The sequence below is a fragment of the Pseudonocardia nantongensis genome, from assembly GCF_046546495.1.
In the GTDB taxonomy this organism is placed as follows: domain Bacteria; phylum Actinomycetota; class Actinomycetes; order Mycobacteriales; family Pseudonocardiaceae; genus Pseudonocardia; species Pseudonocardia nantongensis.
In genome coordinates this window covers 1-52839 of sequence record NZ_JBKGXT010000028.1, presented here as the reverse complement: position 1 = coordinate 52839, position 52839 = coordinate 1, and the positions used below count along the sequence as shown (strand labels likewise).

The following is a 52839-nucleotide window of genomic DNA, read 5'->3' as shown; positions in this document are numbered from 1 at the left end:
TCGACGTCGGCCTCGACGACGGCGCCCGGCTGCCCGCACTGGTCGAGAACACCGCCTACTTCGTGGCGACCGAGGCGCTGACCAACGTGGCCAAACACGCCGGCGCCACCGGGGCCTCGGTCACCGTCTCGGTCGAGGCGACCGTGCTGCGCGTGGTCGTCCGCGACGACGGACACGGCGGCGCCCATCAGGGCAAGGGGCACGGGCTGGCCGGGCTCGCTGACCGGCTGGAGATCGTCGAGGGCAGCCTGGACGTGCACAGCCCGCCCGGCGGCCCGACGGTGCTGGTGGCCGAGGTACCGGTGGCCGGCCTGGGGGAGGGGTGACACTCAGGTCGTGTCTCAGGCAAGGATGGTCACATGACGATGCAGGTGGTCCTGGCCGAGGACTCGGTGCTGCTGCGCGAAGGACTGGTCCGGTTGCTGGAGGAGGCCGGCGCCACCGTGCTCGCCGCCGTCGGGGACGGGAGCACGCTGGTCGAGGCCATCGCCGAGCACCGGCCGGAGGTCGCCGTCGTCGATGTGCGGATGCCGCCGTCGTTCACCGACGAGGGCCTGCGCGCGGCGCTGGAGATCCGCCGGACCCACCCGGCTGTCGGGATCCTGGTCCTCTCCCAGTACGTCGAGGAGTCCTACGCGACCGACCTGCTGGAGGCCGGCGGCGGGGTCGGCTACCTGCTCAAGGACCGGGTCTCCAAGCTGGCCGAGCTGTCCGACGCGCTCGGGCGGGTCGCCGCGGGCGGCACCGTGCTGGACCCGGAGGTCGTCTCCGCGCTGCTCACCAAGCGCCGCCGCCGCGACCCCCTCGAGGAGCTGTCCCCGCGGGAGCGGGAGGTGCTGGAGCTGATGGCGCAGGGCCGCACCAACACCGCCATCGGACGCCTGATGGTGATCACCCAGGGCGCCGTCGAGAAGCACATCTCCTCGATCTTCACCAAGCTCGGGCTGCCGCCGTCCTCGGACGACCACCGGCGGGTGATGGCGGTGCTGGCCTGGCTGGAGTAGTCGTGGCGGGGTCGAGGCGGCGGACCGCGCCGTTGTAGGTGACCGCGACCGCGACAGAGCTGGCCGGCAGCACCGCGACGCCGAGCGGGTGCTGCAGCAACGCCGGCCGGCCCCGGGCCCGTGCCCCTCGCCGCCGCGCCACACTGACCGTCATGCCAGAGCTGCCGGAGGTGGAGAACGCCCGGATCGTGCTGGCCGGGGCGGTCGGTCAGACGATCACCGGCGTCGACGACCGGGACGATTGGGTGTGCCGCCCGCACCACCCCGGCGACATCGCCGCCGCACTCACGGGCGGGCGGCTCACCGCAGCGCACCGGATCGGCAAGTCGATGGGGTGCGACACCGAGACCCCGGACGGCGACGCCGGCCCGGCGCTCGGCATACACCTCGGCATGGGCGGGCGGATCGTCGTCACCCGGTCCGGGGGCGAGCAGCTCGGAGGCGACCCGGACCGGCAGCCCGGCAGGGCCGAGTGGAACCGGTTCACCCTCACCTTCGACGACGGCGGGCACTGCCGGCTTCTCGACAAGCGCCGGCTCGGCCGGGTCCGGCTCGACCCCGACCTGTCCGGCCTCGGCCCGGACGCCCAGGACGTGCCGCCGGCCGTGTTCCGCGAGCGGCTGCGACGCGGCCGGTCCGCGGTCAAGGCCCGGTTGCTCGACCAGTCGGTGCTCGCCGGCATCGGGAACCTGCTCGCCGACGAGGCGCTCTGGCAGGCCCGGATCCGGCCGTCCGCGCGGGTGCAGGACCTCTCCCGCACCGACCTGGACCGGTTGCGGCGCAACCTGGACCGCGCACTGGAGCGGGCGGTCGCGCGCGGCGGCGTGCACACCGGCGAGGTGATCGAGCACCGGCGCCCGGGCGGGCACTGCCCGCGTTGCGGCGCCGAGATGGCGCACAGCACCGTCGGTGGCCGATCCACCTGGTGGTGCTCGCGCGAGCAGGCCTGATCCGGGGCCCGTTCCCCGCCGGTGCACAATCGGACGGTGCCGGATGAGTCGGACACCGCCCTGCTGTTCGTCGACCGCGGCCTCGTGCGCGCCGACCACGCCCCGAGCGGCTCGCAGGCGCAGCGCCGCGCGCACGCCCGGTCGAGGGCGGCCCGGTGGGCCCGGTGGTCGTCGTTCCCGGTGGTGCTGATCGGGGTTCCGGTCGCGATGCTCGTGGCGGGCTCCGCCGGTCCCGTCCTGTGGCTGGTCGTCCCGCTGGTGCTGCTCGCCGGCGGCGTGCTGGTCGGGGCCCTGACGCGCGCTGCGCGGGTCGCGCACGCCACGGCCGGGATGCCCGTGCCGATCGAGATCAGTGGATCGGTGGCGACGGCGATGCGCTCGATCCTGGCGATGGCCGCCGCGATCGGCAGGCAGCGGCCGCTGCGGCGCTCCCGCGCGGCCGCCGAGGGCCTCGTGCTGCTGCGGCGCTGGTCCCGGACGGGCGACGAGCTGCGCGCTGCCTGGCTGCGCGGCGACGTCGCGGTCTGGCACGAGCACGCCCGCACGCTGGTGGAAGCGGGGCCGCGGGCCGAGCGGGTGCGGGGCGACGTGGAGGTCGGCAGCTGATCCGGCGCGGTCCCGCGGCCCGACCGCTGCGCCGCGTCGTCAGGCCCTGGCGGGCATGTCCCGCGGGCGTCGCGCACACCGCGGGTGCGAACCGGCCCCGGACCCCGCGTCGCGCCTGCCGGAGCTCTCCACTTTCGAGCGTGACCCAGCTCTCACTCGCTCGTTGGTGACTACACCAGGTCGCCAGCATCCCCCGAATCGGGCGGCCGGGCACCCAGCCGATCGAGGAGAACTCCGTTGACCCCACACGGAACGACCCGGAGCCGGACGCGGTTCGCCGCGCTCGCCGCCGCCACCGCCCTCGCCGCCGCCGGCGGGGCGCTGGCACTCGGCGGGACCGGCTACGCCGACCCGCTACCGGCCCTGACCACGACCACCGTCGGCCCGGACCTGGAGCCGTTCACGATCAGCCCCACCGGCGCCGGCACGGCCGAGCTGTCCGACGCGTTCGGCGGCCCGCCCGAAGGCGGCGCGGAGTCGCTGCGCCTCGAGACGCCGGAGGGCACCGACAAGGTCCAGGCCCTGACCGAGGTCTCCGGTGTGGACGCGCCGCTCGCGGCATGGATCCCGACCGCCGCGTACTCGGCGTTCCAGGCCGAGGCCGACAACCCGATCCAGTTCCCGAGCCTGCAGCTCGTCGTGGACTTCAACGGTCCGGACGCTGACGGTGGCTTCTCGACGCTGACCTACGAGCCCGTCTACAACGACGGCGACGACACGACGGCCGGGCAGTGGAACCGCTACGAGGCCGGCACCGGCAACTGGTGCTCGACCCGGGCGATCCCCGGCGTGATCGAGGAGACGCAGCGTCAGTGCTCGAACGGTGGGGCCAAGCCGCTGAGCGACTACGTGGCCGGGTCGCCGGCCATCGTCGTCGGGGCGGTCCAGATCAACCAGGGGTCGGGCAACCCCGGCTTGCTCGCGGGCGTGGACCTGGTGAGCACGCCGAGCACGACCTATGACTTCGAGACCCCGGAGCCGACCGACCCCGAGAGCCCCGGGAAACCGGGCGACCCCGAGCACCCCGACAAGCCCGAACACCCCGGCAAGCCGGGCGATCCCGGTCATCCCGATGACGGTGGCCACGGGCACAAGCCGGGTACGGACGGGAACTGTCCCTGCAAGTAGGAGCGCGATCTCCCCGGTGCGGGCGGCGCCGTCCGGCGCGGCCCGCACCGGGCGCCGGTCGTCACACCGCCGTGCGGTGCCGGCCCCCCGCGAGCACCAGCACCGTCACCCCCGCGCAGGCCAGGCCCGCACCGAGTGCCCAGCCGGCCAGCACGTCGGAGAGCCAGTGCACGCCCAGGTAGACCCGGGTGAACCCGACCGCGCCGGCCCAGAGCACCGCTAGACCGGTCAGCAGCACGCGGCCGCGGGCGGCGAGGGTGGGCCACAGCACGAGCACCAGCGTCGTCCAGGCGGCGGCCACCATCGTCGCGTGCCCGGAGGGCAGCGACTCGTTCGCCACCGCCAGTACCTGCAGGTCGGCCGGCGGTCGGGCGCGGTCCAGGATCCGCTTGAGTGCGGTGAACACCCCGCTCGTGACGATCGGGACCGCGGCGACGCAGAGCCCCTCGGCCCGGCGGCCCCGCCAGGCGAGCACCGCCCCGGCGGCCAGGCCGACGGCGGCGCTGCCCACCGTGTTGCCGATCCCGGAGACCACCAGCGCGGCGACGGTCAGCCACGGCGACCGGTCCGCGGCCAGTCCGACGGCCGCGCCGGTGTCCCCGGCCTGCAGCCCCCCGGTGTGGGCGACCGCGACCAGCACGCCGGCCAGGACCAGCAGCAACGCCGCGGCCGCCCCGAGCCGTCGCGCGTCCCGCACCGGCGCGCCGGACCGGGCCTCGCTCACCGGCCGCGCCAGGACCGGTAGCGCTCGATCAGTGCCGCGGTGGAGGCGTCCAGGCCGGCCTGCTCCGGGTCCGGCGGGTCGGCGGCGTGCAGGGCGGGACCGAACTGCTTCGCCATCACCTTGCCCAGCTCGACGCCCCACTGGTCGAAGGAGTCGATGCCCCAGATCGTGCCCTCGACGAAGGTCACGTGCTCGTAGAACGCGATGAGCTGACCGAGCACCGACGGGGTGAGCTTCTCGGCGAGGATCGTCGAGGTGGGCCGGTTGCCCGGCATGACCTTGTGCGGGACGACGTCGGCCGGGGTGCCGTCGGCCTCGATCTCCTCGGCGGTCTTGCCGAACGCCAGCGCCGCGGTCTGCGCGAACAGGTTCGCCATGAACAGGTCGTGCATGTCCGCCGCGTCGTCCCCGGAGCCCTCGCCGGGCAGCACGTGGTTCGGCTGCGCGAACCCGATGAAGTCGGCCGGCACGAGCCGGGTGCCCTGGTGCAGCAGCTGGTAGAAGGCGTGCTGACCGTTCGTGCCCGGCTCGCCCCAGAAGATCTCCCCGGTGACGGTGGAGACCGGGGTCCCGTCGCCGCGCACCGACTTGCCGTTCGACTCCATCGTCAGCTGCTGCAGGTAGGCGGGCAGCCGGTGCAGGTACTGGCTGTAGGGCAGCACCGCGCGGGTCTCGGCGCCGAAGAAGTTCGCATACCAGATGCCCAGCATCCCGGCGACGACCGGGAGGTTGCGCTCCGGCTCGGTCTCCCGGAAGTGGGTGTCCATCGCGTGCATCCCGGCCAGGAACTCGCCGAAGTGCTCCCGGCCGATCGCGCACATCAGCGACAGGCCGATCGCCGAGTCCACCGAGTAGCGGCCGCCGACCCAGTCCCAGAAGCCGAACATGTTGTCGGTGGAGATGCCGAAGCCGGACACCTGCTCCGCGTTCGTCGACACCGCGACGAAGTGCCGGGCGATCGCGCCGGCGTCGTCGGTACCCAGCTTCTCGAGCAGCCAGGACCGGGCGTTGCGGGCGTTGGTCAGCGTCTCCTGGGTGGTGAAGGTCTTCGACGACACGATGAACAACGTCGTCGCAGGGTCCAGGTCGGACACCGTCTCGGTCAGGTCGGTCGGGTCGATGTTGGACACGAACCGGCACTCGAGATCACGCAGGGCGTAGTCGCGCAGCGCCTCGTAGGCCATCACCGGGCCGAGGTCCGACCCGCCGATGCCGATGTTGACGATCGTGCGGATCGGCTCGCCGGTGAAGCCCCGCCACTCCCCGGAGCGCACCGAGTCGGTGAAGGCGCCCATCCGGTCGAGGACGGAGTGCACGTCGGCGACGACGTCCTGCCCGTCGACGACGAGTGCGGCGTCCCGGGGCAGCCGCAGCGCGGTGTGCAGCACCGCACGGTCCTCGGAGGTGTTGACGTGCTCGCCTCGGAACATCGCCTCGGTGCGTTCGGGCAGCCCGGCGCGGCGGGCCAGCGCGGTGAGCAGGCCGATCGTCTCCCGGGTGATCCGGTGCTTGGAGTGGTCGAGGACGAGGTCGGCGCCGGAGATCGTCATCGCCGGGACGCGGCCCGGGTCGTCGTCGAACAGGGCCCGTAGGTGGCGGGGCTCGACGTCGGCCGCGTGCTCGGTCAGCACCGTCCACTCGGGAGTGGCGGTGATGTCGATACCGGAGGATCTGCTGGACGTGGGCTCGGACACGGACGCCATCATCGCGCAGCGCGACCGGGCCGGCCCGGTGGCGGGGCGGCGAGTCCCGGGTGCGCGGACGGCCACCGGTCGTGGCGGCGGCCGGTCTCCCCGGCACTGGGCCGGTGGGACGTACCGCTCGCCTCGGACGGCCGTCTGAGCGACGAGCGGCGAGCCCCGCTCGGTCGGCTGCACGACGCCGCTGACGGTGGGTGATCGCCGTTCGGCCGCTCGCGCGTCACTGCGATATCCGGGTGAAGACGAGGCGGTGACGAGCACGCAGCGTGGCCCTGACCTGCGTCATCGACGCGTCCGAATCCGTTGCGCACGTCCGGATTGCCGGTCGTGGCGCCGGACGGGCCGGTCGTGGCGGTCACCGACGGGTCGGCCACGTTGGGGTGTGAGACGGACGACTCTCGTCGCGCAGCGCAGTCGTCTCGCCGCGCTGTGTCGCTGAGCCAGGTGGCGCAGGCCGGTTCCGCCCCTAGGGTCGTGTTCATCGCGTGGTGGTCGGATCGCCCACCGTGATCATGCTCGTACTGGAGGAACCGTGTACCGCTCCCTGACCGGAACCCCGAAGGACGTCGTCCTGCTGGTGGGCCGGGTCCTGCTCGCCTACATCCTGCTGATGCACTGCCTCAAGAAGGTGGACTCGGGGCTGTTCGAGACCGCGACGGTCTTCTCCAGGTTCGGCATCCCGCTGGCCATCGCCGCGGCCTCGTTCACGATCGTCGTCGAGCTCGTGGTCAGCGTCTCGCTGGTGCTGGGCCTGCGCATGGTGGTGCCGGCCGGGTTGATGACCTTCGTGATGGTCGGGGCGATCTTCTTCGTGCACGGCAAGAACGGACTGTTCATGGCCGGGAACGGCTGGGCGCTGGTCGGGGTGATCATCTGCGGGCTGCTGGCGCTGGTGGCGGCCGGCCCCGGCCGGTTCTCGGTGGACGAGGTGCTCGACCGTGCCGCCCGCAAGCGGATGGAGCAGACCGCGGCGATCCAGCGGCCGGTCACCGTCTGAGACCCCGGCCCGCCCGCGGCCCCGATCCCCGGGCGGGCCGGTGACCTGCCAGGACTGCGGCCCGCGCCCCGACGCCACGGGGCGCGGGCCGTCCGCCGGAGCGGGAACCGCGTCGCGGTGGCACCGCGGGGCTGGATAGCGTCTCGGTGTGCTGCCCCGACCGGACGTGCGTGAGCGCGCTCTGCGCCATGTCACCGCCACCCGCTACGTGACACCGCTGCGGGAGGGCGGCTCGCTGCCGGGCCTGATGGAGGCCGACGACCTCGGTACCTACGCCGTGAAGTTCACCGGCGCCGGACAGGGCCGGCCCGTGCTGGTCAACGAGATCGTCGCCGGTGAGCTCGCTCGCGCGCTGGGACTGCCGGTGCCCGAGATCTGCACGATCGAGGTCGACGGGGCGCTCGGCCGCACCGAGCCCGACCAGGAGGTGCAGGAGCTCCTGGCGCACTCGTCCGGGCTGAACCTGGCCGTGGACTTCCTGCCCGGGGCGCTGGACCTGGACCCGCTCGCGTTCGACGTCGGCCCCGGTCTCGCCGGGCAGGTGCTCTGGTTCGACGCGCTGGTCGGCAACGTCGACCGGTCCTGGCGGAACTCGAACATGCTGCTCTGGCACCGCGAGCCCTATCTCATCGACCACGGGGCGACGCTGACCTTCGCACACAGCTGGGACAGCGCGGCCCGGTTCCCGCGACGCCCGTACGACGCCGGCGACCACGTCCTGCTCGGCGCGCACCCCGACCTGGCCGTCGCCGACGCCGCGCTGGCCCCGCTGGTCACCCGGGACCTGCTGGACGACGTCCTGGCCCGGGTGCCCGACGAGTGGCTGGCGGGCGAGCCCGGGTTCGGCTCGGCCGGCGACGTGCGGGAGGCCTACGCCGGGGCGATCCTCGGCCGGGTCGCCGAGCGCGCGACGTGGCTGCCGGGTGTCGCGGAGACCGTCACCGCCGGGCGTCCGCGACCGGTCCGGCGCGAGTCCCGGCCGCCGTCGTGGCTGCGCAACGGCGGTGCCGGCCGATGAGCGCGCGGGTGTCCTACGAGTACGCGCTGCTGCGGGTGGTGCCGCGGATCGACCGCGGCGAGTGCGTCAACGCCGGGGTGCTGCTGCACTGCCGGACCCGGGACGTCCTCGCCGTCCGGGTGCACCTCGACCGTACCCGGCTGGCCGCGCTGGACCCGCACGCCGACGCCGATGCCGTCGCCGACGTGCTGGACACGATCGCCGCGGTCGCCTCTGTGCCGGAACCGCCGCGCTCGGACCGGCACGCCACCGGCGCGCTCGCCGCCCGCGGGCCCGGGGCGGGGGAGGACATCGGCCGCCGGTTCCGGCGTCTGACCACGGCGCGCAGCACGATCGTCCAGCCCGGACCGGTGCACGTCGGTCTCACCGACGACCCGGACGCCGAGGCCGACCGGCTGCTGGCCCGGCTCGTCCTCCCGCTGTGAGCCCCGCGCCGCCGGCGGCCGCTCAGGAGGCCGCGGCCGCGCCGGCCTTCTCGATCGAGTCGCCCAGCTGGGCCTCGCCCAGCATCGGGAAGAAGCCGCGGAAGTTGTCGTCCTGCACGCCGCTCCAGTCGTAGATCTGGGTGACCCGGGTCCCGCCGCCCTCGGGCTCCAGCTTCCAGGTGTAGGTGTGCCCCTCGGCGCGGGTGTCGCCGAGCTTGTCGGTGTAGCCGTCGATCGGGTGCAGCGCCGGCGCCCAGCCGATCTTCCGGTCCTGCTCGTAGGCGGTGATCGTGTTCTTCATCCGGTAGTCGCCGAGCGCGTCGTTGTGCATGTTCATCACGAACTCGTCGCCGACACCGGAGATCGAGCTCGCGCCCTCGGCCCCGCGCAGCATGCCGGCGCCGTCGATCTCCTGGTGCCGCGCCGGGTCGGCGAGCAGCGCGAACAGCTGCTGCGGGGTGGCCTGCACCGTGCGGGTCACGCTCATCTGGTCGCTCACGGGTCCTCCTCGACCGGTCGTCCGCACCCGGCCGTCGTCGGTGACGGCGGGCGTGTCCGACGCGGATCCTGCCCGTATCGACGGTCCCGCGCAGCGTGACGGACGGGATCCGTTGTGCGCCACGGAACCCTGGCCCGTGGCGCGACGATCATGTTGGATCGGGGGATGGCCGACACGCACGACGGAGTGGACCCGGTCGCCCTGACCCGCTGGCTCGCCGCGGACGTTCCGCAGGTCAGCACGGGGGACCGGCCGGTGGACGTGGAACGTATCTCGGGCGGGCACTCGAACCTGACCTTCCGGATCACCGACGCCGAGGGCGCCCGGTTCGCGTTGCGCCGCCCGCCGACCGGCGGGGTGCTCGCCACCGCGCACGACATGAGCCGGGAGTGGCGCTTCCTCACCGCGTTGGCCCCGACCCCGGTCCCGGTCGCCGAGCCGGTCGCCTACTGCGACGACACCGACGTGCTGGGTGCCGGCTTCTACCTGATGCGGTTCGTCGACGGCGTCGTGCCCGGCGACCGGGCGGCCGGCGCGGCCGTGCCGCAACCGGAGCGGCGGGCCTGCGGGCTGGATACCGCCGAGGTGCTCGCCGCGCTGCACGCCGTCGACCCGGAGGAGGTCGGCCTCGGCGACCTGCAGCGTCCCGGCGGCTACCTGGAGCGGCAGCTGCGCCGCTGGCAACGGCAGGCGCACGCTTCGGCGATCCCGGACCTGTCGGTGCTCGACGCCGCGCACGACCGGCTGGTCGCGGCGATGCCGGAGACCGGCGATCCGGTCCGGATCGCGCACGGCGACTACCGGCCGGGGAACCTCTCGTTCGCCGGCGGCCGGATCGCCGCGATCTTCGACTGGGAGCTGGCCACCCTCGGCGAGCCGCTGGCCGACCTGGGTTGGCTGCTGGCGTCCTGGGAGCGGCCCGGCGACACCCGCCCGGCGATCACCAGCGGCCCGACGGCGGCGGCCGGCTGGCCGGAGCGGGACGAGGTCGCCGTCCGCTACGCCGAGCGGTCCGGGCGCTCGCTGGAGCACCTGCCCTACTTCGTGGCGTTCGCGTTCTGGCGTTGTGCCTGCATCGGTGCCGGCGTCTACACCCGGTACAAGGAGCGCAACATGGGGTCCGGGGTGGAGCCTGAGGCCGTGCTGGAGGAGCGGGTGCACCGGGTAGTCGCCGACGCCGAGGCCGCGATCGCCGCCCTCGAGGGCTGAGGATCGCGCGTCCGGGGGTGTTCCCGGTACGGGGCGTTCCGTCCAGGCTCCGCGGCGCGTAGCCTCCCGGTCACGCCCGGCGATCTTGGCGTGTCACCCGGTCCGGTCGGCGGGGGCGCGGGATCCGGCCGGGCACGCCACACTCGGACCGGACACGCACATCCGATCAGCCACATCTCCGACAGCTACAACTCCGACCAGGCGGCGGCGTCGGACCGCCGTCGCGACCACGGGGGAGCCGACGATGGCCGAGGCCGACGACCGTACCCGCGAGATCGGCGCCGAGCGGACGACCGCGCGTCGCCGGCCCGCGGTCGAGGCGAGCAAGCTCTGGGCCGGCGGGGTCGCGACGGCGGTGATCGCCGCGCTGATCGCGATGGTCGGGTTGCTGATCACCCGGGTGCTGCTGCAGATCCCGTACCTGGCGCCGATCGAGAGCGGCGTCGTCGGGGACACCGACCAGGTCGTGCGGCTGTGCATCATCTCCGCGCTCGCCGCCCTGGCCGCTACCGGGCTGGCGCACCTGCTGCTGCTCGCCGTGCCGAGCCCGATGGCCTACTTCGGCTGGATCGTCGGCCTGCTCACCGCGGTCGCCGCGGTCTGGCCGCTGGCGTTCTCCACCGAGCCGCTGACCGTCGGGGTCGCCACCGGCGTGATCCACCTGGTGATCGGCATGTCGATCATCAGCCTGGTGACGACGACCGCGACCAGTTCCTCCACCCGCGCCTGACCCCACCACGTCAAGCCTCCCCAACGCGTTGGGAAGGTTGCGCGCGTGGGGGTGGGCGTACGTCGGGGGCCGGGTCAGGCGTTGGCCGGGACGGTGGCGTCGTTCAGGCGGACCGGGAGGGTCCGGTAGCCGCGCAGGACGCGGGTGCCGCGCAGCTCTGCGGGGCCGTCCGCTGTCATGTCCGGGAACCGGTCGAACAGCGCCCGCAGGCCGACCTCGCCCTCCATCTTCGCCAGCGCCGCACCCAGGCAGTAGTGGATGCCCTGGGAGAACGCGACGTGCTTGTCGGCGCCGTCGCGGCCGACGTCGAACCGGTCCGGCTCCGGGAACACCTCCGGGTCCCGGTTCGCCCCGCCCAGGTTGGTCAGCACCAGCGCGCCCCGCTTGACCGGGTAGCCGCAGACGTCGGTGTTCCGGGCGGCGACCCGGCCGGTCCGCTGCACCGGCGAGTCGATCCGCAGGATCTCGTCGACGGCGTTCGGCCACAGCGACGGGTCGGCCTGGAGCCGGTCGCGCTGGTCCGGGTGGGCCAGCAGCAGCTTCGTGCCGTTGCCGATCAGGTTCACCGTCGTCTCGAACCCGGCGGCGAGCAGCAGCAGCGCGAGCGAGAGCAGCTCGTCGGTGGTGAGCCGGCCCTCCTCCTCGTCGTAGGCCGCCACCAGCGAGGACAGGATCGAGTCGTTCGGGTTCCGGCGCAGGTACTCGAAGTGCCCGGTCATCCAGTCGGCCAGCGCGTCGATGTCCTTCTCGGACCGCCGGAACATCGGGTAGGTCAGGCCCATGTCCAGCGAGAACGCCGCGCCCTCGCCCCACCGCAGGAACTGGTCCCGCATCGAGACCGGCGCCCCGAGCATCTCGGCGATCACGGTCGCCGGGAGCAGCGAGGCGAAGCCGGCGATCACGTCCGTGCGGCGGTCCGCACCGGCCCGGGCGGTCATCTCGTCGAGCAGCTCGGTCGCGATCTGTTCGGTGCGCCCGCGCAGCCGCGCGATCGCCTTCGCGCTGAACGAGCGGGTGACCAGCTTGCGGATGCGGTTGTGGTCCGGCGGGTCGATCGAGAGCAACGACGGCGGCTCGGCCGGGCCGAGCGGCCACGTCCCTCCCGCCTTCGTCAGGGTCCGCAGCAGGCCGGGCGCGTTCTCCGGCATCCGCAGGCCCACGCAGAAGTCCGGGCTGCGCAGCACCGCGGTGGTGATCTCGTGGTCCACCGTGGTCCAGGTCAGCGCCGAGCGCACCATCCGGCCCTGGTCGCGGATCGCCTCGTAGTGCGGGTAGGGGTCCCGGACGACCTCCGGACTGATGATCATCTGGGCTCCCAGGTCGCCCTTCGACGCCTGCCGGGACACCTCCCGGCGCATCGCCCCGTGTCGCAGTACCCACCGGATCCAGCGCCGTGCGCCGCGCGATCCCGCCATGCCGACCTCCCTGGTCCGAGTCCTCGCCCTCGAAGCTACTCCCGGTAACCTACTTCGGGTAACCACCTTTCGGCCATCCCTGCGTGCCGGTCCGCAGGGGCGCCGGGTACTACTGGTCGGGTGCCCGCCCCCGATGGTCCGCGCCTGCTCGCGGTCAGCGACCTGCACGTGCGGTACCCGGAGAACGCCGAGATCGCCGGTTCGCTCGTCCCGTCCCATCCGGACGACTGGCTGATCGTCGCCGGGGACGTCGACGAGCGGGTCGAGGGGACCGTCGGTGCGCTGGCCGCGCTGCGCTCGCGATTCTCGACGGTCCTCTGGGTGCCGGGGAACCACGAGCTGTGGACCCGGGCCAAGAACGCCGACTCCGCCACCGAGTCGTTGCGCGGCGTGGCTCGCTACGACGAGCTGGTCCGGCGCTGCCGGGAGATCGACGTCGGCACCCCGGAGGATCCGTACCCGGTCTGGCACGGGCCGGGCGGGCCGGTCACGGTGGCGCCGCTGTTCGTGCCCTACGACTACTCGTTCCTGCCGGCCGGGACGTCCACACCGGACGACGGGCTGGCGGCGGCCTACGCGTCCGGCGTCGTCTGCACCGACGAGCACCTGCTCCACCCGGACCCGTATCCGTCCCGGCAGGCGTGGTGCGCCGACCGGGTCGCGACGACCACGGCCCGCCTCGACGCGCTCGACCCGGACCGGCCGAGCGTGCTGGTCAACCACTGGCCGCTGCGCCGCGAGCCGTGCGACGTGCTGCGCTATCCGGAGTTCGCGCTCTGGTGCGGCACGACCGCGACCGCGGACTGGCACCGCCGGTACGGGGCGGTCGCGGTGGTGCACGGGCACCTGCACATCCCGCGCACGGTGACCGTCGACGGCGTCCCGTTCGTCGAGTCCTCGCTCGGCTACCCGCGGGAGTGGCGGCGGCACTCCGAGCGGGTCGGCCGGCACTTCCCGGAGCTGTTGCCACGCACCGTGTTGCCGTCGTCTCCTTCGGTTTAGGTCAGGCTACCTAGCTCTAGCCTCGGGGTAGTCGACCCGAGGAGAACCGTGGAGACAGCACCGCTGCGCGTGGCTGTCGTCGGTGCCGGGCCCGCCGGCATCTACGCCGCCGACACCCTGATCAAGTCCGTCGCCGGCGCCGCCGTGGATCTGTTCGAGAAGCTGCCGGCGCCGTTCGGCCTGGTCCGGTACGGCGTCGCCCCGGACCACCCGCGGATCAAGCAGATCGTGCACGCCCTGCACCGGGTGCTCGACCACCCGAACGTGCGGCTGTTCGGCAACGTGCACTACGGCACCGACGTCGCGCTCGCCGACCTGCGCGAACACTACGACGCGGTGGTGTTCGCGACCGGCTGCGAGCGGGACCGCGACCTCGACGTGCCCGGCGTCGAGCTGCCCGGCAGTCATGGCGCCGCCGAGTTCGTGCGGTGGTACGACGGCCACCCCGACGTCGGCCGGGAGTGGACGCTCGACGCCCGCTCGGTCGCGGTGATCGGTGCCGGGAACGTGGCGCTGGACGTCGCGCGGGTGCTCGCGAAGTCCGCCGGGGACATGCTGGGCACCGAGATCCCGGACGCGGTGCACCGTGGGCTGGTCGCCAACCCCGCGACCGACGTGCACGTGTTCGCGCGGCGCGGGCTGGCCCAGGCCCGGTTCAGTCCGATGGAGCTGCGCGAGCTCGACCACGTTCCCGGGCTCGAGGTGATCGTCGACCCGGAGGACATGGAGTTCGACGCGGTCTCCGAGACCGAGGCGCGCGGCGACAAGCACGTCGGGATGGTCGTGAAGATCCTGCAGGAGTGGGCGCTGCGCGACCGGCGCGGCGATCCGCGGCGAGTGCACCTGCACTTCCTGACACGGCCGGACCGGGTGCTCGGCACTGACCGGGTCGAGGGCCTGCGGGTGGAGCGCACCGCTTATACCGGCGACGGGTCGGTCCGCGGGACCGGTGTGTTCACCGAGTACCCGGTCGGTGCGGTGTACCGGGCCGTCGGCTACACCGGTTCGCACCTGGCGGAGCTGCCGTTCGACCACGAGCGCGGCGTGCTGCCGCACGTCGCCGGGCGGGTGCGCGACATCGACGGCCAGGAGCTGCCGGGTGTCTACGCCGTGGGCTGGATCAAGCGCGGGCCGGTCGGGCTGATCGGGCACACCAAGGGCTGCGCCTCCGAGACGGTGCGCAGCCTGCTCGCCGATGTGCCCGGCCTGCGCCGCGCGCCGCGGCGGAGCCCGGACGCGATGCCGCAGCTGCTCGACCGGCGGGGCATCGACTACACGAGCTGGGACGGCTGGCTCGCCCTGGACAAGCACGAGCGCGGGCTGGGGGAGGCCCGTGGCCGCGAGCGGATCAAGGTCGTGCCCCGTGGAGACATGGTCGACATCAGCCGCGCCGGGCTGAGCACCGCCTTCCCGGCGTGACGCCGGGCCGCCGGGGCGGGCGGTCACGGAACTCCGTGGCCGCCCGCCCGACCCCCGTATCGGCCGCCTTCAGTTCTCCGGGCCGAGCAGTCCGCGGCGGCGCGGCGGGGTGACCGCACGCCGTCGGCCGGAGGTCGGTGGCGGGACCAGCAGGCACCAGAGCAGCCAGACTCCCGGACCGCTGCCGAGCAGGATCCCGACCGCGAGCCAGCCGTGCCGCCACAGCGCGCCGGCCACGATCCACCCGGCGATCCAGACCGCCAGTGCCACCAGACGGATCCGGATCCGCCGCCGGTGCTCCTGCGCGAGCGGTTCCCGCAGGTCGGTGACGACCTGCACGGGCTCGCCACGGCGCCGGCGCATCCTCACCGACGGTACGCCGCCGTGATCGGCACGATCCAGCCGATCAGCCGTGTCGGCCGCCGTAGCGGCGGCGGAACTTCTCTACCTGACCGGCGGCGTCCAGGACCCGGGTCGCGCCGGTCCAGAACGGGTGCGACGCCGAGGTGACGTCCACCCGGATCAGCGGGTAGGTGGCGCCGTCCGACCACTCGACCGTCTCCCGTGACGACTCGGTGGACCGGGTCAGGAACGCGTCTCCTGTGGACATGTCCTTGTAGACGACCGGGCGGTACTCGGGATGGATGCCGGACTTCACGGGGTTCCTCCTGCGTGCTCGACTGCTACCGTCGACGTTAAACGATAACGGTTCCGGTTTGCAGGAGAGGGTGGCCATGGACGGGTTCACGACGGTGCGGTGCGCGACCTGCGCACTCATGCCCTCCGGCTTCGACGACGGCCCCGCCGGGGGCGCCGGTGTGGTGGCCGCGCTCCCCGGCGTCGACGAGGTGCTGGTTGAGGGCCTGCGGGCGGTGGTGCAGGACTCCCGGCACGGCGTCCTGGTGACGGCGGGCTGCGTGCTGGGCACGAACCTGTGCGCCCACCGCCCGCCCGGGTTGATGCTGGTGGTGCAGGCCTGCGACCCCGGTCGCCGGCGCCCGACCTCGCCGGTGGTCGTCGTCGGGCCGATCCGCGGTACCGGTGATGTCCGGGTGGTCACCGGCTGGCTGCAGGGCGGCGGTGCGCCGGACCCGGCGGCCCTGCCCGTCCGGCTGCGGTGCGCGGTGACCCCGGCCGCATAGCGCACCGCGCCGGCACCGGCGGCGTCGAAACTCCGTCGCGCCCGGTGCGGCCGGACCGCAGGATCGGGGGATGGGCAGTTTCGAACGGGATCCGATGCCGCTGCGGGGCCGTACCGCGCTCGTCACCGGGGGAGGGCGCCGCGGTGGCATCGGGCACGCGACGGCGTCCCGGCTGGCCGCGTACGGCGCGAGCGTCGTGGTGCACCACTACGTCCCGCACGACGCGTCCCAGCCGTGGGGTGCCGACGACCCGGCCGCCGCGGTGGCGGCGGTGCGCGCGCACGCCGCGGACGGTGCGGTGGTGACCGGGGTGCACGCCGACCTGTCCGATCCGGACGCACCACAGCGACTACTGGACGCCGCGACGCGCGCCGTCGGACCGCTGGACCTGCTGGTGTGCAACCAGGCCCTCTCCGGTTCGGACGGTCCGCTGGGTGGGCTGGCCGACGAGCTGGACCGGCACTGGGCGGTGGACGCGCGGGCGTCGATCCTGCTGGCCCAGGCCTACGCGAACGCCCACGACGACGACCGCCCCGGCGGCGCGGTCGTCCTGCTGACGTCCGGGCAGGGGCGGGGTCCGATGCCCGGCGAGGTCGCCTACGCCGCGGCCAAGGCCGCCGTCGCGGGCGTCACGCTCACCCTGGCCGACCAGCTCGCCGACCGGCGGATCCGGGTCAACACGGTCAACCCCGGGCCGGTCGACACCGGTTATCTGGGGGAGGAGGCGTGGGCGGAGATGGCGCCGATGTTCCCGTTCGGCCGGTTCGGCGAGCCCGACGACCCGGCCCGGCTGATCGCCTGGCTGTGCACCGACGAGGCGTGCTGGATCACCGGTCAGGTGATCGACTCGGAGGGCGGGTTCGCCCGGCACCGGCACGGGTGGCGGCCCTGAGATCCCGGGTCAGACGAGATCGTGGCCGTCGTGTGACCGGGACGCCGGGGGCCCGCCGGCGAGCGCGTCGGTGATCCGGGCCGCGAACACCGGAGGCATCCTGCGCATCGCCTCCTCCGCGGTGATCCACTCGACGGCGCTGGTCTCGATCTGCGGCCCGGGCGTGCCGGCCCGCGGTGCGCAGCGATAGGCGAGTACGACGACGTCACTCAGCAGGTTCTTGTAGACGCCGGTCAGCCGTTCGACGCGGACGGTCAGGCCGGTCTCCTCGTGGACCTCGCGCCGCACGCCGTCCTCGAACCGTTCGCCGGCCTCGAGGATCCCGCCGGGAGGTTCCCACCTGCCGTCGTCACGTCGGCGGGTGGCGAGAACCAGGCCGTCCGCGGCGACGACGACGCCGACCACGGCCACCGAGTGGATGCGGGACACGACCCCATCATGCGAGAAGCCCCCGGCCGGAGCGGCCGGGGGCTTCCCGTGTGGAGCGGACGACGGGACTCGAACCCGCGACCCTCACCTTGGCAAGGTGATGCGCTACCAGCTGCGCTACGTCCGCATCCGCACCAACCTGCGGCGCGACGTGTGCACAATAGCGCACGGTACGGCGGCCGGGGCACACGGGGTGATTCTGTCACGTGCTTCGGTACGGCACCTCGGTGTTCGCCCTGTTCACCGGTGTCGCCCATCCGCTCGGTCTCGTGCTCGGCCGCGTGTCGGTCGGCGCCCCGTACGGCGAGAGGCGTACGGCCACCGGTGTCGCACGGCCGATTCCGGAACGCCCGGCTGTTCCTAGCGTCGGCCGTGTGACCGGAGAGCCCGGTCCGCGGACGACGGGGGTGACGTATGAGGACGAGACCGGCCACGGCCGTGTCGATCGTGTTCGCCTGGGTGGCCATCACGACCTTCAGCGGGGTGCTGATCGAGACGCTGCTGATCTACCCGAACATCTTCGCCGACGTGCCGACCTCGCTCGTGCGCGGTACCGCGTTCTTCTCCGAGGTCGGGCCAGGCGACGTCTTCCCGGTGCTGGGTCTGGCGACGCTGGTGACCGGCGTGGCAACGATCGCGGTGACCTCGCGCCTCCGGGCGGCCCGGTTCCGGGCGCTGGCCGCGGTGGCGGTTACGCTCGCCGGCGAGTTCGGCTTCTCGGCGTGGTTCTTCTGGCCGCGCAACACCGTGATGTTCGTCGAGGGCCCGGCGGTCCACGCCGCCGGCGAGCTGGTCCGCGTGGCGTGGGAGTTCGAGACCGGGCACTGGCTGCGGCTGGCCCTGTGCGGTGTGACGGCGGTGCTGGCGTCCTCCGCGCTGCTCCGGGTCCTCGCCGGGCGGGGCGAGGCCGCCGCGCCGGTCCGGGAGGTCGTGTGATGTGGGGGCTCGGGCTCTCCCCGGCCGCGATCCTCGCGCTGGCGCTGCTCGGGGTGCCCCGGGTGGTGGCACACGACCTCGGACCGGTCGGCGGGGTGCCGAACGCGCTGCTGGTGTTCGTCCCGATCGCCGTCTGGCTGGGCGTGGTGGTGTGGCGGCAGGTGTCCCGCCCGTTCCGGACGCTGCTGGCGATCGGCCTGGTCTACGGCGTGCTGGTGGGGGTGGCCCACCAGCTGCTGTGGCCGTGGGCGTTCGAGATCCCGCCCCGGCTCGGCGGGAATCTCGCCGGGGCGCTGTCGCCGATCGCGGAGTCGGCGGTGTTGCGCCTGTTCGCGTTCGGGAGCAGCGTGCTGACCGGGCTCGGTGTGGGGGCGCTGGTCGGCCTGGTCGGGTGGGCCACGCTCCGGGCCCGGGGACCGCGCACCCGCGCCGGCGGAGGAGCGTGAGGGAGTGGACATGACCGTCACCGGGCCGGGCGACGATGCACGCCGCGCCCGCGGGCTCGACGTCGTCCTCTCCACCGCGACGGTCGTCCTGGTGGGGGTGGCCGTCTCCGCCGATCTCGGCGACGGCGTCGGTCCGGGACCCGTCGCGTACGGGTTCGCCGTCGGCCTCGGCGGGCTGATGCTGGCCCGTCGCAGGTTCCCGGTGGGCGTACTGGTGACGACCGCGGCCGGCCTGCTCCTGTACTACCGGCTCGGGCAGCCCCCGATCGGGCTCGCCGTCCCGATGGTCGCCGCCTTGTTCTCCGCGGCCGAGCAGGGCCGCACCCGGTGGGCGAGCGCGGTCGCGGCTGCACTCGTCGTGGTGTCCACATCGGTGCGCGCCGTGCAGGGCGACGATCCGGGGCTGCTTCTCGGCTACGAGCTCCCGTCGACGGCGGCGTTGATGACGGCCTCGATCGCCTGCGGCGCTGCGGTGCGGGCCCGCCGCGAGTGGCACGCCGAGCGGCGGCGGCGGGAGGTGACCGCACGCTGGGAACGTGAGCGGGAGGCCACGGAGCGAGTGGAGCGGGAGCGGCTGCGGATCGCCCGCGACCTGCACGACCTGCTGGCGCACACGACGGCGGTGATCGCACTGCACGCCGACGTCGCCCGTGAGGCGCTACCCGAGGACCCGGACGCTGCCGACCGCTCCCTGGCGACGGTGCGTGCCGCGTGCTCGTCGATCACTCGGGAGCTGCGCGCCACCCTGGGGGTGCTGCGCGAGCCGGCGGACTCCGGCGGGCCCCCGCCGGAGTCCCTCGGGGAGCGGCTGGCGGCCCTCGTCGATGAGGCCCGGATCGTCGGCGTCGAGGTCTGCTTCGACGAGGGTGACGGGCTCGACGCCCTCCCCGCCGTCACCGCGACCACCGTCTTCCACGTGGTCCAGGAGGCACTGACCAACGTGCTCCGGCACTCGTCGGCGTCGCATGTGACCCTCACCGGTGTCGCCGGGCCCGAGCAGGTCACGATCCGGGTGTCCGACGACGGCGGGGCCGCCGCCTGCCAGGGAACCGGCGGGTGGGGGATCATCGGGATGCGGGAACGGGTCGAGCTGACCGGCGGGCGGCTCAGCGCGGCCCCCGGGCCGCGCGGGTTCGTCGTCGAGGCGACCCTGCCGTTCCCGTCCGGTGGAGGTGAACCGTGATCAGCGTCGTCCTGGTCGACGACCAGGAACTCGTCCGGGCCGGCCTGCGCGCACTCCTCGAGCGGGCCGACGACATCGACGTCGTCGGCGAGTCGGGTAGCGGCTCCGGCGGCGTCGCCCTGGTCGGTGCGGTGCACCCCGACGTGGTCCTGATGGACATCCGGATGCCCGGCACCGACGGGATCGCCGCCACCCGGGCGATCGTCGAGGACGAGTCGCTCGCGGGCACCTCGGTCGTCGTGCTCACCACGTTCGACACCGACGGGAACATCCTGGACGCGATCCGCGCCGGCGCCGCGGGCTTCCTGCTCAAGGACGCCGGCCCGGACACACTGCGCGAGGCCGTCCGTGTCGTCGCCGCGGGCGAGGCGCTGCTGTCCCCGTCGGTGACGCGGCGGGTGATGCGGGCCGCCGCGGCGTCGGACCGGCCGTCACCGGAACGCCTCGACGTTCTCACCGGCCGGGAGCGGGAGATCCTGGCCGAGGTCGGTGCGGCACGGTCGAACGCCGAGATCGCCACCCGGCTGCACATCAGCCCGGCCACCGCGCGGACCCACGTCGGACGGTTGCTGAGCAAGCTCGGCGCGCGGGACCGGGCGCAGCTGGTGGTGATCGCGTACGAGGCGGGCTTGATCCGGCCGGGGGACCGAGCCGTTCCCGAGAACGAGGAAACCCCCTGGCCGACCAGCCGCTCGCCGGGCTGACGACCAGGGGGTTCCCCTGTCTGGTGCGCGATACTGGATTTGAACCAGTGACCCCTACCGTGTCAAGGTAGTGCTCTCCCGCTGAGCTAATCGCGCGAGGCGGAGGCGGGAATCGAACCCGCGTACAGGGCTTTGCAGGCCCTTGCCTAAGCCACTCGGCCACTCCGCCAGGAAACCCATCGGTTGGATGGACATCCCGCAGGGAGGTCCCGGCTCAGGACCGATCCTCCGAGCGGACGACGGGACTCGAACCCGCGACCCTCACCTTGGCAAGGTGATGCGCTACCAGCTGCGCTACGTCCGCATGAGCACCGTGATCTGGACCATCACCGTATTCCGGTGTCTCGCCCGTCCTCGGTGCGATGAGAGAACATTAGCACCCGCCCCGAGGGGGTTTCACGCGCCCCCCTGTGCCGCCGCCGGATGTCCTCTCAACTGCGGAGATCGACTCCGCCCGGCGTCGGGTGCGCCGGATCAGTCCTGGGCGGTGGTGTCGAGCAGGTCGGCGAGGGCGGCGTCGAAGTCCAGCCACGAGTACTCGTTGGCCGGCGGGACGGCCTCGTAGGTCGCCTGCAGGAAGTCGGACAGCGTCTTCGCCGAGGTGGTGAACAGGGCGTGTCCGGACGGCGAGGTCAGCTCCAGCTCGATGGTGCCCGGGTCCTCGCTCATCGGCTGCACCCGGACGTCACCGGTGCCGGCCGAGTCGACCAGGCCGTCGGCGAGCAGGTCACGGGCGAAGACCCAGTCGACCGTGGTGTCGTGGCCGGTCTTGAAGGAGGCCTGGACCGCGTACGGGTCCCGGCTGCTGTAGGTCAGCTCGACGGACACGGACACGGGCGCGGCGTCCGGGGTGATGAGATCGAAGGTGGCCGTCGACCGGATCGTCGTGGACTCGTCGCGCATCGGTCATCCTCTTTCTGGGGGCGTTGCGTGGGGCGTCAGTCGGAGAAACGAGCCAACGGCTCCGGCGTGACGGGTTTGGCGCGCATCAACGTGGATCACCACGGCATGACGCCCGTTCGAGTCACAGCCGTGTAACTCGCTGCTGCCGCCGCGCGGATGAACGGCCAACCCGCCGTCCGTGTGTGTGAGATGGGCCCGGCGCGGCGACTACGCTCGCCGACACCGAACCGTTCTGGCACGGTCGTCGAACAACAGCAACGTGAGGACTTCGCTGGTGGCAGGCATCGCCGATCCGCCGGACCCCCCGGAGCAGGGGCGGTCCGACCGCGGTGGCGCGCGGCGTGAGCCGCCCCGTCGGGACGACGCGGGCGACCACCGGCTGGTGCAACGGATCGTGTCGGGCGATTCCACCGCGCTGGGTGAGCTGTACGACCGGTTCGGGCGGCAGGCGTACTCCCTGGCGCGACGGATCTGTGCCGACGAGGGGCTGGCCGAGGACGTGGTGCAGGAGGTCTTCCTGGCGTTCTGGCGGGATCCGTCGCGGTTCGACCCGGCGCGTGGGCGGTTCGGCACCTGGTTGCTGACGCTCGTGCACCACAAGTCAGTGGACGCGGTCCGCCGGGAGAGCGCGGTCCGACGCCGGACCGTCCCGGCCAGCGAGGACGGGGCGGAATGGTCCGCGCCTCCGGGGCCGGGTGCCGACGAGGGTGCGATCAGCTCGCTGATCGCCGGCGAGGTGCGGAACGCGCTGGGCCGGCTCCCGGCCGAGCAGCGGCAGGTGCTGGCACTGGCGTACTTCGGCGGTTACACCCAGCGCGAGGTGGCCGCCCTGACCGGGGTGCCGCTGGGCACCGTCAAATCCCGGATGTTCAGCGGGGTCGCGAGGTTACGGAACCTGCTCGGCCCGGTGCTCGGTGAGTCCGGCGGAGAGCTCGCCGGAGGTGTGTCGTGAACGGGGAGCAGGAGCCGGTGTGCCCGATGGCCGAGCAGACGATCGGCTGGGCGCTGCACGCTCTCGAGCCCGACGAGGACGTCGCGGTGATCGAGCACCTGGCCGGGTGCGAGCGGTGCCGGCAGGTCGCGGCCGACGTGTCGGAGGTGACGACCGGGCTGGCCTCCGTGCTGCCGCAGCACGAGCCGCCGTCCGGGCTGCGGGACTCGATCGTCGAGCACGCCCGCCGCACCCCGCAGCAGGGCCGGCCCGGCGGCACGGACGAGCGCCCGGTGCCGGGGGACCGGCTCGGCACGATGCCCACCGGCAGGCACGCGGCGTCGTCGCCTCCTGAGGCCCCGGCACCTCCGCCGACCCGGGAGCCGGCCGCGCGGCCGCCCGTGCCCTCGGCACGGCCGGGTGGGCCGGCCGGCCGGTCGCCGTCCGCCTCCGAGGGGAACGCGGATCGGCCGCCCGGACCGGGGAACGCACGCCGCAAGAGCCGTTTCGGGCGTCCCGGACGGCTGCTGGTGGCCGCCGTGGCCGTCGTCGCCGTCCTGGTCGGCGCCGGTGCGGTGGTCGGGCAGGTCCGGGCACTGCAGGCCGAGCGCGACGCGAGCCTGGCGCAGGCGCAGCAGATGCACGAGGTCATGAACATGATGGCCCAGCCGGGGACCGAGCACGCGTTCCTGGCTCCGGATGCTCCCGGCGCGACACCGGTCGCGGCCCTGCTCGTCCATGACGGGCAGCGCCAGCTGGTGCCGATGGGCCTGTCGCCGAACCAGGTGGACCAGCAGACCTACGTCCTGTGGGGGGTGAACGGTGACGCCGCACCGACGGCTGTCGGAACGTTCGACGTCCACGGAGACTCCGCCGGGCCGGTGCCGGTAGCATCGAGCGGCGGTGGGACGTTCGCCCAGTACGCCGTCTCGCTGGAGCGCGGACGGACAGCCCCGCCCGCGCCGTCATCGGTGGTCGCGGCAGGGCAGGTGGAGACCTGAGTACGGAGCAGGACGCAGCAGCAACCGACTCGTCGACGGTGGGACCGCAGAAGCCCCGGCGCCGCTACACCGGTCTCCGCAAGTGGTTCCGGCGGACCAAGGTCCGCTACCGGGTGTTCCGCGCCAACATCGCGCGCAACCCTGTGCTGGATCTGACCTACCGGATCACGATGGGCGTCCTCGGGACAGCCGTGGTGATCATCGGTCTCATCGCGCTGCCAGCCCCCGGGCCCGGCTGGGCGATCATCTTCATCGGCCTGGGCATTCTCGCCGCCGAGTTCCACTGGGCCAAGAAGGTCCTGCACTGGGTCCGGGTGCGTTACGACCTCTGGGTCGCCTGGATGGGTCGGCAGACGCGGCCGACACAGCTGCTCGTGATGACCGGGATCCTCGGTCTCGTCGCGGTCTGCGCCTGGCTGCTGGGGGTGTTCTCGACCGTCGGCGGGTGGGTCGGGATCGACTGGCCGTGGCTGGAGTCGCCGTTCGCACCGCTGCTGGTGCAGATGCTGGGGCCGGGAGTGCCACCCCGGTGAAGGGGGCGGTGACCGGCCTGTGTAGAGTCGGTTTCACCGCTGAGGGCGATTAGCTCAGGGGGAGAGCGCTTCGTTCACACCGAAGAGGTCACTGGTTCGATCCCAGTATCGCCCACGCAGGTCAGAGGCCCAATCCGATCCATTCGGGTTGGGCCTCAGTCGTTCCCGGGGAACACTTGGGGAACATTCCCAGATCACCTCAGCACCGCCATTGCGCCGGCCGGTCCATCGTCCGGGTCGTCGTCATCGGGGCCGTCTGCACCGAGCATCGAGCCGCCCAGCGCGTCAAGGATGCGGTCGTGGTTCTCGGTCCGCCGCGTGTAGAGCTGTAGCGTCGTTGTGACGCTCTCGTGGCCCATCACCCGCTGCACCATGTTCGGCGGGACACCGTCGTCGACGAGCCAGGTGGCATACGAGTGGCGTAGGTCGTGGAACCGCAGGCCCGTGCCTGCCGCGCTTGCCACCGCCTTCACCGCGGCCGCGTAGGTCTCCCGGGTGAGGGCGTTCGCGCGTCCCTCGTCGTCGATCCACCGGCCGGTGAACTCCTTCGACCCGGTGTGTTCCACGGAGCCGAGCAGCCCGGCCCGGACCAGGGACGGACGCCAGATCCGCGAGCGGAACAGCGTGCGCCGCAGCGGCTTGCCGACCGCGTTGGGGAACACCAGACCGCGCTCGCCGAGCCCGTAGCGGGCGACGTGGTCGCGTAGCTGTGGCACGAGCCAGCGGGGGAGCGGCACTGTGCGCCGGCCCGCACCGGTCTTCGGGTACGGCTTGTAGTCGGTGTTCCCGCTGACCTCGACCACCGTGCGGATCACCCGCAGGGTTCCGCCGGCCAGGTCCAGGGCGTCGCTCTGCAACCCGACAGCCTCACCCCAGCGCAGCCCGGTCCACGCCGTTGGCGCAACGAACATGCGGTACCGCGTCGGGACCGCCGGGAGCAGCAGCCCGGAGAGCTGGTCCCGGGTAACCACCCGGTCGTCGTGATCATGCTTACGGCGGCGAGGCAGCGCCACGTCCTCGCAGGGGTTGAACGGGATCAGCCGGTTCCGTACCGCCGAGCGCAGCACCCCCGACGTCAGCCGCAGCGCTTCCGCCACGGTGGCGGGGGAGCGGCGCCGGCCCAACTCGCTCACCCAGCCCTGTACCGACAGGTGATCGATCTTGCCGATCTGCCAGTCACCCCACCGCGGGAGCACGTGAGTGCGCATCACCGACGCGTCGCGGGCCCGGGTGGTCGACTCGCCGGTCGTGCTTGACAGCCACGCCTCGGCGTGCTCGGCGAACCGCAGACGGCCGGCCTGCGGGTCCACGTAGGTGCCGTTGGACGCCGACGTGCGCACCGTCGCCAGGAAGTCGCGGGCCTCGCGCTTGGTCGCGAAGTTCTTCGACCGCTGCCGGCCGGACGGGTCGCGCCACTTGGCCCGGTACTGCCCGCCCGGGGTTGCATGGATACTCACGACGCCGACGCCATGTCGAGTAGCCAGGCGTGGAACGACTCGCGGGGCACCAGCCAGCGGCGGCCGAGCCGTTTCGCCGGGATCTCGCCCTTGCGGATCAGCTCGTAGGTCATGCCCAGGTTGAGCCCGAGCAGCCCTGCGACCTGCCGCACCGTATACACCTGCGGTGCCGGGATGTCGTGCAACGACACCGCGTCGTCGCTGCGGTCCGGCAACCGCAGCACCAGGTCTTGATCTGTCATCTCCGTTCCTTCCTCATCCGGCCGTGCTGGTCAGCTCCTCACGAGCGGCGCGCCTCCTGTCCCTGGCTTGTGCGGCGGCGGTGTTGGCCAGGAGGGCGTCGGCGGTGGTGTGCCAGCCGATGCCGGCGAAGTGCAGCGAGGAGATGACGACCTCGGTGGTGTCGTCGCCGTCGTCCAGCCGCTCGACCTCATCGAGGTCCGGGCCCGCGGTCGAGTGGTCGCGTTGCCAGTCGCGGCGGGCCTGCCGCAGCGCGGTCAGCGTCGTGGAGTAGCGGCGGGAGCGGGTGGAGAAGTGGCCGGCGAAGCCGAGCATGTGGGCCCATCTCCAGAGTCGGCCCCAGGAGGTCGACCACTCGTCGGGGTCCCAGCCACCGGGGCGCTGCCCGAGCCGCCAGCAGGCGTCGATCTGACGGCCCGTGTGGGTGCTGTGGTCGGTGTAGGAGCGCACGGTGTCCGGGCGGAGCCGGGTCGAGAGGTGGCCAGCGGTCTCGGTGGCCTTGGTCGCGTACTTCGCGAGGTAGGCGGCGACGGCGGTCGTGGTGATCTCGGCGCGGTCGTCGAGGTCTCGCGGGGCAAGTCGGACCGGGCGGGGATCTACCTGGGCACCCCACTCGACCCACCATCCCGACCGCCGGTAGGGGTGCGGCTCGGTCAGGAATCCGACCCCGGTCACTGCCGAGCGCAGCAGCAGCGCCACCTGCGCGGCCGAGATGCCGGGCGGGGGCGGCAGGGTCAGGTGGGACAGGTTCGGGTCGGGGTCGCGGCCGTCGAGGCGCACGAGGGCGTGGAGATGGACCGCGCCGCGGGCCTGGAACTCGGCGACCTTCGTGTAGCTCAGGCGCAGCTTGGCGCCGGAGATCTTCTCGAGCGGGCGCAGCCCGCGGTTGGCGGCGATCATCGTGCGGCGCCACAGCTCGCCGACGTACATGTTCCACACCGCCTGGTGCGGGTGGTCGTAGCAGTCCAGGCACAGCGGTCGACCGACGCGCGGGTCGTCTTCGGTGTGGCGTTCCCAGCAGGCGTGACCGTTCCCGTGCTCGCACTCGGTGTCGTCGCGGCGGGGGCGGCAGGGCAACCGCCGGCCGCGGGAGTCGGTGCGGTGGGCATGAACTGGACCGAAGGAGGGTGCGGTGACGGTCAGGAACACGCACGGATGACCGGCCACGCTGGCCGGTGTGCCTTTGCCGCCGACGAGGCCGGCGGTGACGAGCTGGAACGTGTCCGCCCGGTACGTCTCGGCACATGACGGGCAGACGGAGGCGCGGCGGTTGCCGCAGGCGGTGTAGATCAGCCCGTCGGGCATCTCAGCCGTGTGCCGCTCACCGGTGATCCGGCCGGTGGACTGTTCGACCCGGTAGACGGTGCCGGAAAGCTTGACCGGGTACGCGCACCCGCCGGCGGGGCCAACATGGTTGAGCCAGGCCGGATGGTTGTCCCGTCGGCCGGCGGAGGCCACGAGCTCGGCGCCGGGAGTGTCTGCGGCCAGGCGGGACAGCCGTCGGGACGCGAGGGCGTCGACGGTGGCGTGGTCCCGACCGGCCGTGCTCATCACGCGACGGTCTCGCGCTCGGCGACGGCGGTGACGGTGGCGGCCTGCTGGTGCCAGTACCGCGCTACGCGGTGGGCGTTGTCGCGGGCGCCGAGCACCGCGCGGTAGAACACGAGCGGGGTGGTGCGGTCGTCGAGAACGTGGCGTTCGAGCACCGCCCACCACCGCACTCGGCGGGCGTGCAGCGCGGCCAGGATCCGCCAGTGGTGATCGAGAGTGATCTGTCCGCGGCCGTAGCGCGCGTCCGCGTGCCACATCGCCACGCCGGTGCGGTGGATCCCGGCCTCCACGATCTCCGGCACCGACGGCCGATCTGCGGCGGCGGTCATGACCGGCACCCGGTGTCGTCGACGTCCTGGTCGTCGGTGTCGTGCGGAGCGCGGCGGTGCAGGGTCGCGCGGTCGGCGAGGACGTAGACCTCGTCATCGGAGAGGTAGGCGGCCTTGACCCGCCGTGGGATGCCGCCCTCGGCGAGGAGGAACCCGATTCCCTTGGCCTCCGGCGCCACCGACGCGGCGGTGTAGCCGCGTCCGGCCCAGCCGTGCCCGAGCACGATGTCCGAGCTGGTGTCGGTGGTGCAGCGGAACGCCCACCGGTACCCGAACAGGTCCCGCAGCGAGGTGGGGATGATGTCCGCGGAGGGCCGCTGCGTGGCGGCGACGACGATGATCCCGGCCGCGCGACCGCGGGCCACCAGGTCACGGACCAGGACCGAGAAGGACTCTTGCTCGCGTTTGGTGCCGACGGTGGCGGCGAAGTAGGCCAGCTCGTCGAGCACGACCACGATCGGGGCGACGCCGTCGTCCGGGGCGATCTTGCGGCGGCGTTCCTCGTCGAGGACGGCGTACCGCTCGTCCATCTCGGTCTGCAGGTCCAGCAGGGCCTGGATCGCGTCGTCGAGGCTGTTCGCGATGAACCGCTCCGCACACGAGCGCCACAGGCCGAGTTCGACGATCTTGCCGTCGAACAACCACAACCGGCAGTCGGTCGACAGGGCGGCGTGGGCGACGATGTTGTTCAATCCGACCGACTTGCCTGCGCCGGGCTCTCCGGCGAGCAGCATGTTGCGATAGATCAGTGGGAGCCGCAGGGGGCGGCCGTCCTCGCCGACGCCGAGGTGGATCGGCTCCCAGATCGACGGACCAGCGGTCGTGCGGCGTTCGCGGCGGCGGTCCGCGTACTCGTCGGCCCACCGGGCGAGCACCAGCAGCGGACGCACGAGACGGCCGGGATCCGGGCTATCGGTGAGCGAGGCGGAGGGGGGCGGCGTGCGCGGGTGCTCAGACATACTCCGACCAGTCCCCACCACGGGCTCCGGGTTGCGGACCGTCGATCGCCGGTCGTGGGGCCGGTGGGATGACCGGCCGCGTGGGCTCCGGTCGCGGAGCCGGAGCTGGCACGTCCTGGCCGCCGTCGGGTGCGGACCAGCCGTCGTCGTTCGGGTTGCCGGAGGCCCAGCGGAACAGGTCCGAGCGGATCAGGTTCGGCGCCAGGGGGTCACGGCGGATGATCTCGACACGGACGATGTTGGTCGTCGACGCCCAAGCCGTGACCCGGCATTCGCGAGCGAAACACGCCGAGGCCAGTTCCTCGGCCTCCTCCTCGATGGTCTTCGGGGCGAGGCCGGCACGCAGGAACAGCCACACGACCTCCCCGACCCGGGTCGGGCGCGCCCACACGGCGAGTGGGCAGGCCCGCGAGCGGGAGTTGAGGACCCTGCGTTCGACCAGGGCCTGGCGAACCCGATGCCGCGACAGCACCGCCTGCGCGCGGTGGAACAGGAACCGCCGCGTCCACGGCAGCCCGACCAGCAGCAACGCCACGGCGGCGAACAACGCGGCGCGGGTCGTCGTGCTGAGACCCGGGCCGGGGCTATCGACGGGGACGCCGTCGGGGCTGGTCACCTGGTCCGGGCCGAGTGCGACCCAGGCTGTGATCAGGATGGTGGTGACGAACAGTTCCGCCCGCAGCCGCAGAATCAGTGCCAGGACGCGGATGACGGGGTTGCGGGGCGGCGCGGAGATGATCTCGAAGGAGTCGACGCGGGACTTCCCGGCACCGAAGGTGCGGGCGGGTGCGGCGTTGCGAGGCATGGCGATCGGCCTTCCGGACGAGGCTGACGAGCGGCGGGCGTGGGCTAAGCGGGGGTAACGCCGGGGAGAGGGCCGAGGCACCGGGGAAGCGAGTCTCGGCCCTCTCCACCGACCAGGCAGCGGACGAGCAGGCCAGCGCCGGTCAGGAGGCCTTGGCGGTCGGCGCCTGCGTGGGCTCGATCCGGTCGGCCTTGAACGCCACACCCGCGCGCTGGCCCTGCTGCCATGGGATCGCCACCAGAGCCACCGGACGGACCTCGGCGCCCTGCTCGACCTGCGGGGAACCGGGGGTGGTGACCGAGAGGATCTCCGCGCCCTCCGCGTCGACCTTGACCAGCTGCGTGATGAACAGCGGCGTCCCGGTCTGGCGGTCGGTCCGCTGTCGGCCCTCCATGTCGTTCTTCGGACGCGGAGCGGCGCCCACGGTGAAGCGGGTACCGGTGGTGTCGACCTTGATCATTGCCATGACCGTCCTCCAGGGACTCGATGAGATGGCCCCGGGCTCGGGGCAGTACCGAGAATCCGCTGATCAGTGAGACGGGCCTACCGCACCGCTGGACTTCTGGGGACGTCTACCGAATACTGGGACGTCCAAGACGTCCCTAGGAGGCGCGGTGGCCAACGACCGGCTCCGTGACGCGATCAACCGAGGCGGGCTGACCGTGAATGCGGTCGCCGAACATGTCGGCGTCGACCCCAAGTCCGCCGAGCGGTGGATCACCCAGGGCCGGATTCCCTACCCGAAGAACCGGCACGTGATCGCGGCACTCCTGCGGGAGTCAGAGAGCTACCTGTGGCCGTCGGCGGTGTCCGACGACAAGCTCACAGAGGCCTCCGGGTCCGAGGTGGTGCAGGTCTACCCGAGTCGGAGCGCAATCCCGCGTGAGCTGTGGGACCGGCTGCTCGACCAGGCCACTGGCCGGATCGACGTCCTGGTCTACGTCGGCATGTTTCTGACCGAGACGCCCAACCTTCTTCCGGCACTCGAAGCGAAGGGAGCCGCCGGCGGCCGGATCCGTTTTCTGTTCGGAGACCCGGCCAGCCGGGAGGTCACCCGACGCAGCACCGACGAGGGCATCGGCAAGAACGCGATTGCGGCGAAGATCCGCAACGCCCTGGCCTACTTTCAGCGCATCGCCGACGCCCCAGGAGTCGAGATCCGCTGCCACGCGACAACGCTCTACAACTCGATCTACCGCTACGACGACGAGATGATCGTCAACCCGCACGTCTACGGCTTGACTGCGCCGCACGCTCCGGCTCTGCACCTGCGTCGGCTCTCCGCCGGGTCGTTGTTCGAGACTTATGGACGCAGCTTCGACGCCGTCTGGGAGGCAGCCAAGCCGCCCAAGTGGTAAGCCTGATCAGGTGGGCCGCATCGACTACTACAACGATCCTGCTGCACCCCCAGCGAACAGTCTCGTGGTTGCCGTGGTCGTCGTCGTGCTCGACGGTCACCGGGTGCTGATGATTCAGCGCACCGACAACGGCCGATGGGCGCTGCCCGGCGGTGGCCAAGAGCTCGGCGAGTCGGTTCGCGATGCCGCGGTCCGGGAGACCTACGAGGAAACCGGGCTCGACATCGAGGTCACCGGCGTGGTCGGGATCTACTCAGATCCGCGCCACGTGATCGCCTACGACGACGGCGAAGTCCGCCAGGAGTTTGCGCTCTGCCTCACTGGCAGCGCGACCGGAGGGCAGCTGCAGACCAGCAGTGAGAGCAAGTGTGTCGAGTGGGTGCCGCTCGACGCCCTGCCGTCGCTCGATGTCTCGGCCTCGACCCGGCGCCGGATCGAGCACGCGGTCACCGACACCGCCCCTCACATCGACTGAAATGTGCAGCCTGGGCCCCCTCGGTTCGCAGTCGCTGATTGCGGCGTCAGCCTGTCGCGGTGCGCGGAGAGGTCGGCACCGCGCTGCGTAGCTGCACGATCGTGCCGTGCGGGTAGCTGTGCAGGTGTACCTGCGACATGAGTGCCCGCATGAGTTCCAGGCCGCGGCTGCGGAACGGCGCCTCGGTCGGGGCGCGCCAGTGTCCGCGGTCGGCGACGGTGATTCGGACGTGGTCCGGGCCGCGGTGCGCGGTCAGACACATCGTCCCGGCCTCGTCCGGGTGGTCGGCGTAGGCGTGTTCGGCCGCGTTGGCCAACGCCTCGTAGACGGCCAGGACGATGTCCTGGCGGTGCGGGTCCTCGACATCGATAGCCAGCCAGTTGGCGAACACCCGGCGCGCCCGGGTGGCGCCGGGCGGGTCGGCGACGGAGTCGAAGGTCAGCGGGGCCCGCAGGTCGCACCCCGTCTCGGAGGCCCGGGCCGACGTCCCAGCGGCGTCGTCGCAGGATCGGAAAGCTGGCCATGGGTGGGTCGGGTCGTGATGGAGCTGGTCGCGGTCACGACTGAACGACACGCGAGCACCTGCTCACTACGGGGGTCGGTCACTTCGTCGCAGCTGTACCCGCGGTGACATCTGGGCGAAACCGCGGTCGGCCGCGCCGATCATCAGCGCTGGGCGTGCGCGGCTCGGAGCATCGTCACCGCCTCGGCGGTACTGCGGTGCCGGTTCGGCCCGGCCGAGCCCCACAGGGTCGTGGCGACCCGCTCCAGGTGCACGGAGAGCCCGCACAAGGCGTAGTCGATCTGGTGCTCGGCGGCGGTGCGGGCGCTCTGGTTGAGCATGCTGAACGCGCGCACTCCGCAGAACCCCACCCTGGACAGATCGACCAGCAAGTGGCGGGGCCGAGCGTGGAGGCCGGCGCGCAGCGCCGATTGCATTCCGCGCTGGGTGGACAGGTCGATCTCGCCGGCCATCCGCAGCACCAGGATCGTGCCGGGGGCGCGCGGGTCGAGCGGCACGGTATCGAGCACGCACTCGAACCGGTCTGTGGCGCCGCCGCCCACGACGGTGTAGCCGGCATCGGGGCCCAGATCGGTCGGGCCGGTATCGGTGGCGCCGGCCACGATGGTGCCCGGCTCGGTGGGAACTTCCAGGTGTGCGGGGTCGACCACTAGGACGGACCTCATTCGACCATCTCGTGCGTTGGTCGCCGGGTCCGGGGCAACGGGACCCGGCCAGACTACCCACGACCAGGTGGCCGCCGCGACCTCGTGACGCACCCATGGCCGGGCCCGGGCGCCTTCGGCGCGTGGGACCGGCGGGTTTCGGTCGGGACCTTACGGGTCAGATCGACCTCGTCCCTCGGCGAGAGGGGGCGTTGTCGGTTCAGGTGACTTGCCCGGTGACGGTCGCGGGGTCGATGGTGCCCTCGACGACACTCCGGGCGAGATCGGTCAGACGCAGGCCGTTGTTGCGGGCGTGGGCGCGCAGCACTCCGAACGCCTCGCCGGCGGAGATACCGGTGTGTTGGGACAGCGCGCCCTTGGCCTGCTCGATGATGACCCGGCTGTTCAGCGCCCCCTGGAGCTGCTCGGCGACGGTCTCGGCGCGGCGCACAGCGCGCTCGTGCAGCAACCCGATGGTGGCGGCATCGGCCAAGGCCTGCCCGAGGCGGGCGTCGGGCTCGGTGAGGGTGTGCGGGCCGGTGTGGAGCAGGGTCAGCACCCCGATCACCTGGTCGCGGTGGCGCATCGGCAGCGCGTGCGCGGCGCGGAACCCACCGGCGGTGGCCTCGGCGCAGAACCGCGGCCAGCGGGCCCGCGCAGTCTCGGCGTCGAGGTCGTAGACGATGACCGGTGCGCCGGTGCGCAGGCAGTCCACGCACGGCCCCCCGTCGATGTCCACGGCGAACACCTCGAGCAGCCGCGAGCGCTCCGAGGACGCCGCGGCCACCGACAGCCCGCCAGCGTTGCCGTCGGTGAGGATGATCCCGGCCGCGGTGACGTCGAGGAGTTCCACGCTGCGCTCGGCGAGCATGGTCAGCATGTCCAGGGCGTCGAAGTCGGTGACCAGGGTGTCGGTCAGGGACAGGAAGGTGTCGATGACCTGGGGTTCACGACCGTTACTCATCTGTCTTTCTCCACATCGGGTCCGGGCAGTGCAGGTACTCATCCGGCTACCCGAGTACCCGCGTGTCCGTCTTGTTATCGCTCGTCGGGGTGTTCGTCGAGGGTCAGGGTGCGGTCGAGAATGCGGCGGGCGACTTCGTGGATCGGGTCGCTGTGGGCGTAGGCGTAGGCGCGGATGCGCAGCAGCGCCGCGTCCACCCCGATGCGCTCGCGTGCCGAGACCATCCCGGAGGCTTGATGGACCTCGACGTGCACTCCGGGCAGCCACAGCGGGTCCCCGACCGGCCCGGCCCCGTCACCGACCGCGGAGAGCCCGGAGTCCTCGGATCGTTCTCCCGGCTCGGCGGCGAGGTCGAGCAGGACCTCGGTGGCCATCGCGGCCAGCACCAGGGCGTCGGCGAGCTCATCGCGGCTCAGTGCACCGGGTGTGTCGCGGTGCAGGTCCAGGGTGCCCAACCGGACGGCACCGACCTGCAGCGGCAGCGAGAACAGCGCCGCCGCGCCCGCGGCGAGCGCTTCGGGACCGAACCCCATCCACCGGGCCGGGTCGGCGGCCAGGTCGCTGACCAGGACCGGGGCCCCGTCGGCGTAGGCGTCCAGGCACGGGCCCTGCCCCGTGGTCAGCTGCAGATCCTCCAGCCGCTCGATAATCGGATCGGTGGCCCACAGCTGGTCGCGGTCCCCGGCCAGCCCACCGGCGTGCCCGGCCAGCACCGTGACTCCCGCACCGCTGACCCCGACCTCGGAGACCGCGAGCGCGCACACCCGGCCCAAACGAGCCCGGCCACCACCCGAGCCGGCGCCGCAGATGTCGGTATCGGGGGGCGACAACAGCGCGACCAGACGGTCACGGCGCACCGCATCACCGGCACCATCGCCGCCGTCTCCGTTCCAGGCACGACCACCTGCCGCGTCGGCGCTGCTCATCGGGCGCTCCCCCCAGGGCGCCCCATCGCCGGCCGACGCGCCGGATCCCCGTACGCGGCATGACCAGGGGGGCGCGTGTGATCGACCATCAGACGGCTCCGCTCCAACCATCGGCAAGTGCAGTCGCCGGGTCCGGGGCAACGCAGCGTCAGTAGCCACAACAAACTCTAGCCGAAGGCCGGTGAACCCGCCCGGGCACACCCCGACCCGGCCACGCCATCGGGCAACAGCGACGGCTCGTCGCCGAGGTATCGCAGCTGGTCGGCTCGATGAACGCGCGGATCGACCGGGTCGGCATGGTGTCCGGCCGAGACCCGGGAATTCTAGTCGGGCAAATGTGGCCCACAGGCTGAACGTGCAGTTCATCGCCGACTCCATCGGCAGACTGGTGTGGATCTCCCCGCCGCTGCCTGGCGTTCGACACGACATGGGAACCGCCCGCGACTACGCGATCATCAAGACGCTGACCGCGCACGAGATCCCCGTGGTCGCCGACACCGCCTACCAGGGCGCCGACCCGAGGGTGGCTGTGCCGCGCCGCCGTCGGCGTCTCGACCCGGGCACCGGCCGCTACCGGCGCCTAGCGCGCAACCAGAAGGAGGTCAACGCCGCACACGCCCGCCGACGCGGGCCGGGGTCTGCTATCGGCCCTCCGGCGACTACCCGCCCCGGCACTCGCACGATCTTGGGTCCGTTGATCGGGCAGTTCCGGCCGTCTGGTGACCCGAGGTGATTATTGGGCGCAACGGTCACACATGCCGCGGGTGCGGCACTGGTTGACGTCTCGCAGCAAGCTACGTATGCGGGTGATGAACAAGATCATGGTCAGTTCCTTTCGGGGAACGGTGAGGTGCTCACGGTGTCCCGCTGTTGGAACTGCCCGCTTAGTATCTGGGTACCCGCTACGCAGGGCTCATACACGAGCCGGCGAGTCGCCGGATCGCCGCCCGTCGCGCCGTGGCTCGGAACCAGTGAGATGCGGGCCGACTGCTGATGGCGGGCCAGGGTCGCGGAGCGAGGACCTCTAGCGTGCGGTGAGGCGGGGGTTGTGCAGCTGTTGCGCGAGTTCGCGGCGAAGCTGGCCCATCAGGAAGGTGTAGCGGCCGTTGCGCGAGGCACGCGGCACACCCTTATAGTCAGGATGTTGCTGCCCCGGCCCCGGCAGCTGCGGCCGGCCGTGCCCTCTCGGTCGGCCACGGCCGTGGGGAGGTATCGGTGACGCTACGAACGGGTGCGGGCGACAGCATCGTCGACCCTGGGCACGAGCGTGTGGCCGAGCAGCTGTTCGAACGTGAAGGCACGGTGTGCTACTCGCTGGCCGTGCACCTGCTGGAGAGCCCGTCGGTCGCCACCGAGATCGTGGGACAGGTCTTGGGCGACGCCGTCCGGTCGGGACCTGCAGCCCGGACCCGCGAGCACCTACTGGACGAGGTTCACCGGCTCGCGGTGGTCCGGATCCGGGATCGACCACGCTCGCTCGACCCAACTGGTGTCGAGACCCGGGTGTGGAATGGTCTCATCGATCCACAGGTGTGCGCGGCGCTGACCGATATGCCGGCGTTGCCCCGCAGCGCCCTGCTGTTGGTCTATTTCGCCGGCTATCGGCTGCGGGAGCTGGCCGAGGCTCTCGACTGCACCCCGGATGAGCTTCGGGGCGCGCTGTGTACCGCGACAACGATCCTGGCGCGCGATCTGCGCACCAGGCGGACTCACTGATCGGGGTCGCAGCCGTGCGGTCTGCGTCGGATCGGTTGTCTGCCCGACAACGGGCGGTAACGGGGGAGGGTCTGGATACAGCAGAAGGCTTCGGCGCTGCTCGGTTTGATGGGATGGGTGAGCCTCGGCGTGTTGGCCTGTGTGCTCGCCGTCGTGGCGACGACAGTCTCGATCATGGCGAGCGTGGCTTAGCACGACGCCGGCTGCTACGGCTGGCACACCCAGCGCTCCGCCACCTCGCCAGGCTGGGAAGCGCGGAAATGGATGCTCACGCCGGGAACAAATGCCGCCGACCGGGAGTTAAGGAGAACAAGGTCGTTCAGTTTCGGTGTTCGTGTTCGTCACGCCCGCAGGAACAAGTCGGTACCCGAACCGGCCGCCCGCGTCATCAGGACGTCGGCCGCCGCGGATACCTGGGTCGGCCGGGCCCCGCAGTCAGCGGACAGGCCCCACCACCTGCGAGGAGCAGAAAAGTATGACACAGGGCACTGTGAAGTGGTTCAACGGCGAGAAGGGCTTCGGCTTCATCGCCCAGGAAGACGGCGGCGCGGACGTGTTCGTGCACTACTCGGGCATCGACGCGAGCGGTTTCCGCAGCCTCGATGAGGGCCAGCGCGTCGAGTTCGATCTCGGCCAGGGCCAGAAGGGCCCGCAGGCCACCGGCGTGCGGGTCGTCTGAGCCGGACGCCGCGTAGTGGCTGACGGCATCGTCACCTGGTTCGACCCGCGGCGCGGGTTCGGGTTCATCTCCCGGGCCGGGTTCGTCTCGCGGGAGGACGGCGGCGCGGACGTGTTCGTGCACCGCACCCAGCTCGAACCCGCCAACCAGCGACCCGCCCCGGGTGACCGGGTCCGGTTCACCATCCAACCCCGGCCAGAGGGCCTGTACGCGACCAGCGTGCACGCCCTCTGACCGATCGATCCCCGGCCGGTCTCACCACGGCACCGGAGCCCCGCTTCCTCATCGGGATGCGGGGCTCCGCGCGGGTAGACCGCCGCCACGGCCGGACCCTTACGCTGTCGCTTCGTCCGGCCGGTGGTGGGCCGTGACACGGCCATGAATGCGTAGCGGGTACGCGGGTACCCGCGTGTGTGGCCCCCAGACCTTGGGCGACAGACATCCACAGCGCAGCGCGCTGCATCAGTTCTGACATCCAAGGGAGAACCACTCGCTCGTGACCACCACCATCGCGCCCGCCCCTGACAGGGCGTCCGCCCCCGAGACCTCATCGCGTGGCCGGGCAAAGCCCGTGCTCGACGGGCGACGCCCACCGTTCGAGGCCGCACTGGTCTATGCCTTCACGATCCTTCCGATGCTGGCCCTGGTCGCGGCGGTCCCGTTCGCCTGGGGCTGGGGACTGTCCTGGCTCGACGTCGGGCTGGCCGCCGGCTTCTACCTGGTCTCCGCGCTCGGGGTGACCGTGGGCTTCCACCGCTACTTCACCCACCGCGCGTTCAAGGCCAACCGTGGGCTGCGGGTCGGGCTCGCCGTGGCCGGCAGCCTTTCGCTGCAGGGTGACGTGATCACTTGGGTGGCCGACCACCGCCGTCACCACGCCTTCGCCGACAAGGAGGGCGACCCGCACTCGCCGTGGCTCTACGGCACCGGCCCGGTCGCACTCGCGAAGGGCTTCTTCCACGCGCACCTGGGCTGGCTGTTCGACCGTGACCGCACCAACGCCGCCCGGTTCGCCCCGGACCTGCTCTCCGACCGCGACCTGGCCCGGGTCAGCCGCGCGTTCCCGTTGCTGACCGTGGCGAGCCTGCTCACGCCCGCCCTGCTCGGCGGGCTGATCACGATGTCCTGGTGGGGCGCGCTGACCGCGCTGTTCTGGGCCGGACTCGTGCGGGTCGCGGTGCTGCACCACGTCACCTGGTCGATCAACTCGATCTGCCACATGATCGGCGAGCGCCCTTTCGAGTCCCGCAGCAAGGCCACCAACTTCTGGCCCCTGGCGATGGTGTCGATGGGCGAGTCCTGGCACAACACGCACCACGCCGACCCGACCTGCGCCCGCCACGGAGCCATGCGGGGCCAGATCGACCCCTCGGCCCGGGTCATCTGGGCGTTCGAGAAGTTCGGCTGGGCCCACCAGGTCCGCTGGCCCACCACCGCACGGATGGCCCGCCTGCACGAGGCGGCCACAACCACCGTGTAAGCAACCGCGTTCGCGTACCAGTGAGCGACCGTTGAAGGAGCGGAGGCAGCCCCGTGACGACCACATCAGCTCAGCCCCGCCGACAGACGGGTCCCGGCGCCGGGACCGGGCGCCCCGCCTCGTCCGACCGGCTCACCTCGGTGGGCTCGCCGGCGGCGGTGGACCGCCGCGAGATCGAGCTTCACGGCCAGGCCGTGAGCTTCCTGGAAGCCGGCGCCGACAGTGGCGGGCCGACGGTGGTGCTGATGCACGGGCTGGCCAGCGGCTCGCACATGTGGGAACCGGTGCTGCCGCAGCTGGGCCAGCACGCCCACGTGATCGCGGTGGACCTGCTCGGCCACGGCGCCTCGGCCAAACCGACCAGCGGGGACTACTCGCTGGGTGCCTACGCCGCCGAAGTCCGCGACCTGCTGCTGGTGCTGGGCCTGGACCGGTCCACGGTGGTCGGGCACTCCTTCGGCGGCGGGGTAGCGATGCAGTTCGCCTACCAATTCCCCGAGCTCGTCGAACGGGTCGTGCTGGTCTCCTCCGGCGGCCTGGGCGCCGATGTCACCCCCGCCCTGCGCGCAGCCACCCTGCCCGGCGCCGCCGTGGTACTGCAGACCGCCGCGGCGCTGACCCCGCGCTGGCTGGCACGACTCACCCACCAGACCGCTCGGCTCATGCCCGGACGACCTGCCGCACTGTCCGGGGCCGACCTCGACGGCCTGGCCACGGCATTCACCTCGTTCACCGACGGCGGCGCCCGCGACGCGTTCGTGCAGACCGTGCGCGGCGCGCTGAACGGGGCCGGGCAGCGCCTGGAGGGCACCGACCGCCTCTACCTCCTCGACGGCGTCCCGGTCATGCTGATCGCCGGCTCCCGGGACCCGGTCATCCCCGCGGCACACACCCGCGCCGCGCACACCCTGATCCCGGGCAGCCGTCTGGAGGTCTTCGACCGCGCCGGGCACTTCCCCCACGTCGAGGACCCGCACCGCTTCACCGCCCTGATGCGCGAGTTCCTCGCCGCGACCACCCCCGCCCAGACCGGGCAGGAATCGCTGCGCCGCCAACTCCAGGACGCCAGCACCGAACACACCGAGAACCACGACACCGGCTGAGCCCGAAGCCCGTGTGGTGGTCCGACCGGCCGCTGAACCACCTACTGGCGCGTCAAATGCACCCCGAGGGGCTTTGCAGGCGCTGCACGTGTTGCAGCCTCGGCGAGGCGGCGTTACCGTCATAATTCGAGTTGCTCGCAACTCAGCTTTACGCCCCGGACCCGGTGTATCGCTCTCATCGCGAACACGGAGGTGCCGGGGGATTGGTATTCCCGTAGGTGATGATCGGCCATCCACGCAAGATGGATGCTGGCGATGCCCATGAAACGCAGGTGCACCGAGCCACTCATGGCGAGGCGTATCGCAGGCCGGAGCACTCACCGCTCGGAATCGACGAACTCACCCCAGTCGGCGATCGCGTGCGCAACCCTTTTGCTTTCGTGGGTGGATAGGTCCGTTGACGCGGCTGGGACCGGCCGTTTACCGACCTACGCCACCGTCCGGCCGTGCGCAGGAGCAAATGGCCGGGTGGATCAAATCTGAAAGTAGGGAGAAGATCCCGATGGACGGCTACATCGACGAGCGGGAGGTCATGCCGGCGCAACGCGACGGCGTCGTGGAGCGGATGCTCTCGGCGCTGCCATCGGCTCCTGCCGACGGTCGAGACGTGGTGACCGAGGCGATCGTGTCGTGTCAGGACTGCGCCCAGGCTGCGACGGCGTGCGCGGACGCTTGCCTGGGCGAGGAGATGGTCGAGGAACTCAGCGGCTGTGTGCGGGCGTTGCTCGATGCCGCCGATATCGCCGCGGTCACCGCCCGGGTGCTCTCACGCACCGCCACCGACCCGGCCGTGGTCCGGGCCCAGCTGACCGCGTGCTGGACGGCGAGTCGTCACGCCCGCGAGCAGTGCCAGGAACACCGGTCGATCCAGCACCACCGCGAGAGCTGCGCGCGAGCCTGCCGGCACGCCGAGCTCGCCTGCCGCGCCCTTCTCGACCGGCCATGACCACCCGCGACACCGCAGACGGGGAGGCGCACCAGTTCATGACCGCCAGCGAGGTCGCCGCCGAGCTGCGGGTCTCCCGGGCCACGGTGTACCGGCTGCTGCACGCCGGCACGCTGCCGGGCCGCCGCTTCGGCAAGAACCTGCGGGTCCCCCGCGACGCTGTCGCGACCTACATCCACAACTCCAGGACCGGCGGGACCTGATCGACCCGCAAGGCCGGGAGGCTCGGCCGCCGCCGGTGTCCCACGTGTACCGAACGAACCATCCACGATGGAGGAGATCCAGATGAGCAACCCCACCACCCAGTCCACCACCTCGACCTCGACCTCGCAGTCGCCGGCCCCGGCGCCGGGCACGTCTGTGTCTACGTCGACCGGTGGCGGCGCGCTGGCCAGCAGCCAGGGCGCCACGCACATCGCCGAGACGGTCGTCGCGAAGATCGCCGGGCTGGCCGCGCGGGACGTGCACGGTATCCACCGCCTCGGTGGCGGCGCGGGACGGGCGCTCGGTGCGCTCCGCGAGCGCATTCCGGGGGCGAGCACCAACGTCAGCCAGGGCGTGCACGTCGAGGTCGGGGAGAAGCAGGCCGCGGTCGACCTGTCCGTGGTCGTCGAGTACGGCGTCGCGATCGCCGACCTGGCCGCCGCGGCCCGGCGCAACGTGATCACCGCGTTGGAGCGGATGACCGGCCTGGAGGTCGTCGAGGTCAACATCAGCGTGACCGACGTGCACCTGCCCTCCGAGGACGACGACAACGACGGCAGCGGCGAGGGCGAGCACCGTTCCGGGGAGCAGGGCCGGACGTCCTCGAGCTCGCGCGTCCAGTGAGTACCCCGCGCACGACCGGGGCCGGGCCCGGTGAGGGCCCGACCCTCGGGCCGGACCCAGAGCGGCTCGTCCCGCTGGTGGAGGCCTGCCCGAGCGTAGCGGGGTTACACGGTGGCCGTTATGGCGAGGTCGGTACCTACCTGCCCGGGCGGCGGGTGCGCGGTGTGCGGGTGACCGGGTCCGGGGTGGAGATCCACGTCGTAGCCCGTTACCCGGTCACCGTGGCCGAGGTCGCCGCACAGGTCCGGGCCGCAGTCGCGCCCGAGGCCGGGGCGCTGGCGGTGCACGTGACCATCGCCGACGTCGTGTTGCCGGGCGATCCCGAGCCCGCCGGCCCGATCGAACGCGACCCGCTCCGCACCAGCCCGACCGGCCCCGACCACCCGGCATCAGCATCGGGGCCGGAGTCGGGATCGGGGGCGGAGCCCGTGCGGCCGCGGGCGGGCGCACCCGCGTTCCCACCGCCACCCACCGACCGCCCAGGCGATACGGCCGCGCCGTGGCCGCCCGCTCGCGGACTCGATGCGAAGGAGACCTCACGATGAACCCCAGTGCCACACAACTCGGACTGATCTTCGGCCTCGCGGTCGGCGCCGCCGGCGCGTTCGGCGGCTTCGCCGCGTTCGTCCTCGTACTGATCTTCGGTGCCCTCGGCCTGCTGGCCGGGCGCTACCTCGACGGACACCTCGACCTGTCCGACCTGGGAGTCGGACGGGACCGGGTGGACCGATGAGTACCACCGACACCCCCGCTTTCGACCGGCCCGATTCCGACGCGATGACCGGCCCGATCCCGACCGTGCCCGCAGCCTCGCCGGACGCCACGGCCACGAATCCTTCGATGGAACCGGTGACCGACTCCGGCCGGCATCGGCTCCGTCCCGACGCCGGGGGGCCGGGAGCGACCACGTTCGAGCGCGGCGCGGTGGAGAAGCTCGCCGCCCACGCCGCTGGCGAGGTGGACCGGGTCGGCGGCGCGGCCAACCGGCTGCTCGGGGTCGCGGTCGGCTCCGACGACGCCGACCGCAGCGCCAAGGTCACCGCCCAGCTCGACGGCACCGTCGCCACCCTGACCGTGCGGCTGTCGGTGCTCTACCCGGCCCCGGTCGGGCAGGTCACCGCGCACGTCCGCGAGCACCTGGCCGAGCGGCTGTCCACCCTGGCCGGGCTCGACGCCCGCCGCATCGACATCACCGTCGCCGCCCTGCACACCCCCGCCGCACCGGTCCGGAGACTCACGTGATCCGCCGCCACCGCCGGGTCCTGCCGGCCACGATCGTCGCCCTCGTCCTGCTGGCCACCACGGTATTGCTGGTCGCCTCATGCGTGCAGCTGCTGCTCGGACAGCCGCCCCTGATCCCGTTCGCCACCCTCGCTGACACCGGCGCGACCCTGCAGTGGGGCAGCGGCGCCGTCCTCGCCGCCGGCGTGGGCGTCGCCGTGGTGGGCCTGGTACTGCTTGCGTGCGCGTGGACGCGCGGCGCGGCGACGGTGGTGCCGCTGGCCGCGACCGAGCACAGCACCGCCGGCACCACCGCGCACAGCCTGCGCCACGCCGTCGCCGACACCGCCCGGGCCGTGGACGGGGTGCACGCCGCGTCGGCGACAGTGACCCCGCGCCGGGTGCGCGCCACGGTCACCACGCCGCTGCGCGACGCGACCGGCCTGCGCGAACAGGTGGAGACCGCGGTCGACGAACAACTCGGCGCGATTGCCCTGGACCGCACCCCCCGGACCCGTGTCCGGGTCACCACCGCCCGGAGCAGCTGATGGCACCCACCCGCCCCGGCCAGGCCGCCGCGCCTGCGACACCCAACCGGCCCGCACGGCTCAACCGCAGCCTGCTCACCCTGATCGGGCTGATCCTGCTACTCGCCGGCGCCTACGCCGCGCTACGCGGGCTGGGCGTGCTGACCCCGCTGTTGGGCCAGAGCCCGCAGGACCCGCTACTCCCGCCCGGGGTCAGCGCCCCGGGCTGGCTGCCGGCGGCCGCGATCGCGCTCAGCGTGGTCGTCGGACTGCTCTGTCTGGGGTGGCTGCTCGCCCAGACCCGCGCTCGCGCCCACCGGCCCGGCACGTGGCGATTCACCGACGCCGCAGAGCAGGGCAGCACCGCCATGGCCAGCACCGCCGCCGCGCACGCGGTCGCCGCCGAGATCGAGACCTACACCGGAGTGCACACCGCCCGCGCGGTCCTCACCGGAGACCGGGCGCACCCGCAGCTGCACCTGAACCTCGCGATCACCGAGCACGCCCCGGTCACCGAGATCCGGGCCCGCATCGACGACGAGGCCCTCCCCCGCCTACGCCAAGCCCTCGAACTCGACGCCCTGCCCACCGAGATCCTGCTGCGCCTGAGCGGACCGGTGTCCAGCCGCACCCAGTAGCGACACCCGGCATCATCTGCTGAGCTCCCCGGCCCGACTCGACCGAAGGTGCATCGACATGGTGGAGCAGAACAAGACCGGCCTGAACCGCATCAGCGGTGTGTCGGCGGCCGATCTCTCGGCCGCTGCGCGGGCGTTGCAGGTGGCCCGTTCGGAGGACGAAACTCTCGCTGCGATCGTCGGGGCGGCGGTGTCGACGGTGCCCAGCGCCGAGCAGGCCGGAATCTCGCTGATCCACGGTGCCGGTGCCATCACCGCGCGCCATCCCACCAGTGAGCGGATCGCCCTGGTGGATCAACTGCAGGCCACCTACCGGGAGGGCCCGTGTGTGATCGCGCTGGGGGAAACCCACATGGTCGTGGTCGACGACCTGGCCGCCGAAGCCGCGCGCTGGCCGCGTTTCGCGCCGGAAGCCGCCGCGCACGGGGTGGCCAGCATGCTCTCGTTGCCACTGTTCACCAGCGCGGACTCACTCGGCGCCCTGAACCTGTACTCCAGCCAGCACGCGAGCTTCACCCCAGACTCGCACGTCGTCGGCGAACTGTTCGCCGCCCAAGCTGCGATCGCGCTGACCGGCGCCCGTCACCAGACCCAGCTCGAGCAGGCCCTGCGTAGCCGGGACATGATCGGGCAGGCCAAGGGCATCCTGATGGAACGCTTCGGGATCTCCGCCGACGACGCGTTCGCCATGTTGGTCCAGAGTTCTCAGAACACCAACGTCAAACTCGTCGACGTCGCCCAGTGGCTGACCGGCAGTACCGCTGGGGCAGCCGAGCAGGTTAGCGGCGGCCCCATCGGGTAATCGCTATGTAGGTCGACGTCGCCCCCGGGAGCGAGGAAGCCCAATATTCTACCGTCCTGGCCCCAGCGGTGGCCCTACCGTGCTCCTCGGGAGGCGGACTCGCGCCAGGCAGGCTGCCATCCAGGATAGTCGGGTAGCCGGCGTCGACGGCCGCGAACGGGTCGGCGGTGTAGTGAGCGAGCTGGAGGCGCGGGCCCCGCGCCGCCGCAGGCGGCGCCTTGATCCCCACGGGGCGGACTCTGCAGCGGCGCGAAGGGCACGAGTGAAGCGAGTGCCAGGCAGACTGGTCACTGCTGGTCGGATCTTGACCTCATTCTGGATGGTCAACCGCGAGTCCTGCAGCGAGTATCCGAACCTCCGTCCGGTGGATCGCAGCGCGCAAGTCCGTCTCGGCCTCGGTCAAGAAGCGCGTCACGATATGACCCGGGCCATATCGTTCCTGCACCTCTGCCCATCGTTCGTCGGGGCTGAACCGTTCACCTCGAGGTCCGGTAACGGCGTCGCAATACCATAGCGCATCGCGAGTCGGCGTTGCTTCATCGAAGAACTCGCTCATGCCGTCGATCCCGCGGAGCCGCGCCTCACGAATCGCGCATGAGTGATGCGCCACAAGATGGACTACTCGATCCGAGACACCCAGGTCGGCGAGGTATCGGGCGCCATCGAGCGGATGGAAACCGGTTCGGGCGGTGGCCGGCGCGTAGCCGATGTCATGCAACGCTGCTGCATCGCTCAGGATCTGAGCGTCGACGCCGGATAACGCGGGGCCGAGAAGCACCGCCTGAGCACTTACGGCCTGAACGTGGAGCCACCGAGCCGGTAGCGCATCCGCCAGCAGCTCTCCGGCGAGCCGTAGCGCCGGACTCTCGCTGTCCACAGGTCCATCCTATCGGTCGGCCGGAAGACTGGACCGTGCTCACGCACAGCCCGCTCGTGTCCGGTGAGGACTTTCTTTACGTCTTCAAGCCGGCCCTGACGGGCCGGACGGGCGGCGTCGCTGCCGTCCGCCTCCTGCCTCCGGCCCGGCGCCCGGCGCGCGCACGCCCGCCATCGCGGACTAGCTCGAACACGAAGAAGCCGCACCGCCGGGCGAACCGGAAGTGCGGCCACGAGCAGAAGCCGGCGCCCGAGCACCACCGCGGTCACAACGGACGGCCGGACCGGCCGCGCGAGGCCGAGGGAATGCCCCTCAAGGCCGGGGCGGGCCGAGAGATCAGATGGACCGCCTCCGGCGGGGACCTGACGGCCCCGAAGCGTCACACGGGCTCCCTCAGCATCAAGGGTGCTACGCATCGGGCTAGCGCCGACGGCCTGGCGGCCGCCCCTTGACCCTGAGCCTCCGAGCCCATGTCCCGCCGCTCCGCGCGGTGGCGGGGGAACGCACCCCGCTCCCTCAACTCGGGGCCATCAGGCCCACGACCGTCGCGGAGGCCAGGATCATGCCCACCTACTCGCAGATGTTCGACACCATCCGAACCTGGAACGCTTGGAACGGAGCTGACTACGGCGCCCGGGTCGCCGAGGCCGAGGGACGCCAGGTCACCGCCGCCGACCACCGTGCATTCCGCGACACCCGCACCGTCGACCCCCTCCACGTCCTTCAGACCACGTACGAGCTGATCGAGTCCCTGCACGCCGGCCGATGGGACGCCATCACCGAGGCCCGGCTCCGAGGCGCCACCTGGGAGGAGATCGGGCGCGCCATGAACGAGCGACCCGACGCCGTCCGCTGCGAGTACGCCGCCATAGTCGACTGGGTCGCCACCCACCGACCCGACTTCGTGGACCTGAGCCGGTACCGCACAGCGCTGTAGTTCAGGCTGGGCCCGCAGGGCCGAGCAGGTCCCAGCGGTTGCCGGCGATGTCGCGGAACACGACGACGCGTCCGTAGGGCTCTGTCTGTGGTTCGGTGAGGAACTCGACCCCGGCCGCCCGCATGTGCGCGCACCTGCTGTCGAAGTCGTCGTCCCAGAGGACGAACCCGACCCGCCCAGCATGCTGGTCCCCGATCGCCGCGGCCTGGCGCTCTCCGTCAGCGCGAGCGAGCAGGATCCCTGTCTCAGCGCTCGGCGGGCGGACGACGACCCACCGCTTGGATCGGCCGTCGTTAGTTCGTGCCGGGGTGTCCTCGACCAACTCGAACCCCAGGGAGCCGGTGAAGAAGGCAATGGCCTCGTCGTAGTCGTCGACGACGATCGCGGTGAGCTGAAGGAACGCCATGCCTGCAAGGGTGGCGGTGCCTTCTGCCCCGAGGAGTACGACCGTTGCAGGCTGACCACAACCGCGACCGCAACCCACATGAGGACAGCGGCACTCCACCGGACGCCGACGGACGGCTGACCAGCCAGAAGGCTCCCGCGACCTGGCGTCTCAGCCACCTTGGAAGCGAGCACCCGGCGGACGCTCGTGTGTTGACCCGCGGAGTCACCTTCACGATGATCAGGAGGAACATCGAGGGAACATGCCGACCGTTGCTCGCCGGGTCCGGCCAGGACTCTCCGCGACGACCCCCGCAGGTCAGCGCCCAGCACGAGCCACGGCAGCACCAGGACGGCAAGCCTGGCCGCATTCACACCGAAGAGGTCACTGGTTCGATCCCAGTATCGCCCACCGGCACAAACGCCCTTTCTCGATCTTCGAGGAAGGGCGTTTCGTCTGCTTTTGACACAACTTTGACAACAACGTGACCGCTTCGGTCGGTCCGAAGGTGTCGCGGGCAGAGGCGCTGGTCAGAGGCATGGGCGTTGAGATGTCGACAACAACGTGGGCGCGCGATGGGGCCCCCTCATGTCGTGAGGCCGCCGCCCTGGTCTGCCATCTTGTACGGCTGAACCGTGGCCAGCAGTGGGTCGAACGGGTGGGGCGGAGACCCGGGCGGTGCCCGTCGCGAAGAAGGACCTGGTACTCGCTGGTGTCGCGTCTCGAACGTGTTCGATCCGGCTTCTGCCGCGTACAGCGACGGGTCCCACGTCGTCAGGACGACGTATGCTGGCCTCATGAGTGACGCGGGACTCGATCTGGAGTTGGTGGTGTCCGAGGATTCGGCCGTGACCATCCCGGCTGCTGACCTGGCTCGTCTTCCTGCGCTGCCTGGTCAGCGTGTCCGGGTCCATGTCGAGGGCGTGTGGCCGGCGCGGCGGAGCATGCTCGGTGCGCTGGCGAAGCCCGGGCGGCCGGTCGTGTCGTTGGAGGACTTCGATGCGGTGTCCGATGAGTTGTGGCGAGACAGCGGTTACGGGCGTCCGAGCGAGGGGTAGTGGCCGGTGCGGTCCGTTGTCGCCGACACGCATGCGTTGATCTGGTACTTGACGGCGCCGGAGCTGCTCTCGCCGACCTCACGTGGGGTGCTGGAAGACGTTGTGGCCGCAGGTGGAGCGATCGCGGTGTCGGCGGTATCGCTGATCGAGCTGGTCTATGTCGCAGAGAAGCGCTCGGACAGTATCGACGCCGAGACTCTGGGACTTGTGCTGGATGTGGTCGAGGAGCCGTCGTCGCCGATCTCGCTGTTGCCGCTGTCGATGGAGGTGGTCAGGGCGATGGTCGAGATTCCGCGTGTGCACGTCCGGGATCCGTTCGATCGGGCGATCGTCGCGACGGCGCGGACTGCGGGCCTGCGGCTGGTGACTCGTGACGGTCTGCTGACGAGGTTCTTTCCGGAGTTGTGCCTGTGGTGAGCCACCTGTGCCGGCGGGTTTCCGTCCTGGCCCCGGCCTTCGGCGGCCTGGAGTTGTAGGACGAGACAGTGGTCATGTCGGCGCAACTGTCGGACGGCGAGCTGGAACGTCTGAGGGCGGAGAATGCCCGGCTGCGGCGTCTGCTGGAGTTGACGCCCGAGCAGGCGCGTCCGCCTGGGGCCGCGCAGTCGGGGCTGTTCCTGGAGCGACCGGGCCCTGTGACGTCGGCCTCGTCGGCGCAGGACAAAGTGGGGTTCTTCCGAACGTTGTTCGCGTCGCGCAGGGACGTGTATGCGACCAGGTGGGAGAACGTCCGCAGTGGCCGTTCCGGTTGGATGCCGGCGGTGCGGGGTGGCTGGCGCAAGGGGACGAGCCGGCCGTATCTGCACATGACTGATGAGGTACTCGCGGCGCATCTGACCGGTGATGTCCACATCGGCTTCTACCCGCTGCTCGACGGCGACGTGTGCCATTGGCTCGCCGCGGATTTCGATGGTGGGTCGGCGATGCTCGACGCGTTATCGTACCTGAAGGCGGCGCGGGCGATCGGTGTCCCGGCGGCGTTGGAGGTGTCCCGGTCGGGGATCGGCGCGCACGTGTGGATCTTCTTCGCCGGTCCGGTACCTGCTGTGACGGCGCGGGCGCTGGGTACTGGCCTGCTCGGTGAGGCCATCGCGTTGCGCGGGCGGATGGATCTGTCGAGCTACGACCGGTTGTTCCCGTCCCAGGATGTGCTGCCGGGTTCTGGTGGGGTGGGCAACTTGATCGCGGCTCCGTTGCAGGGTCGCTCCCGGCGAGACGGGGCGACGGTGTTCCTTGATCTCGCCACCATGGAGCCGCACGAGGACCAGTGGGCCTACCTGTCTTCGCTGAATCGGTTGTCGCCGCGCGAGGTGGATCGCCTTGCCGGGAGCGTCCGTCCAGTACAGGTCGGTGCTGCCGTGGCGCGGTTGAACCGGGCGACGGCATCGCGGACGCAGCCGCAGCCCTCGCCGGTCGTGCACGCGAAGATCAGTGCAGGCATCAGCGTAGACATGGGTGAGATGACGCCGGCCGTGCTGGCCACGCTGAAGCATGCGGCGTCGATGTCGAACCCGGCCTTCTACGACCGGCAGCGGCGTCGTTTCTCCACCTGGGGTGTTCCGCGGTTCCTGCTCAGCTTCGACGAGACTCTGGATAACCGACTGGTCCTGCCTCGGGGGCTGGTCGATCTGGTGTCCGGTGTCGTCCGGGAGGCCGGCAGCACCCTTGAGGTCGTCGACGACCGGGCCTCCGGGACGGGGCAGTCGTTCGAGCTGACGGCGATGTTGCGCGACGATCAGGCGAGTGCGGTCGCCGATCTCGTCGAGCACGATCTGGGGGTGTTGGTGGCTCCCCCGGGAGCAGGCAAGACGGTGATCGCCTGCGCGCTGATCGCGCGGCACGCCGTGTCGACACTTGTACTGGTGGACCGCAAGGCGCTGGCCGATCAATGGCGGGCTCGTGTCGCCGAGCATCTCGGCGTTACCGCGGGCCAGCTCGGCGGAGGCCGGACGAAGCTACGAGGCACGATCGACGTCGTGACTCTGCAGACCCTCGCCCGACGCGATGACCTGGTGGAGCTCACCGCCGGGTACGGCTTGGTGATTGTCGACGAGTGTCATCACATCCCGGCGGCTGCCTTCGAGAACGCTGTTCGTCAGGTCCGGGCCCGCCGCTGGATCGGGCTGACCGCTACTCCGTACCGCCGTGACGAGCTCGACGACTTGATCGCGCTGCAGCTCGGGCCCGTCCGACACACGATGTCCCCACCGGAGCCGGGTACCTTGGCGGCGGCCGCCGGGGGAGTGGCGGAGCGTTCGCTGACCGTCCATCTGACGGGGTTCGACTACCGAGGCGACGCGGACCCGTCGGCTCCCGGCGGGATCGCAGCGATCTATCGGGATCTGGTGGCCGACGTTGCCCGAAACCGTCAGCTGATCGCCGACGTGCTGGCTGCGCGGGCGCGGGGTCGTCACTGTCTGGTCCTGACCCAGTGGACCGCCCACGTTGATCTTCTCTCCGAGCTGCTCCGCGATGCCGGACACGACCCGGTCGTTCTGAAGGGTGGAATGGGTGTCGGGAAACGGAGGGAGGCCTTCGATCGACTCCGTCCCGAGGATGGCCCGTTGCTGGTGGTCGCGACCGGCTCCTACGTCGGCGAGGGGTTCGACTGCCCGGCCTTGGACACGCTCTTCCTGGCCGCACCGATCGCCTTCAAGGGCAAGCTTGTCCAGTACGTGGGACGCGTACTGCGCCCGGCACCGGGAAAGGTGTTGGTCGAGGTGCACGACTATCACGACGTGGAGACCGGTGTCCTGGCGTCGTCGTTGCGCAAACGAGCGGCCGGCTACACCAGCCTCGGCTTCCCCGACCCGCGCACGCTGCGACACCGTGAGCCGGCTGAGCCATGACGGCGTTCTTGCTGGTCGCTATACCCCCGCCCCGGGCCTGCGCGCCCGCGGTGGTCCCCTGGGTCGTTCGGCGTGGCTGTCGCGTGGTCGGCTCGTGGTCCGGCTGTGCTGACACAGCTTTGACAACAACGTGGGCTGGGCTCGGCTGCCGGGGACGACGTCGACATACGCATACGACGAGGTCAGAGACCGATAGTCGGGTGGTTTCGCGACTTCACACCGAAGAGGTCACTGGTTCGATCCCAGTATCGCCCACAGTCAAAACCCCTGGTCACAGGCTCGAAAATCCGAGTGTGGCCAGGGGTTTCGTCGTTCTTGAGATTGCTGCTTGTCCAACTGCCTGACTATCGCTCTTCGTCCGGGAACAGGTCGTTCATGGCGGTAGCGCCGTCGTCGATGACCGGTCGAATCTGCTTGCGGTAGACGAGTTCGGTCACGGAGCTGCCGCCGGCGTGGCCGACGAGTCGCGCGATCTGGTCGACGGTCATGCCGCTGTCGGACAGCAGGGACACAAGCTGTGGCGTAGCTCTCGCGGGGTCCACTCGGTCGCGTCGATCCCGGCGGTGGTGAGGACGCAGCGGAACCCGCGCCGGACATTGGCCGCGTCGAGGCCGGTGCCGGTTTCGGAGGCGAACACGAGGTCGTGGTCGTGCCAGCGGGCACCGGCCCGTGCGCGGTGGCGGTCCAGCCGGGTGCGCTGCGTGCGGAGCACGTCGATGCAGCGGCTCGGCAGGGCGATCGTCCGGCGGGACTTGCGGGTCTTGGTGTCGCCGTCGACGCGGACCGATCGCCAGACCTTCATGTGCGGCGGTACGGGCGGGTCGGCGCCCGGGTCGCCGACGAGGTCGACGTCAGCTCAGACGAGCGCGCGCAGTTCCTCGGTGCGAGCGCCGGTCAGCAGGCCCAGGACGACGTAGGCGCCGTAGGTGGTGGCGTCGTCGCGTTCGAGCAGGGCGCGGGCCTGGGCGAACGTGAGTGCCTTGGACGGGCGTCCGGTTCGGCCGGTCGGAGTGCTGCACAGGAGCACGACGTTGCGCTGGACCTTGTCCCGGGCCTGGGCGCGCTTGACCGACCGGAGCAGGATGGACCGGATGTCCTGCAACGTCCGAGTGCTCAGCTCCCGGGCCTTGCTCGCGAGCCAACGGTCGACGTCCTCCGCGGACAGGTCCCGTAGCTTGCGCGCACCGAGAGCCGGGATGACGTGCTGTTCGGCGAGGATGCGGCGGGTCTCGATCGTGCCCTCGGCGCGACCGGTCATGCCGTAGGTCAGCCAGTCACGGACCGCCTGTTCCACGGTGTAGCCGTGTTCGGCGACGGCGTGGCCGTCTTCAACGGCACGCACGATTTCACGCAGCTTGTTCTTGGCGGCGGTCTTGGTTCGTCCGCTGACCGACGAGGCCGAGCGCCTGATGTTCACCGTCGAGCGGCGGATCATCGACCCGCTACAGGAGTGGGAGCCCACCGGAGACGCTGTCGTGGTCTGCGGGCCGGCGTCCGCGCACGTGGGCAACTGGCTGGTGCAGCGCGACCCGCTGCTCACCATGACCATTGGCGACGGTGCCCGCTGGGGGATCGTCGACAACGAGACCGGTGAGCGGTTCGTGTCCCCGATGGACGATCCCGAGCCGCGTCGGGCCGACGTTGCCTACCTCGCACGCCACGTGATGCCCTCTGGTGCCGTTGTCGTCCACATCGCCGGGCTCCACGCCCTGGGCTCGGTGGGGGCCGCGCACTACCTCACCGAGCACGTCGCAGAGCTGGGGGAGGAGTCGTTCAGCATGGTTCTCAGCAGTGAGTTCGACGAGCTGACCCCCGCCACGCTGAAGGTGCTTGTTCCTCCGCGACGATGGCCTCGATGAGCACCCACGGCGCATCACTACCGGGAGCAACCGGCCCTGGACAGGACCGCTGGGCAGCCACCCCGAACGGACTGATCGTTCTCGACGGCGCCACCGCCATCGCCCCCGATGTTCCACCAGCAGAGCATTACGTCGACGCCCTGCTCGACACACTCCGGAAAGGCCTCAGCACCGGAGACCTGCGGACCGTCATCGCCGAGGCCATCGACAGCGTGTCCGCCGAGCTCGACCTGACCCCGGGCGACGGCCCGTCCTCGACAGTCGCGCTGCTGCGGTGGACCGACGCCGGTGTCGACGCCGCCGTACTCGGCGACAGCACGATCATCCTCGGTACCCGGGACGGGCACGAGATCCGACTCTGTGACGAGCGTCTGGAGACCATCGCGCCCACGGAGCGTCAGAGCTACCGCGAGCGGCTGCAGCGGGGGAGCGGCTACGACGAGACCCACCGGCAGCTCCTCGCCGACGTTCAGGCCAACGAGCGCCACGCCCGTAACTCCAATGGCGGTTACTGGATCGCCGAAGCCACCAGTGAGGCCGGCCACCACGCCACGATCCGTCACACCGACGCCGATGATCTCCGCTGGGCAGTACTCGCCACCGACGGCGCCCAACGCACCATCGACCACCTACACATGCCCTGGCACGACTGAACCGCCCCGGCGTTTCCGGAGACTTGATCTTCTGAGGAGATGGAGTCATGACACGTCGCTCCCCGTCGTATCCCAAGGAACTGCGCGAGCGGGCGGTTCGGATGGTCGCCGAGCTCGAGCCTGA

Annotated in this window: 67 protein-coding genes and 5 tRNA genes (1 of these 72 only partly in view); 44 read left to right on the top strand and 28 right to left on the bottom strand. The window is 71.6% G+C overall.

All coding sequences use genetic code 11. The features are described 5' to 3' along the window. From ACLFMI_RS24380 to ACLFMI_RS24360, 5 genes are all read left to right on the top strand, one after another. Nucleotides 1-326 carry the 3' end of a sensor histidine kinase gene (locus ACLFMI_RS24380; protein WP_410950285.1) on the top strand. It extends 1162 nt beyond the left edge of the window, so 326 of the gene's 1488 nt are visible here — the last part of the coding sequence; the start codon falls outside the window, past its left edge; the stop codon is at nt 324-326. Nucleotides 327-365: 39 nt separating this feature from the next. Beyond that, nucleotides 366-1004, top strand: a complete 639-nt coding sequence (locus ACLFMI_RS24375) for a response regulator transcription factor (protein ID WP_410950297.1) — start codon at nt 366-368, stop codon at nt 1002-1004. A gap of 152 nt (nt 1005-1156) precedes the next feature. Next, nucleotides 1157-1954 (top strand): Fpg/Nei family DNA glycosylase, encoded by a 798-nt coding sequence (locus ACLFMI_RS24370; protein WP_410950284.1) that lies wholly within the window; start codon nt 1157-1159, stop codon nt 1952-1954. Nucleotides 1955-1990: 36 nt separating this feature from the next. Next, nucleotides 1991-2560: a hypothetical protein gene (locus tag ACLFMI_RS24365; RefSeq protein WP_410950283.1), complete on the top strand. Its 570-nt coding sequence runs from the start codon at nt 1991-1993 to the stop codon at nt 2558-2560. A gap of 237 nt (nt 2561-2797) precedes the next feature. Continuing rightward, complete coding sequence (locus tag ACLFMI_RS24360; RefSeq protein ID WP_410950282.1) at nt 2798-3688, top strand: hypothetical protein; 891 nt, start codon at nt 2798-2800, stop codon at nt 3686-3688. Nucleotides 3689-3749: 61 nt separating this feature from the next. Here the strand turns inward: ACLFMI_RS24360 and ACLFMI_RS24355 are convergent, their stop codons facing one another. Together ACLFMI_RS24355 and pgi are read right to left on the bottom strand one after the other, a co-directional pair. Continuing rightward, nucleotides 3750-4412 carry a phosphatase PAP2 family protein gene (locus ACLFMI_RS24355; protein ID WP_410950281.1) on the bottom strand — a complete coding sequence of 221 codons (663 nt, stop codon included), beginning with the start codon at nt 4410-4412 and terminating at the stop codon, nt 3750-3752. Next, a complete protein-coding gene (pgi, locus tag ACLFMI_RS24350; protein WP_410950280.1) occupies nt 4409-6106 on the bottom strand; it encodes a glucose-6-phosphate isomerase in 1698 nt (565 codons plus the stop codon). Before pgi ends, ACLFMI_RS24355 begins: the two co-directional genes overlap by 4 nt. Nucleotides 6107-6644: 538 nt before the next feature. Here pgi and ACLFMI_RS24345 point away from each other — a divergent pair. The 3 genes from ACLFMI_RS24345 (at nt 6645) to ACLFMI_RS24335 (ending at nt 8552) form a co-directional block, all read left to right on the top strand. After that, complete coding sequence (locus ACLFMI_RS24345; protein WP_410950279.1) at nt 6645-7109, top strand: DoxX family protein; 465 nt, start codon at nt 6645-6647, stop codon at nt 7107-7109. Nucleotides 7110-7257: 148 nt separating this feature from the next. Then, a complete protein-coding gene (locus tag ACLFMI_RS24340) occupies nt 7258-8127 on the top strand; it encodes a HipA family kinase (RefSeq protein WP_410950278.1) in 870 nt (289 codons plus the stop codon). After that, the gene (locus tag ACLFMI_RS24335) at nt 8124-8552 is read left to right on the top strand and encodes a DUF3037 domain-containing protein (protein WP_410950277.1); all 429 of its coding nucleotides are present in this window, start codon (nt 8124-8126) and stop codon (nt 8550-8552) included. Before ACLFMI_RS24340 ends, ACLFMI_RS24335 begins: the two co-directional genes overlap by 4 nt. 22 nt (nt 8553-8574) lie before the next feature. On the opposite strand, the gene ACLFMI_RS24330 is transcribed toward ACLFMI_RS24335, so the two are convergent. Further along, complete coding sequence (locus tag ACLFMI_RS24330; RefSeq protein WP_410950276.1) at nt 8575-9051, bottom strand: SRPBCC family protein; 477 nt, start codon at nt 9049-9051, stop codon at nt 8575-8577. A 165-nt stretch (nt 9052-9216) separates the two neighbouring features. Between ACLFMI_RS24330 and ACLFMI_RS24325 the strand changes: the two genes are divergently transcribed. Further along, nucleotides 9217-10260 carry a phosphotransferase family protein gene (locus ACLFMI_RS24325; RefSeq protein ID WP_410950275.1) on the top strand — a complete coding sequence of 348 codons (1044 nt, stop codon included), beginning with the start codon at nt 9217-9219 and terminating at the stop codon, nt 10258-10260. Between the two features lie 244 nt (nt 10261-10504). Further along, nucleotides 10505-10990, top strand: a complete 486-nt coding sequence (locus ACLFMI_RS24320) for a DUF6069 family protein (RefSeq protein ID WP_410950274.1) — start codon at nt 10505-10507, stop codon at nt 10988-10990. A 74-nt stretch (nt 10991-11064) separates the two neighbouring features. Here the strand turns inward: ACLFMI_RS24320 and ACLFMI_RS24315 are convergent, their stop codons facing one another. Next, a complete protein-coding gene (locus ACLFMI_RS24315; protein ID WP_410950273.1) occupies nt 11065-12405 on the bottom strand; it encodes a cytochrome P450 in 1341 nt (446 codons plus the stop codon). A 120-nt stretch (nt 12406-12525) separates the two neighbouring features. Here ACLFMI_RS24315 and ACLFMI_RS24310 point away from each other — a divergent pair, with 120 nt between their 5' ends. Together ACLFMI_RS24310 and ACLFMI_RS24305 are read left to right on the top strand one after the other, a co-directional pair. After that, a complete protein-coding gene (locus ACLFMI_RS24310) occupies nt 12526-13407 on the top strand; it encodes a metallophosphoesterase family protein (RefSeq protein ID WP_410950272.1) in 882 nt (293 codons plus the stop codon). A gap of 48 nt (nt 13408-13455) precedes the next feature. Continuing rightward, nucleotides 13456-14826, top strand: a complete 1371-nt coding sequence (locus ACLFMI_RS24305; protein ID WP_410950271.1) for an FAD-dependent oxidoreductase — start codon at nt 13456-13458, stop codon at nt 14824-14826. A 69-nt stretch (nt 14827-14895) separates the two neighbouring features. On the opposite strand, the gene ACLFMI_RS24300 is transcribed toward ACLFMI_RS24305, so the two are convergent. Both ACLFMI_RS24300 and ACLFMI_RS24295 read right to left on the bottom strand, forming a co-directional pair. Further along, a complete protein-coding gene (locus ACLFMI_RS24300; protein ID WP_410950270.1) occupies nt 14896-15189 on the bottom strand; it encodes a hypothetical protein in 294 nt (97 codons plus the stop codon). 43 nt (nt 15190-15232) lie between these two features. Further along, the gene (locus ACLFMI_RS24295) at nt 15233-15484 is read right to left on the bottom strand and encodes a type B 50S ribosomal protein L31 (protein WP_410950269.1); all 252 of its coding nucleotides are present in this window, start codon (nt 15482-15484) and stop codon (nt 15233-15235) included. Nucleotides 15485-15560: 76 nt separating this feature from the next. Between ACLFMI_RS24295 and ACLFMI_RS24290 the strand changes: the two genes are divergently transcribed. Further along, on the top strand, nt 15561-15968 hold the full coding sequence (locus ACLFMI_RS24290; RefSeq protein ID WP_410950268.1) for a hypothetical protein: 408 nt from the start codon (nt 15561-15563) through the stop codon (nt 15966-15968). Nucleotides 15969-16038: 70 nt separating this feature from the next. Then, complete coding sequence (locus tag ACLFMI_RS24285) at nt 16039-16860, top strand: SDR family oxidoreductase (RefSeq protein WP_410950267.1); 822 nt, start codon at nt 16039-16041, stop codon at nt 16858-16860. A 9-nt stretch (nt 16861-16869) separates the two neighbouring features. Here ACLFMI_RS24285 and ACLFMI_RS24280 read toward each other — a convergent pair whose 3' ends face one another. Further along, on the bottom strand, nt 16870-17289 hold the full coding sequence (locus ACLFMI_RS24280) for an NUDIX hydrolase (RefSeq protein ID WP_410950266.1): 420 nt from the start codon (nt 17287-17289) through the stop codon (nt 16870-16872). Between the two features lie 51 nt (nt 17290-17340). Next, a tRNA-Gly gene (locus ACLFMI_RS24275) sits at nt 17341-17416 on the bottom strand. A gap of 287 nt (nt 17417-17703) precedes the next feature. On the opposite strand from ACLFMI_RS24275, the gene ACLFMI_RS24270 reads away from it, so the two are divergent. From ACLFMI_RS24270 to ACLFMI_RS24255, 4 genes are read left to right on the top strand one after another with little or no spacing between them, the layout of a single operon-like run. Then, complete coding sequence (locus tag ACLFMI_RS24270; protein ID WP_410950265.1) at nt 17704-18225, top strand: DUF1772 domain-containing protein; 522 nt, start codon at nt 17704-17706, stop codon at nt 18223-18225. Beyond that, nucleotides 18225-18671: a hypothetical protein gene (locus tag ACLFMI_RS24265; protein WP_410950264.1), complete on the top strand. Its 447-nt coding sequence runs from the start codon at nt 18225-18227 to the stop codon at nt 18669-18671. The genes ACLFMI_RS24270 and ACLFMI_RS24265 overlap by 1 nt, the downstream gene beginning before the upstream one ends. Nucleotides 18672-18681: 10 nt before the next feature. Then, complete coding sequence (locus ACLFMI_RS24260; RefSeq protein WP_410950263.1) at nt 18682-19854, top strand: sensor histidine kinase; 1173 nt, start codon at nt 18682-18684, stop codon at nt 19852-19854. After that, nucleotides 19851-20558 (top strand): response regulator, encoded by a 708-nt coding sequence (locus ACLFMI_RS24255; protein WP_410950262.1) that lies wholly within the window; start codon nt 19851-19853, stop codon nt 20556-20558. The genes ACLFMI_RS24260 and ACLFMI_RS24255 overlap by 4 nt, the downstream gene beginning before the upstream one ends. A gap of 21 nt (nt 20559-20579) precedes the next feature. Here ACLFMI_RS24255 and ACLFMI_RS24250 read toward each other — a convergent pair. The 4 genes from ACLFMI_RS24250 to ACLFMI_RS24235 all read right to left on the bottom strand — a co-directional run bounded on the left by ACLFMI_RS24250 (nt 20580) and on the right by ACLFMI_RS24235 (nt 21461). Further along, a tRNA-Val gene (locus ACLFMI_RS24250) sits at nt 20580-20654 on the bottom strand. A 1-nt stretch (nt 20655) separates the two neighbouring features. Beyond that, nucleotides 20656-20727 (bottom strand) — tRNA-Cys (locus ACLFMI_RS24245). Between the two features lie 62 nt (nt 20728-20789). After that, a tRNA-Gly gene (locus ACLFMI_RS24240) sits at nt 20790-20862 on the bottom strand. Between the two features lie 170 nt (nt 20863-21032). Further along, nucleotides 21033-21461 (bottom strand): SsgA family sporulation/cell division regulator, encoded by a 429-nt coding sequence (locus tag ACLFMI_RS24235; protein ID WP_410950261.1) that lies wholly within the window; start codon nt 21459-21461, stop codon nt 21033-21035. Nucleotides 21462-21735: 274 nt separating this feature from the next. On the opposite strand from ACLFMI_RS24235, the gene ACLFMI_RS24230 reads away from it, so the two are divergent. The 4 genes from ACLFMI_RS24230 to ACLFMI_RS24215 all read left to right on the top strand — a co-directional run bounded on the left by ACLFMI_RS24230 (nt 21736) and on the right by ACLFMI_RS24215 (nt 24041). Continuing rightward, nucleotides 21736-22413, top strand: coding sequence for an RNA polymerase sigma factor (locus tag ACLFMI_RS24230; protein WP_410950260.1), 678 nt, complete (start codon nt 21736-21738; stop codon nt 22411-22413). Next, nucleotides 22410-23393, top strand: coding sequence for an anti-sigma factor (locus tag ACLFMI_RS24225; RefSeq protein WP_410950259.1), 984 nt, complete (start codon nt 22410-22412; stop codon nt 23391-23393). The genes ACLFMI_RS24230 and ACLFMI_RS24225 overlap by 4 nt, the downstream gene beginning before the upstream one ends. A 38-nt stretch (nt 23394-23431) precedes the next feature. Then, complete coding sequence (locus tag ACLFMI_RS24220; protein ID WP_410950258.1) at nt 23432-23926, top strand: TIGR02611 family protein; 495 nt, start codon at nt 23432-23434, stop codon at nt 23924-23926. 43 nt (nt 23927-23969) lie between these two features. Further along, nucleotides 23970-24041 (top strand) — tRNA-Val (locus tag ACLFMI_RS24215). A gap of 79 nt (nt 24042-24120) precedes the next feature. Here ACLFMI_RS24215 and ACLFMI_RS24210 read toward each other — a convergent pair. From ACLFMI_RS24210 to ACLFMI_RS24180, 7 genes are all read right to left on the bottom strand, one after another. Further along, on the bottom strand, nt 24121-25383 hold the full coding sequence (locus ACLFMI_RS24210) for a tyrosine-type recombinase/integrase (RefSeq protein ID WP_410950257.1): 1263 nt from the start codon (nt 25381-25383) through the stop codon (nt 24121-24123). Further along, nucleotides 25380-25625, bottom strand: coding sequence for a helix-turn-helix domain-containing protein (locus ACLFMI_RS24205; protein WP_410950256.1), 246 nt, complete (start codon nt 25623-25625; stop codon nt 25380-25382). Before ACLFMI_RS24205 ends, ACLFMI_RS24210 begins: the two co-directional genes overlap by 4 nt. A gap of 13 nt (nt 25626-25638) precedes the next feature. Then, nucleotides 25639-27174, bottom strand: coding sequence for a replication initiator (locus ACLFMI_RS24200; RefSeq protein WP_410950255.1), 1536 nt, complete (start codon nt 27172-27174; stop codon nt 25639-25641). Then, nucleotides 27174-27503: a hypothetical protein gene (locus tag ACLFMI_RS24195; RefSeq protein ID WP_410950254.1), complete on the bottom strand. Its 330-nt coding sequence runs from the start codon at nt 27501-27503 to the stop codon at nt 27174-27176. The genes ACLFMI_RS24200 and ACLFMI_RS24195 overlap by 1 nt, the downstream gene beginning before the upstream one ends. After that, nucleotides 27500-28393 carry an FtsK/SpoIIIE domain-containing protein gene (locus tag ACLFMI_RS24190; RefSeq protein WP_410950253.1) on the bottom strand — a complete coding sequence of 298 codons (894 nt, stop codon included), beginning with the start codon at nt 28391-28393 and terminating at the stop codon, nt 27500-27502. The genes ACLFMI_RS24195 and ACLFMI_RS24190 overlap by 4 nt, the downstream gene beginning before the upstream one ends. Nucleotides 28394-28454: 61 nt before the next feature. Beyond that, a complete protein-coding gene (locus ACLFMI_RS24185; RefSeq protein WP_410950252.1) occupies nt 28455-29267 on the bottom strand; it encodes a hypothetical protein in 813 nt (270 codons plus the stop codon). A gap of 142 nt (nt 29268-29409) precedes the next feature. Further along, the gene (locus ACLFMI_RS24180) at nt 29410-29733 is read right to left on the bottom strand and encodes a hypothetical protein (protein WP_410950251.1); all 324 of its coding nucleotides are present in this window, start codon (nt 29731-29733) and stop codon (nt 29410-29412) included. A 148-nt stretch (nt 29734-29881) separates the two neighbouring features. Between ACLFMI_RS24180 and ACLFMI_RS24175 the strand changes: the two genes are divergently transcribed. After that, a complete protein-coding gene (locus tag ACLFMI_RS24175) occupies nt 29882-30625 on the top strand; it encodes a DUF5919 domain-containing protein (RefSeq protein WP_410950250.1) in 744 nt (247 codons plus the stop codon). A 10-nt stretch (nt 30626-30635) separates the two neighbouring features. Further along, on the top strand, nt 30636-31100 hold the full coding sequence (locus tag ACLFMI_RS24170; protein ID WP_410950249.1) for an NUDIX hydrolase: 465 nt from the start codon (nt 30636-30638) through the stop codon (nt 31098-31100). Nucleotides 31101-31146: 46 nt separating this feature from the next. Here the strand turns inward: ACLFMI_RS24170 and ACLFMI_RS24165 are convergent, their stop codons facing one another. From ACLFMI_RS24165 to ACLFMI_RS24150, 4 genes are all read right to left on the bottom strand, one after another. Then, the gene (locus ACLFMI_RS24165; RefSeq protein WP_410950248.1) at nt 31147-31674 is read right to left on the bottom strand and encodes an ATP-binding protein; all 528 of its coding nucleotides are present in this window, start codon (nt 31672-31674) and stop codon (nt 31147-31149) included. A 92-nt stretch (nt 31675-31766) separates the two neighbouring features. Continuing rightward, entirely contained in the window at nt 31767-32273 is a 507-nt protein-coding gene (locus ACLFMI_RS24160; protein ID WP_410950247.1) for an STAS domain-containing protein, read from the bottom strand. Between the two features lie 214 nt (nt 32274-32487). Further along, nucleotides 32488-33231 carry an ANTAR domain-containing protein gene (locus ACLFMI_RS24155; RefSeq protein ID WP_410950246.1) on the bottom strand — a complete coding sequence of 248 codons (744 nt, stop codon included), beginning with the start codon at nt 33229-33231 and terminating at the stop codon, nt 32488-32490. Between the two features lie 74 nt (nt 33232-33305). Beyond that, nucleotides 33306-34157 (bottom strand): GAF and ANTAR domain-containing protein, encoded by an 852-nt coding sequence (locus tag ACLFMI_RS24150; RefSeq protein ID WP_410950245.1) that lies wholly within the window; start codon nt 34155-34157, stop codon nt 33306-33308. Nucleotides 34158-34512: 355 nt separating this feature from the next. Between ACLFMI_RS24150 and ACLFMI_RS24145 the strand changes: the two genes are divergently transcribed. From ACLFMI_RS24145 to ACLFMI_RS24080, 14 genes are all read left to right on the top strand, one after another. Continuing rightward, the gene (locus ACLFMI_RS24145) at nt 34513-34890 is read left to right on the top strand and encodes a transposase family protein (protein ID WP_410950244.1); all 378 of its coding nucleotides are present in this window, start codon (nt 34513-34515) and stop codon (nt 34888-34890) included. Between the two features lie 482 nt (nt 34891-35372). After that, complete coding sequence (locus ACLFMI_RS24140; protein WP_410950243.1) at nt 35373-35873, top strand: RNA polymerase sigma factor; 501 nt, start codon at nt 35373-35375, stop codon at nt 35871-35873. A gap of 475 nt (nt 35874-36348) precedes the next feature. Further along, nucleotides 36349-36552, top strand: coding sequence for a cold-shock protein (locus ACLFMI_RS24135; protein ID WP_410950242.1), 204 nt, complete (start codon nt 36349-36351; stop codon nt 36550-36552). A gap of 15 nt (nt 36553-36567) precedes the next feature. Next, entirely contained in the window at nt 36568-36786 is a 219-nt protein-coding gene (locus ACLFMI_RS24130) for a cold-shock protein (RefSeq protein WP_410950241.1), read from the top strand. A gap of 262 nt (nt 36787-37048) precedes the next feature. Next, complete coding sequence (locus ACLFMI_RS24125; protein ID WP_410950240.1) at nt 37049-38032, top strand: acyl-CoA desaturase; 984 nt, start codon at nt 37049-37051, stop codon at nt 38030-38032. A gap of 194 nt (nt 38033-38226) precedes the next feature. Next, complete coding sequence (locus ACLFMI_RS24120) at nt 38227-39135, top strand: alpha/beta fold hydrolase (RefSeq protein WP_410950239.1); 909 nt, start codon at nt 38227-38229, stop codon at nt 39133-39135. A gap of 460 nt (nt 39136-39595) precedes the next feature. Continuing rightward, nucleotides 39596-40081 carry a four-helix bundle copper-binding protein gene (locus ACLFMI_RS24115; RefSeq protein ID WP_410950238.1) on the top strand — a complete coding sequence of 162 codons (486 nt, stop codon included), beginning with the start codon at nt 39596-39598 and terminating at the stop codon, nt 40079-40081. Next, the gene (locus tag ACLFMI_RS24110; RefSeq protein ID WP_410950237.1) at nt 40078-40284 is read left to right on the top strand and encodes a helix-turn-helix domain-containing protein; all 207 of its coding nucleotides are present in this window, start codon (nt 40078-40080) and stop codon (nt 40282-40284) included. Before ACLFMI_RS24115 ends, ACLFMI_RS24110 begins: the two co-directional genes overlap by 4 nt. Before the next feature lie 82 nt (nt 40285-40366). Beyond that, nucleotides 40367-40909, top strand: a complete 543-nt coding sequence (locus ACLFMI_RS24105) for an Asp23/Gls24 family envelope stress response protein (protein ID WP_410950236.1) — start codon at nt 40367-40369, stop codon at nt 40907-40909. Between the two features lie 541 nt (nt 40910-41450). Next, a complete protein-coding gene (locus ACLFMI_RS24100; RefSeq protein ID WP_410950235.1) occupies nt 41451-41642 on the top strand; it encodes a hypothetical protein in 192 nt (63 codons plus the stop codon). Then, nucleotides 41639-42151, top strand: coding sequence for an Asp23/Gls24 family envelope stress response protein (locus tag ACLFMI_RS24095; protein WP_410950234.1), 513 nt, complete (start codon nt 41639-41641; stop codon nt 42149-42151). The genes ACLFMI_RS24100 and ACLFMI_RS24095 overlap by 4 nt, the downstream gene beginning before the upstream one ends. Beyond that, on the top strand, nt 42148-42678 hold the full coding sequence (locus ACLFMI_RS24090) for a DUF6286 domain-containing protein (RefSeq protein ID WP_410950233.1): 531 nt from the start codon (nt 42148-42150) through the stop codon (nt 42676-42678). Before ACLFMI_RS24095 ends, ACLFMI_RS24090 begins: the two co-directional genes overlap by 4 nt. Further along, a complete protein-coding gene (locus ACLFMI_RS24085; protein WP_410950232.1) occupies nt 42678-43295 on the top strand; it encodes an alkaline shock response membrane anchor protein AmaP in 618 nt (205 codons plus the stop codon). Before ACLFMI_RS24090 ends, ACLFMI_RS24085 begins: the two co-directional genes overlap by 1 nt. 58 nt (nt 43296-43353) lie before the next feature. Further along, on the top strand, nt 43354-44097 hold the full coding sequence (locus ACLFMI_RS24080; RefSeq protein ID WP_410950231.1) for a GAF and ANTAR domain-containing protein: 744 nt from the start codon (nt 43354-43356) through the stop codon (nt 44095-44097). Between the two features lie 310 nt (nt 44098-44407). Here ACLFMI_RS24080 and ACLFMI_RS24075 read toward each other — a convergent pair whose 3' ends face one another. After that, nucleotides 44408-44974: an HD domain-containing protein gene (locus ACLFMI_RS24075; RefSeq protein ID WP_410950230.1), complete on the bottom strand. Its 567-nt coding sequence runs from the start codon at nt 44972-44974 to the stop codon at nt 44408-44410. Nucleotides 44975-45536: 562 nt separating this feature from the next. On the opposite strand from ACLFMI_RS24075, the gene ACLFMI_RS24070 reads away from it, so the two are divergent. Next, nucleotides 45537-45911, top strand: coding sequence for a hypothetical protein (locus ACLFMI_RS24070; RefSeq protein WP_410950229.1), 375 nt, complete (start codon nt 45537-45539; stop codon nt 45909-45911). Nucleotide 45912: 1 nt separating this feature from the next. On the opposite strand, the gene ACLFMI_RS24065 is transcribed toward ACLFMI_RS24070, so the two are convergent. After that, entirely contained in the window at nt 45913-46317 is a 405-nt protein-coding gene (locus ACLFMI_RS24065; RefSeq protein ID WP_410950228.1) for a VOC family protein, read from the bottom strand. A 776-nt stretch (nt 46318-47093) separates the two neighbouring features. Between ACLFMI_RS24065 and ACLFMI_RS24060 the strand changes: the two genes are divergently transcribed. The 3 genes from ACLFMI_RS24060 to ACLFMI_RS24050 all read left to right on the top strand — a co-directional run bounded on the left by ACLFMI_RS24060 (nt 47094) and on the right by ACLFMI_RS24050 (nt 50203). Then, a complete protein-coding gene (locus ACLFMI_RS24060) occupies nt 47094-47354 on the top strand; it encodes a hypothetical protein (protein ID WP_410950227.1) in 261 nt (86 codons plus the stop codon). 6 nt (nt 47355-47360) lie between these two features. Beyond that, entirely contained in the window at nt 47361-47771 is a 411-nt protein-coding gene (locus ACLFMI_RS24055; RefSeq protein ID WP_410950226.1) for a type II toxin-antitoxin system VapC family toxin, read from the top strand. A gap of 74 nt (nt 47772-47845) precedes the next feature. Next, the gene (locus ACLFMI_RS24050; RefSeq protein ID WP_410950225.1) at nt 47846-50203 is read left to right on the top strand and encodes a TOTE conflict system archaeo-eukaryotic primase domain-containing protein; all 2358 of its coding nucleotides are present in this window, start codon (nt 47846-47848) and stop codon (nt 50201-50203) included. Between the two features lie 344 nt (nt 50204-50547). Here the strand turns inward: ACLFMI_RS24050 and ACLFMI_RS24045 are convergent, their stop codons facing one another. From ACLFMI_RS24045 to ACLFMI_RS24035, 3 genes are read right to left on the bottom strand one after another with little or no spacing between them, the layout of a single operon-like run. Next, a complete protein-coding gene (locus ACLFMI_RS24045) occupies nt 50548-50691 on the bottom strand; it encodes a hypothetical protein (RefSeq protein ID WP_410950224.1) in 144 nt (47 codons plus the stop codon). Continuing rightward, nucleotides 50688-51005 carry a hypothetical protein gene (locus tag ACLFMI_RS24040; protein ID WP_410950223.1) on the bottom strand — a complete coding sequence of 106 codons (318 nt, stop codon included), beginning with the start codon at nt 51003-51005 and terminating at the stop codon, nt 50688-50690. The genes ACLFMI_RS24045 and ACLFMI_RS24040 overlap by 4 nt, the downstream gene beginning before the upstream one ends. 54 nt (nt 51006-51059) lie before the next feature. Further along, a complete protein-coding gene (locus ACLFMI_RS24035; RefSeq protein ID WP_410950222.1) occupies nt 51060-51545 on the bottom strand; it encodes a hypothetical protein in 486 nt (161 codons plus the stop codon). 19 nt (nt 51546-51564) lie between these two features. Between ACLFMI_RS24035 and ACLFMI_RS24030 the strand changes: the two genes are divergently transcribed. Together ACLFMI_RS24030 and ACLFMI_RS24025 are read left to right on the top strand one after the other, a co-directional pair. After that, nucleotides 51565-52062, top strand: coding sequence for a hypothetical protein (locus ACLFMI_RS24030; RefSeq protein WP_410950221.1), 498 nt, complete (start codon nt 51565-51567; stop codon nt 52060-52062). Further along, nucleotides 52059-52715 carry a hypothetical protein gene (locus ACLFMI_RS24025; RefSeq protein WP_410950220.1) on the top strand — a complete coding sequence of 219 codons (657 nt, stop codon included), beginning with the start codon at nt 52059-52061 and terminating at the stop codon, nt 52713-52715. Before ACLFMI_RS24030 ends, ACLFMI_RS24025 begins: the two co-directional genes overlap by 4 nt. Nucleotides 52716-52839 lie beyond the last annotated feature (124 nt).

What these genes read in the sequence shown, in the direction of transcription:
- ACLFMI_RS24270 (WP_410950265.1), top strand. Translation starts at nt 17,704, where the DNA reads ATGAGGACGAGACCGGCCACGGCCGTGTCGATCGTGTTCGCCTGGGTG.
- ACLFMI_RS24195 (WP_410950254.1), bottom strand. Translation starts at nt 27,503, where the DNA reads ATGACCGCCGCCGCAGATCGGCCGTCGGTGCCGGAGATCGTGGAGGCC.
- ACLFMI_RS24025 (WP_410950220.1), top strand. Translation starts at nt 52,059, where the DNA reads ATGAGCACCCACGGCGCATCACTACCGGGAGCAACCGGCCCTGGACAG.
- ACLFMI_RS24370 (WP_410950284.1), top strand. Translation starts at nt 1,157, where the DNA reads ATGCCAGAGCTGCCGGAGGTGGAGAACGCCCGGATCGTGCTGGCCGGG.
- ACLFMI_RS24265 (WP_410950264.1), top strand. Translation starts at nt 18,225, where the DNA reads ATGTGGGGGCTCGGGCTCTCCCCGGCCGCGATCCTCGCGCTGGCGCTG.
- ACLFMI_RS24375 (WP_410950297.1), top strand. Translation starts at nt 366, where the DNA reads ATGCAGGTGGTCCTGGCCGAGGACTCGGTGCTGCTGCGCGAAGGACTG.
- ACLFMI_RS24150 (WP_410950245.1), bottom strand. Translation starts at nt 34,157, where the DNA reads ATGAGCAGCGCCGACGCGGCAGGTGGTCGTGCCTGGAACGGAGACGGC.
- ACLFMI_RS24315 (WP_410950273.1), bottom strand. Translation starts at nt 12,405, where the DNA reads ATGGCGGGATCGCGCGGCGCACGGCGCTGGATCCGGTGGGTACTGCGA.
- ACLFMI_RS24205 (WP_410950256.1), bottom strand. Translation starts at nt 25,625, where the DNA reads ATGACAGATCAAGACCTGGTGCTGCGGTTGCCGGACCGCAGCGACGAC.
- ACLFMI_RS24095 (WP_410950234.1), top strand. Translation starts at nt 41,639, where the DNA reads ATGAGTACCACCGACACCCCCGCTTTCGACCGGCCCGATTCCGACGCG.
- ACLFMI_RS24135 (WP_410950242.1), top strand. Translation starts at nt 36,349, where the DNA reads ATGACACAGGGCACTGTGAAGTGGTTCAACGGCGAGAAGGGCTTCGGC.
- ACLFMI_RS24045 (WP_410950224.1), bottom strand. Translation starts at nt 50,691, where the DNA reads ATGACCGTCGACCAGATCGCGCGACTCGTCGGCCACGCCGGCGGCAGC.
- ACLFMI_RS24320 (WP_410950274.1), top strand. Translation starts at nt 10,505, where the DNA reads ATGGCCGAGGCCGACGACCGTACCCGCGAGATCGGCGCCGAGCGGACG.
- ACLFMI_RS24290 (WP_410950268.1), top strand. Translation starts at nt 15,561, where the DNA reads ATGGACGGGTTCACGACGGTGCGGTGCGCGACCTGCGCACTCATGCCC.
- ACLFMI_RS24070 (WP_410950229.1), top strand. Translation starts at nt 45,537, where the DNA reads ATGCCCACCTACTCGCAGATGTTCGACACCATCCGAACCTGGAACGCT.
- ACLFMI_RS24110 (WP_410950237.1), top strand. Translation starts at nt 40,078, where the DNA reads ATGACCACCCGCGACACCGCAGACGGGGAGGCGCACCAGTTCATGACC.
- ACLFMI_RS24335 (WP_410950277.1), top strand. Translation starts at nt 8,124, where the DNA reads ATGAGCGCGCGGGTGTCCTACGAGTACGCGCTGCTGCGGGTGGTGCCG.
- ACLFMI_RS24325 (WP_410950275.1), top strand. Translation starts at nt 9,217, where the DNA reads ATGGCCGACACGCACGACGGAGTGGACCCGGTCGCCCTGACCCGCTGG.
- ACLFMI_RS24285 (WP_410950267.1), top strand. Translation starts at nt 16,039, where the DNA reads ATGGGCAGTTTCGAACGGGATCCGATGCCGCTGCGGGGCCGTACCGCG.
- ACLFMI_RS24080 (WP_410950231.1), top strand. Translation starts at nt 43,354, where the DNA reads ATGGTGGAGCAGAACAAGACCGGCCTGAACCGCATCAGCGGTGTGTCG.
- ACLFMI_RS24180 (WP_410950251.1), bottom strand. Translation starts at nt 29,733, where the DNA reads ATGGCAATGATCAAGGTCGACACCACCGGTACCCGCTTCACCGTGGGC.
- ACLFMI_RS24200 (WP_410950255.1), bottom strand. Translation starts at nt 27,174, where the DNA reads ATGAGCACGGCCGGTCGGGACCACGCCACCGTCGACGCCCTCGCGTCC.
- ACLFMI_RS24050 (WP_410950225.1), top strand. Translation starts at nt 47,846, where the DNA reads ATGTCGGCGCAACTGTCGGACGGCGAGCTGGAACGTCTGAGGGCGGAG.
- ACLFMI_RS24100 (WP_410950235.1), top strand. Translation starts at nt 41,451, where the DNA reads ATGAACCCCAGTGCCACACAACTCGGACTGATCTTCGGCCTCGCGGTC.
- ACLFMI_RS24155 (WP_410950246.1), bottom strand. Translation starts at nt 33,231, where the DNA reads ATGAGTAACGGTCGTGAACCCCAGGTCATCGACACCTTCCTGTCCCTG.
- ACLFMI_RS24040 (WP_410950223.1), bottom strand. Translation starts at nt 51,005, where the DNA reads ATGAAGGTCTGGCGATCGGTCCGCGTCGACGGCGACACCAAGACCCGC.
- ACLFMI_RS24185 (WP_410950252.1), bottom strand. Translation starts at nt 29,267, where the DNA reads ATGCCTCGCAACGCCGCACCCGCCCGCACCTTCGGTGCCGGGAAGTCC.
- ACLFMI_RS24300 (WP_410950270.1), bottom strand. Translation starts at nt 15,189, where the DNA reads ATGCGCCGGCGCCGTGGCGAGCCCGTGCAGGTCGTCACCGACCTGCGG.
- ACLFMI_RS24085 (WP_410950232.1), top strand. Translation starts at nt 42,678, where the DNA reads ATGGCACCCACCCGCCCCGGCCAGGCCGCCGCGCCTGCGACACCCAAC.
- ACLFMI_RS24235 (WP_410950261.1), bottom strand. Translation starts at nt 21,461, where the DNA reads ATGCGCGACGAGTCCACGACGATCCGGTCGACGGCCACCTTCGATCTC.
- ACLFMI_RS24115 (WP_410950238.1), top strand. Translation starts at nt 39,596, where the DNA reads ATGGCCGGGTGGATCAAATCTGAAAGTAGGGAGAAGATCCCGATGGAC.
- ACLFMI_RS24105 (WP_410950236.1), top strand. Translation starts at nt 40,367, where the DNA reads ATGAGCAACCCCACCACCCAGTCCACCACCTCGACCTCGACCTCGCAG.
- ACLFMI_RS24065 (WP_410950228.1), bottom strand. Translation starts at nt 46,317, where the DNA reads ATGGCGTTCCTTCAGCTCACCGCGATCGTCGTCGACGACTACGACGAG.
- ACLFMI_RS24260 (WP_410950263.1), top strand. Translation starts at nt 18,682, where the DNA reads ATGACCGTCACCGGGCCGGGCGACGATGCACGCCGCGCCCGCGGGCTC.
- ACLFMI_RS24060 (WP_410950227.1), top strand. Translation starts at nt 47,094, where the DNA reads ATGAGTGACGCGGGACTCGATCTGGAGTTGGTGGTGTCCGAGGATTCG.